This window comes from Rossellomorea sp. FS2 (assembly GCF_047915635.1).
GTDB lineage: Bacteria > Bacillota > Bacilli > Bacillales > Bacillaceae_B > Rossellomorea > Rossellomorea marisflavi_A.
The window spans coordinates 854,221-909,748 of sequence record NZ_JBLRVS010000004.1; the positions used below are offsets into that span (position 1 = coordinate 854,221).

Here is a 55,528-nt window from a genome sequence, read left to right on the forward strand (position 1 = left end):
TTCGAATGACTCAACATCAATGCGATCACATACTGGATTACTACAACGGTCATTTATCTGAACTTGAAAAAGCAGCGTTCGAGAAGCACCTTGCCTCCTGTACGGATTGTCAGGAGTTCCTGAACGAGCTTGAATCGGTAGCCGGGTATCTGCCCTACTCATCTGAGCCGGTCGAACCTCCAACCGACCTTGAGGACAGAGTATTCGCCCGTATACTGAATGATTCTGAGGAGAAACAAGAACCGGCTGCAGCTCCACGTCAAAAACGCAGACGGCCATGGATCTTCCCATCCATCGCTGCCGCACTGGCCCTGTCCATCATCGGCAACGCCTACCTCTTCACCCAGCTTGAAGATCAAAAGCGTGTGGTGGAGGAAGCCACGATCGATGAGGTGGTCGAGTACGCAGAGCTTGCTCCTGTCAGCGGAGAAGGCAGGGGAACCGCGAGCATCATCAAGCAAGGAAAGCAAACCAGCATGGTCGTGCAGGCTTCGGACCTTGCGAAACTCTCCGATAAGGAAGTGTACCAGGTCTGGCTCATCAAGGATGAAAAGCCCGAACGTGCAGGAACCTTCGTCACGAGCGGTGATGGTAAAGGATCGGTCATCTTCAAATTCAATGAAGAATTCACTGAAAAAGATTGGGATCAAGTGGCCGTGTCCCTTGAACCCGATGCCAATAGCGAGCTGCCCCAAGGGGAAATCGTCCTTGCAGCAGATATTTAAGAATCAAAAGAAGAGCTCAGCGCGGTCTGAGCTCTTTTTCTTTATGTAATGAGGGGGACGGCGGTGTCCCCCAGTGTGAAGATGAAAGGAGTGGCTTCACATAATGTATTCTATGCAAGTGGTACAACCTGTGCTTGTACCATGACCCAATTTCACTTTCACAGCATAAATACCGTCTTCACATGAGAAACTATCCAAAAGGATGTGATCGGATTGACGGAGCAACAGGTGGAAGACTTGTTTCACTATTATGGGCATGAAGACTTATATAAACGCTTCCGGACGCCCTTGTTCGTGACGGGAATATTGGATGACGCCGAGATGTGGCTACTGGAGGATTTCTTCGAGCACTTTTCATTCGACCGTTCTACCCTGTTTGATGAGTTCCGGTTTTGGTATCGCTATTATGAAGTATCCAAACGCCCCCCTTATTCCATGTAATGAGAAAAGCCGCTCACGATGTTGTGAGCGGCTTTTTTGTCAGTAAGGCTTTTTTTGATAAAAGTAGTTGGTGGATTTCCACGTGTTATCGTATTCCTTATGAAAGATATGCGTCGTGGCCGGTGATACGGGCGGAATCAGCCATGTCCAATCACCTGTGACTTTCCGGTCTGCCTTTTTTTCATTTTCTTCAAAAAGGCGGAACTGCTGGGCTGCCGTGTGGTGATCCACAATGTTGACCCCTTGTTCTTTGAAGGAATGGAGGACGGCAATATTCAGCTCAATAAGGGCTTTATCTTTCCAAAGCGTGATGTTTCTGGATGTATCCAGTCCCATATGACCTGCCACTTTGGGCAAAAGATTGTAGCGCGTCTCGTCTGCGAGATTCCGGGCTCCTATTTCCGTTTCCATATACCAGCCATTGAACGGGGCTGCTTTATAGGAAATACCTCCGACTTTGAGTTCCATATCCGATATGAGGGGAACCCCGTACCATTTCAGCCCCAGGTCCCCGAACCATGGATATTCAGGGTGTCGGAGCGGCACTTCGAGGGCTAGATCTTGTGGAATAGACCTCCAGACAGGCGAACGGTCGCCGATCTGGACGACAAGAGGCAGGACATCAAAATCCGTTCCTTCTCCTTCCCATCCCAGTGCCCTGCATTTTTGGGTGAATTCGATGGAATGGGGGTCCCCCCTTCCGTCCTCATACCCCGCATATCGAACCAGCTGGTGATTCCAAAGGCGGATGTCCTCTTCGTCACATTCAGACGGTCTGAATACCGTGATGGTCGGTCGGATCTTCCCGCCGTTTGTCGCATACTCCAGGTGGGCTTCCAAAGCGCCCAGCACCTCTTCTTCCGTGGTGGCATCCCGACGGTCGAACACTTGGAGGGAATTCCAGAACAATCGTCCGATGCACCGGTTGCTGTTACGCCAGGCAAGCTTTGCACCGAACGTCAATTCCTCTTTCGTATGGGTATAGGTACCCGTGGAATCAATTTCTTCCCTTACTTCACGCAACCTTTCCTTAAGGTCCGTTCCGCTTTTCTCCGATTCATGATAAAACTGTATCAAAAAGGCCTGTGCTTCATCCAGGAGTGGCATCAATAGTATCTCATCCTTGCTTCTTTACTGTACCTGTTAGTATACCATTCCAATAGGACTTTTTCCTTTGGGACGGATTGCATTAGAGGCGTTTTTCGTAGCAGTGATATTCCTGATGGCCTTCAGGACGGGACGTGAAGCGGATTGAACCTCGAAATTCATACCCATTCTTTTCATACAGGACATTTGCCCCTTTATTCCTTCCATAGGCATCAAGCCTTATACTCTTATACCCTTTGGTGGCCGCCAGGGATTCACACTCGCTCAAGAAAGCAGACCCCAATCCCTGCCCCTGGTAAACAGGATCGAGGAAATAGGCGTGCACGACCCACTCGTCATCATACTTCCAGGAAATATCAGCCCATTCAGGAGACTGCCATTCATTCAGTGTCACACATCCTGCAATGACTCCGTCGGCCAAAAGGATATAAAGACTTCCCGCCTTGATTTCGCGAAGGAAGTACTCCCTGCTCGGATAATGATCTCCCCATTGGAGAAGGCCTTGTTGTTCCAACTCTTCCCGACAACGCACATAGATGTCCATAATGGTTTCGATCTGTTTCTGTTCAGCTCGTTGCAGCTGTAGGTCCATTCCAATCCCTGCCTCTTTTTTTCTTTAGTGTGCAGTTAATGGGGGATGCCTATTCAGGATTCGCCTACGCGATCAGCAAGGAATTCACCAGAAGATTTTCCCGAGAGATAGGCGCTCTCAAAACGTGTTTTACCGGATTCATCTTCTTTCGTCAAAAACGCATCCCCACACAGGACCGTCCTTTTGCCCGCCTCTAGGAAAGGTTGATTGATGACTTCAGCCGCTTCGGCGTACTTCCACCTTTTCACCTGGCTGCCGTTACCTTTACTTCCATCTCCCAAAAATGGTCGAACGAGATCCGTGATGAGGGCAAGGACCTTTTCATCTGATTCGGAGAAATGCTCCTCACTCCATTCCCCTGTCATATAGATAGATAATACGGGCGTAGAGGATATCCCCTTTGCCTTATGGTCGACGATCCGTTCTACTCCTTGTGGCAGGCTGCCCCCATCCAGATGCCCTGGCGCCGGAAGAAGGGAAGGACCACCAAGTGTCAGCAACCCAACGAGGCAGGGACGGAAAGTGACAGGGACTTCTATCCCAATCAACTCCGCTGCCTGGGGTGCCGGGGCGGTGATGAGCACGTGATCGGCTTTGATCACCCCGCCTTCCTCAAGCTTCAACTCGCATCCATCAGGATGTTCCGTGATGGAAAGGATCTTGGTATTCAAACGCACGGGTAGCCCTGCTGCCAGATTCTTGGCAAGGGCATTCATGCCTTCCGTACCGGTGTACCGTGGATGGGCATCACCGAACCAACGGCGGACCCATCCCTTCTGAAGCCAAGACTCTACTTCTTTCTCTAATTTCGGGGAGCGCACCGTGAAGAACTGGGCACCGTGATCTGCCTTCCCTTCTCCGATCCGCCTCGTTGCGAGTCGCCCCCCCACGCTCCTGCTCTTTTCAACGAGGAGGATGTCTGTTACCCCTCTTTCCACAAGAGTCCGTGCCGCCATGATTCCCGATAAACCTGCACCTACAATCACCACTTTTGCCTCCATGATATGCTTCCTCCCTTTCACGATAGCTGTTCTTCATATTGAATGTACTTAAGCTCCCTCTGTTCTTCAAGCCGTTCCAGTTCTTCATGAAGTTCCTGGAGCACCCCAAGGTCCTCTTCTGCCTGGAGACGGTCTTCAATCAAAGCAATTTCCGTCTCAAGTGCTTCAAGCTCTGCTTCGATGGTGTCAGTTGTTGCCATCTTTTTTTCTTTTTCACGTGGTTTTGTCACTGCACCCTTTTTCTCCAATGGACGCTCAACCGGGATCTGCTCCTGGAGCTTTTCCTTGGCCCAGGTGTATGGACCTTCAAAGAAATAGAGCCGCCCTTCGTGAATCCAGTACGTTTTCTGGAATAGCTTGTTGAGGAAATAGCGATCATGGGATACAGCAAGGATCGTACCATTGAACTCCTCAAGGGCTTCCTCCAGGACCTCCCGTGAATCGATGTCGAGATGATTGGTCGGTTCATCGAGAACGAGGAGGTTGAGATCCTGGTGCATGAGCTGGGCAAGCCGCAGTCTCATCTTTTCCCCGCCGCTCAGCTGTCCAACCTTCCGGAACACATTCGGTCCATAAAACATGAACCGCGCAAGGATATGACGCGCTTCTCCTTCCGTCACCGCCACTTCATCCCGGAATGCGTCGATGAGACGGGCTTCAGGATCCGCCATCACAAAATGTTGGGAAAGATACCCCATTTTCACATTGCTACCGATCTTCACGTCCCCGCCGTCAGCGGTCATCTCCCCCAGGAGGATCTTGACGATGGTCGACTTCCCCGTCCCGTTCTGTCCGACGATGGCGGTGCGGTCCTTGAAACGAAGGTCCATATGGGCGTCATGGAAGAGAGTGCGTCCATCAAAGGACTTTGAAGCACCCTCCATGGAGAACACGACTTTCCCGCTCCGATCACCGCCTTCGAACTCCAATCCCATCTTCCTGCGATCCAGCACCGGACGCTTCAGCTTCTCCATCCTCTCAAGGGCCCTTTCCATATTGCGTGCCCGCTTGTGAAGGCCTTCATTGGGAGGGTTCGCCTGATTCGCCCATTCTCTCAGACGCTTGATGGCCTCCTTCATTTTCTTGATTTTCTTCTGCTGCTCCTGATAGGCCTGGAATTCAATCATCAACCTCTCTTCCTTTTCTTTCACAAATCCCGAATAATCGGTGTGATACATGGTTATTTCCCCGTCTTCAAGGTCGTACACCTTATTGATCACATGATCCAAAAAGTAGCGGTCATGGGAAATACACATCACCGTGCCGTTATAGTCGGTCAAAAAGTGCTCCAGCCACTCGACGGCGGTGATATCAAGATGGTTCGTCGGTTCGTCCAACAGGAGAAGGTCCGGTTCCTGAAGAAGGATGAATCCTAGGCATAGCTTCGTCTGCTCGCCTCCACTGCAGGAGGAAAACTCTTTATCAAGAAGTCCCTGGATCCCAAGTCCATTCACGACCATGGCAATAGACGCCTCCATCTCATACCCTCCTTCATTGCTGAAGAGATCCTGGAATCGTCCATATTCTTCAAGGATCGCGTCCAGGTCCCCGTGTCCTTCGCCCATTTTCCCTTCCAACTCCTTGAGCTTTTCACCGATGGCCACGAGATCGGAGAACGCCGACTTCAGGACGTCGATTCCCAATGTCCCTTCCGGATACTCCGGTATTTGGGCAAGATAGCCGATTTTTGCGTTCTTTTTCATCGAAATCGTCCCCGAGTCAGGGGTGTCGGTTCCTGCAAGAAGCTTGAATAGCGTCGTCTTACCCGTCCCATTCCTCCCCACAAGACCGATTCTCGCCCCCTGGGGTATTTCAAAGGTCAATTGCTCAAAAACAGGATGGCCCCCGTACATTTTACTGATCTGTTGTGCGCTGCAAATAATCATATTCCTCTTCCTTTCATTCATCCGTTAATACGGCAAGAGGCACATGATCCACGACAAAAAGCCGTGCATAAGCAGTCCACGGCTTCTTAATCCTTAATCAGGCATAAAAAAAGAAGGCGAAAAACGCCCCCTCCTTCCGTTCTATCAAGTGATTGGAATTGAGACCTCTTACCGTTCAGTATTCATATTCAGTTGCTAAAAAAGGGCATACGTGTCCCCTTGAACGCAACAATATGAAAAATTGCACGGCAGTAGTAAATAAAATCCAAATACTTCCCACGCAATCCTACAGAACGATTCATCTCAATTCCACCTCCTTTTGGTAGCACATAATATAATGTTATTATAAGGCAATTCAGAATGATATGGCAACCACTTTATAAGTGCTGTGTATACGCGATTTTTGCCGAATTCGAGTGAACCAAGGTTCCCTCGCTTTTCAGCAAAGCTGAAAAGTCCAGCCGGAGGAGAAGGACCAGGGATGAATTCATTCATCCCAAGGTCCTTCTCCTCCGGCTGGAAATACGGCAAAAATCAACTTGTTTCACAAATGGTAAATTATACTTAAAATAGTGCTTTTTTGTTATTTTTTTGCTATGATTTACAAACAAACACCCAATCAACCACACACCCCAACCCAACTTACCTGGAGGCTGAGAATGAAAAAAATCTTAACCATCTCCCTTATTGCACTAGGGCTAGCCGCCTTTGTGGGGTTCGGGGCTTATAAAATATTTGAGAACGCATCGGCTTTCGAGGAGAAGGCAAACCCAGCAAAAGCTGAAAAACCTGAAGATAAAAACTCACCTTACGCAACCAAGGAAGAAGAAGTCAGGGAGCAGACAGGTACCATCGGAGGAATCGAATATACCTTGAAGATCCCTGAAAACGCCGAAGAAAAGGATATTGTCTCCATCATGCACAAAATGACCCACCAGAAAGTCCGCTCACAAGATAAATGGGGAGCCATCCCCATGATACCAGAAACCGTCCAAACCGTTCTTGATACCATTCATGCCTCTTCCTTCGATCACAAAGACAAACTTCAAGACATCGCCGAAAAGTGGAAGAGTGAAGATTTCTCTAGCATCGACAAGGATCATAACTACTTTTGGACCCTCCAAGGCGGCACAGTAGGAGAAGCCTACGGCATCATGAATAAGGAAGAGGAAGAAGCCTTCATCCAGAATAACTTCAAGCAAGCGGAATGAACATATGAAAAAGCCTGAGGGGCGCTCCTCAGGCTTTTTCTTATGCTAAACGTTTAAAGTTCTGACCAAGGATTTCATTCATCGTATGGGCGGTGATGAATGCCTTGTTGTCGGTTTTCGTGATGAAGCCCTTTAACCGGGAATAATCCTTGCGTCCCAAGATCGTGGTGATGACTTCCTTCTCATCAGAAGTGAAGGCACCCGTCGCCGTATGGACCGTTGCACCCTTTCCAAGCTCGTGGACGATATACGACTTGATCTCTGAGCTGTGGCGGCTGATGATCACCACTTCTTTATTGGAATTGAATTGTGAGAGTACATAGTCGATCACCAAGCCATTCAGGATCACCCCGAAGAAGGCGTACATCCCGACCTGTGGACCGAATAGGATCGCAGAAGAAAGTGCGATGGTCAAATCTGATAGCAGGACCCCGCGCCCCACTTCGATATTGAAGTATTTGTTCAGGATCATGGCGATGATATCGGTCCCGCCGGTGGAAGCGTCCTGATGAAAAACGATGGCCATTCCGATTGCGGCGATGCATTGGCCGATGATGAGCTGGATCAGGACATCATTTGATAGCGGTGCATGGATCGGTGCAACCGTCTCAAGAAGCCAAACATAGAATGACAGGGCGAAACTTGCATACACCGTTTTTGCCCCGAAACTGAAGCCAAGGAAAATCAGGCCGACCACGAACAAGATCAGATTGATGAGAATCATGAAGAGCCCAAGCGACATACCCGGGAACACGTGATTCATGATAATCGACAGACCGCTCACTCCTCCAGTCGCTAAATCATTGGGTGATAGGAAAAAATGAACGTTGACCGCAACCAGCAATGCTCCGACGTTCATCATCAAGAATGAAAAAATCTTTTGCCGCATCTCCGCAACCTCCTTTATATGAATAATCCGTGCCTTTAAAAAGTTGAACAACGCGCATTATAAAGCCCTTTGCACCCCTTTGTAAAGGGAAGCCGGTTAAATAAATTAGGTTTAATAATTGCGACAATTGAAAGGGTTTTAAAAGAGAAAAACGCCGAAACAATCCGGCGCTTTAACCAAAACTCTTCTTTTGTCTTGTCTGTATCTGTGGAATGATGATTCCTGCCAGAATCAGGGCGATCCCCGCAAATTGAAAGATGGCCACCTGCTCGTGTAGGATCCACATGGCAGCCAGGATGGCGGCTGGAAGCTCCGCTGCCCCCATGATCGTCGACATACTTGAATCAAGATGTGGTGTACCAATGGCGAAGAAGACAACGGGTAGGATGTTCCCGAAAATGGCCACCAGCAGGCCGAAATCCGTCATTTCAATAATTTTGGACGGCTGTTGGATGAAAGATGGCTGAAAAACCGCCAGCACAACCAGTATGCCACCCAAGGAAATCATCATGCTTTTTTGAAAGGTTGGTAGGCTTCTTGCTGCCTTCCCGCTGAAAAACATAAATAAGGCAAACGTGACGGCAGCACCGAATCCATACAACAGTCCGAGCGAGTTACCAGTCCAATCAAATCCCCGGGATGAACCCAAGCCGCCGGCGAATAACGTACCAATCCATAAAAGCAGGACCGAAACCAGTTTCTTTTTTGAAGGTACTTTCCTTACATAGAGGGCTTCGATCAGTACTCCGATCCAGGTGAACTGGAACAGCATCACGACGGCGATGGACGCAGGGATGAGACTGAGGCTCATGCCATAAAAAATCCCCGTTAAACTTAAAAACACCCCTACTCCCAAGAGTGCGGACACCTGTCCGACCGTCATCTTCACCTTGCGTGTGAATAAAAAGGCGGCGAACAGCATCACCAAGCCGAATAAATATTGAAGTCCGGTGATATCCGGGACCGCATAGCCTTTTCCCAGACCCAGCTTTACAACCGAGGCGTGGATGCCGTAGCTGCTTGCCCCGATGAGCACACATAATGATGCACGATATGATTTCATATTCCGTCCCTTCTTTTCTGCATTTCTCTTCCCTTATCCGGGAGCCACTTCCTATTTTACTAGATTCAACAAGCTGGAGACATAAAAAAAAGACGATCGCAATGGATCGCCTTCACCATCAACGATTGTCGATGGTCTCAGGATACATATCATGATTCATCAAGCGATGGAACGCCATTTCCTCATATTTCGTACCCGGTTTCCCGTAGTTCGTGTATGGATCGATGGAGATGCCGCCGCGAGGAGTGAACTTGCCCCAGACCTCGATATAACGTGGATCCATGAGTTCGATCAGATCATTCATGATGATGTTCATGCAATCTTCATGGAAATCACCATGGTTACGGAAGCTGAACAAGTACAATTTAAGCGATTTGCTTTCCACCATTTTTTCGCCAGGGATATAGCTGATGTAGATGGTGGCAAAATCCGGCTGTCCGGTTTTCGGACAAAGGCTCGTAAATTCCGGACAATTGAATTTCACGAAGTAGTCCCTGTTGGGATGTTTATTATCGAATGCTTCCAGGATCTCAGGAGCATATTCGAATAGATAGTTTGTACCTTGATTCCCTAAAAGGGACAAGTCTGTAAGATCTTCATCTTTTCTGCCTGACATGAAACGTCCTCCTTATCAGTCGTACGGGGCATGGACCTGTATCCATTGCAAATGCACCCAATGTTTGGTACGCTTGAATGATAGCCCCAGGCGTATATTTTCAATACGCTCCATGGCCTGTCAACTGGTTGTTCAAGCGTTATCATAATGGAAATCCATTCAAAAAGTCAACTGGGACAATTGTGTGATGGAAGAAGGATTTTTCATTTATTTATGGAATATAGAATAAGGTATTTTTCACCATCTCAGGAGTGATGAAGATGAATCAGCTAGTCCAGACTTTTACGAAGTCAATCCTGCAAGGGGACGTGCATTCATTGCTTGAACTACACTCGTCAGCCATTGAATCAAAGATGGATCACCTGTCTTTTTATGAAAAGGTCGTCAAACCTTCCATGTATAGAATCGGTGAAATGTGGGAGAAGAATCAAATCACTGTCGCTGATGAGCATTTAGCCACGGCCACCTTGAAGTATCTCCTCTCTTATCTGATGAATGAACATAAAGCAGGGAAAGATCAGCCGAAGGCCCTCCTATTCTGCATTGAGGGGGAGCAGCACAGTCTCGGGCTGGAATTGGCAAATGAAATCTTCAAAGAACATAAATGGAACACCCGTTTCTTAGGGGCCAATGTTCCCATCAAAGATGCCGTCACGTTTATTGAAGCCTGGCAACCGCAGATGGTCGGGATTTCAATCGGGATGACCACTGAGCTGGGCAAACTGAAAACGTGCATCGAATCGATTAGAAAAGTAAATGAAAAGATTAATATAGTAGTAGGGGGAAGGCTTGTTGCCCAATATAAATTGGACTTCCTTGAGAAGGAACAGGTAATGACCTTCAATGATCTGGATGAATTGAACAGCCATCTTGCCGACCTTTCGAAACAATCCGTGTCACTGGAAAGTTGACCTCCTCCACCACGAGCTTTGCCAATCATAAAAGGGCCTCCCTGAATGTTATCCCACATGTCACCTTACCTCCAACAACCGTAAGGAGGGCAATGACATCCATACTCCCTTAATCTAGGAGTGATCATGTGGAAAACCTGCACCTATGCCCTATCCCTTACCTGTTGATCGATCGGAAGTTCAACGTAATCGATGCCTCCAACCCTGGTTACGAATTCCTTGATATCGGCGAAAATTTCCTTTCCATCGTCGAGGAAGAGAGTTCACCGAAATTTGCCAGAATGATTCATAAGGTCCCAGACGGTACCATGGAGCTCAATTTGAAGAAGGACAATGCCTTTGGTTTATTCGACCTCCATTATCGATTCTCTGATCATCACCAGCATTATCACGTTGCCATCATCTCAAAGGATGATCAGTACCAAAAGGTATCAGACAAGATGAATGGTCTATTCGACTTGATGGGAAACTCTCCTTTTCCAAGGAAAAATCCGAATGGAAACGAAGCTCTTGCCAAGGTTTCCTCCCTTTATTTAAAACTTTCCAATACATCGGACTGGAATCGACAAGAAGTGATGGATAAAATAAAAGAGATTGAAACCCTGCTTCAGCAGGAGTTGACTAATTAGCGAAAGGGAGAAGAACCAATGACTCTATTGAACACCATCCTCGACTACAACGAACAATTCGTGGAAGAAAAAGCGTATGAGCAGTACCGTACCACCAAGTTCCCGGATAAGCGGCTCGTTATCCTCACATGCATGGATACACGCTTGGTGGAACTACTCCCTAAATCCATGAACATCAAAAACGGCGATGTCAAAATCGTCAAAAATGCCGGCGCCATCCTGACACATCCATTCGGAAGTATCATGCGCAGCCTTCTCGTTGCCGTGTATGAGCTACAGGCAGATGAAGTCATCGTCATCGGACATCATGACTGCGGCATGAGCGCCATCGACAGCCATAAGATGGTCGATAAGATGAAAGAACGCGGTATCAGCGAGGATACCCTGGGTACGCTCAACTATTCCGGCATCGACCTACACGACTGGTTGAAGGGCTTTGACTCCGTTCAAGAAAGCGTCGCCCACAGCGTTGATATGATCAAAAATCATCCGCTCATGGACAAGAAAACGCCTGTCCACGGACTCGTCATCGATCCGGCAACTGGAAAGCTCGATCTTGTTGTCGACGGATACTAAGCCATTGACCCAACACCTGCCTGAGGGCGGGTGTTTTTTTTCTTCCCAAAAAGGAACAAACGTTCTATACTATAAGAATAAAACCATAATTTGGAGGAAAATACCATGAGGCCTGAATTATCGAAAGAAACTCCTGCAAACCAGTTCAGAGAGTACTATTGGCTAAAATCAGAACTCCAACTGTTCTGCAGATCCATAGGGATGAGTGCATCCGGATCCAAAGAAGAAATAAGCACGCGCATCGGGCATTTCCTCGAAACCGGGATCATGCTGAAACCTTCCCGGACTGCCAGACCGAAGGCCGTTCAACCGGTGACTCTCTCCCTTGATACAATCATTCCGGAAGGACACCGATGCAGTCAGCACGTGCGTACCTTCTTCCAGTCCGTCATCCCGAACTTCCATTTCAGTACCTTTATCCAAAACTACTTCATGGAAAACATCGGGAAGACCTATCGGGATGCCGTTCAAGCCTGGCATGATGAGGAGAAACGGAAAAAAGACCCGTCCTATGAACGGGTCATCTCACCGCAGTTTGAATATAACCGCTTCATCCGGGACTATTTCAACGACCCCCACAACACCCGTCACAGCAGGAACGATGCCATAGCCGCCTGGAACGAGGTGAAATCTAAGCCCGGAAGCAACCGCTATTCCCGGGATTGATGACGTTCCAGTTCTTTCAAGATCGGCATGAGCTCCTTCTCTTCATCTGTCACATGTTCCCATTGTATCCCAGCAGGCTTTTCATAAGGTGTATTCGTCTCCAGTACCCCTTCTTCCGTCACGATATAGTCGACGGCCAGGTCAAAGGAATCCCTTGGGATGTCATCACCTACAAGCTGGGCGCTATGGATGGTTGTGAGGACGGGTACTGCCGGGTTTCCGATTTCCCTCAGGATCGCATATTCACGGTCGGCATACCCTTCCCCCTTCCCCAACCGCCTTCCGTCTTTATGGATGGCTACTGACCCTACAACGATTAAATCAATTCTGGGGATTCCGGACAGAGGAACGACCCGTCCATACGCGTTCATATGTTTGATGCTTGCTGCCTTACGTGCTTCTCCTTCAGGAACATCTTCTGGCCTGATCATCACAAACCCGTCCTTCAAGCGGGGAGTCGGGATCAAGAGGATTTTCCCATCCTTCAAGATCGATGCCCTCAAAGGAAGCTGCGGTGCATCGGGATTCACCTTGATGACGCCTGCACGCTTATAGATCTCCAGCTCCCTTACATGGGCAGCCGACTTCTCTGCCCCCTTCACATTCGGGATTCGATTTGTCAGAGGAAACGGGAATCGGCCCAGCTTTTCATCCGTCAGCTTTCCCCATACTTTATGCCTGATTTCACTTTTTTCCATGCCACCATCCCCTTCTGGTCCGGAAACCAATGACACAAGGACTCGCGGACTCTTCAATAATAGACTATCATACACCCATCAAGCACATCGCTCATCCCTTAAATGTTTCAACTTCATAAGAGCGGGAAAAATAAGGACTGTAGATACGAAACATGAGATACGAAACATGCAAAACGTGTAAACCAAACAGGAGGAATGTAATCATGGCAACGTTTCAATTAAAAGATACAGTACCGGATTTTGAACTTCCATCCGTAGCAGGTGAAACATTCAGTTTTAAACAACATCAAAAAGAACATGACAGCTGGCACCTCATCGTATTCTTCAGGGGATCCTGGTGTCCCGTCTGCCAGGAAGAGCTCCGTGAATTCCAGGCAGGTAAGGAATACTTCGAGAAGCACAGCGTCCATATCATCGGAATCTCCAGCGACTCGCTTGATAACCTGAAGGAAATGGTCGATAAAGAAGATATCACCTTCCCGATTCTTTCCGATGAAAAATTGGAAGCCATCAAGGCATTTGATGTATTTTATCACGGAGAAGATGCTCCATATGAAGATCACGGACAGCACGGTGAGCCGGCATACTTCCTAGTGAATGAAAAGGGAGAAATCCTTTATCAACAAAAACAAACCGGTCCATTCGGCCGTCCGCATCCGAATGAACTCCGTAAAACAATCAGCTACATCCAGAAGAACATCAAGGAATAAAGTAGGGAGCCGGTTTGATCACTCAAACCGGCTTTTTGTTAAGCCTTATTCTTTGTTTAGGGATTCCCATTTATGTTACGGTATCCATGACCCTTAATTGAGGGGTCAATTGCATGAAAAACATCCTATTGCATACACTATATTTTTAAAAATGAAGAGGAGGATCAGCCATGCTGCCAGACAAGCAAAAACAGATTCAACTTGTATCGCGTCCAAACGGAACACCTGTCGAATCGGATTTTCACTATAAGGAGATTGACGTACCTCGCCCCGACCAAGGACAGGTTCTTGTAAAAACCCTTTATCTATCAGTCGACCCTTATATGCGTGGTCGCATGTCAGATGCCAAGTCCTATGTGGAACCTTTTAAATTGAATGAAGCCCTTGCCGGAGGCGTCGTAGGTGAAATTGTCGACTCACAATCCGAACAATTCCAAAAAGGCGACTTTGTCGTCGGAATGCTCCCTTGGCAGGAATATTCCCTTGCGAGCGAGAAAGCCGTGCGCGCCATCGATCCCGATGTGGCACCGATCTCGACTCACCTGAGCATCCTGGGTATGACAGGCCTCACCGCCTATTTCGGCCTTCTTGATATCGGTCAGCCCAAAGAAGGTGAAACTGTCGTCGTATCAGGAGCTGCCGGTGCTGTTGGATCGGCCGTTGGACAGATCGCAAAAATCAAATGGGCCCGCGTGGTGGGGATTGCAGGCTCTGATGAAAAAGTGAACTACCTGAAGGAAACCCTTGGTTTTGACGAAGCCATCAACTACAAGACAGGTGATATCCAGGAGTCCCTCGAAGCAGCCTGTCCCGATGGAATCGACGTTTACTTTGAAAATGTCGGTGGGGAAATCGGAGACGCTGCCCTCAGCCTCCTGAATAAACATGCCCGTGTGCCGGTTTGCGGAGCAATCTCTTCCTACAACAAAACAGAAGAAGACCTCGGACCGCGCGTGCAGTCAAGATTGATCAAAACGAGCGCCCTTATGAAAGGATTCGTTGTGAACGATTATAACGATCGCTTCAAAGAAGGAGCCGCCGACCTCGGCAAGTGGCTCAGCGAAGGAAAACTTCAATACGAAGAAACGATCACCGAAGGATTGGACAACGTAACAGAAGCATTCCTCGGATTGTTCGAAGGGAAAAACCTCGGTAAGCAGCTCGTAAAAGTCGCTGAACCAGGCAACTAATCCAAAAGCCATGATCACATCGATCATGGCTTTTTTCTATCATCATAAAACTCCATATGCTTCTTATCTTCACGGTAATAGCTTAACCGATCCTCCAACGTACCTGTATGGAATTCAAACTTATGACCATCGGGATCAGTGAAATAGATCGACTTCTTATCCCTGGAATCCCGCTCCCTTCCCCCAAGGATACACGCCCCGCTTTTTTCCAGCCGATCATACATGGTATCCATATCTTCTTCCTTAACAGAAAAAGCGATGTGTGTATAGGAGTGTTGAATATCCTGCCGCGGGATATCCTTTTCTTCATTCAGTGCCAGCCACATGCCATTTAAGTCAAAGTAGGCTGTCGATCTTCCTTTCACCAAAAGCTCCGCATGAAATACTTCTTGATAAAAAGCAATCGATCGATCCAAATCCGATACAGAAAATAAAAAATGGTTCAATCCTTGAATCGCCATATCCCTACCTCTTTCCCTATTTTTCATTATACTACCATATCTTTTCACCCCATTCGACCTATCCTTATGTTTAGTTCCGGACAATAGAAGGGAATAGTATAGGCATATTCAAAGACTTACGAGGAGGCTCTTCATGAAACAGTATCAGCTATACATTAATGGTGAATTTGTAGATAGTTCTTCAGGTGAAGTTTCAGACGTCATCAACCCTGCCACGGAAGAAGTCATTTCGAAAGTCCCAAAAGGAACCGAAGAAGATGTGGATCAGGCAATCGATGCCGCCCATAAAGCATTCCTATCGTGGGAAAAGGTCCCGTCCACTGAACGTGCATCCTATCTGCACAAGATGGCCGATAAACTGGAAGAACGAAAAGAACAGTTCGTCGAGATGCTGACGGAGGAAAATGGTAAGACTGTCAAAGCGTCCGAAGACGAGATCAATACAGCGATCGACTACTTCCGCTACATGGCAGGATGGGCCCTCCGCTATGAAGGTGAAATCCTCCAAAGTGAGCGTTCGAACGAAAACATCCTCGTATATAAAAAACCGATCGGCGTTGTATCCGGGATCGTCCCTTGGAACTTCCCTATGTTCATTCTTGCAAGGAAGGTGGCACCGGCCATCGTGACCGGCTGTACCATCGTCCTGAAGCCGAGTCAGTATACCCCGAATACAGCCTGTGAATTTGCCAAGATCGTCGATGAAATCGGCCTTCCAAAAGGCGTCTTCAACCTGGTGACCGGTAAAGGATCCGATATCGGTAACCGCATGGCCGGTCATCCACGGGTCGGACTCGTGACGATGACAGGAAGCTACCCTGCCGGCTCAAAAGTCATGGAAGCCGCAGCCAATTCCATTACGAAGGTAAACCTTGAGCTTGGCGGTAAAGCACCGGCCATCGTGACGAAGCACGCCAACATCGACCTTGCCGTAGATCGCATCAAAACCTCGCGGATCACGAACTCCGGACAGGCTTGTACGAATGCAGAGCGTGTCTACGTACACGAAAGTGTGGCGGAAGAGTTCATTTCCAAGATCACCGAAGCTATGAAAAACACAACGGTCGGTGATCCTACAAGCCGTGACAGCGACATCGGACCGCTTGTGAATAAAGACCGGATCGAAGAAGTATCCGAAATGGTCAACAACGCCGTTGAGGCAGGAGCCCGTATCCTTACAGGCGGTAAGGCAATTGAAGGAAAAGGCTTCTACTTCGAACCGACTGTCCTTGTCGACGTGAAACAGGATATGGAGATCATCCAGGAAGAAATCTTCGGCCCTGTGCTTCCGATCATGACCTACAGCGACTTCGATGAAGTAATCGAATTGGCCAACGATACGGAATATGGATTATCCTCTTCGATCTTCAGTGAAAACCTGCACGAAGTCATGAGAGCTGCCAATGAACTTCACTACGGTGAAACATTCGTCAACCGTGAAAACTTCGAAGCCATACATGGGTACCACGCCGGACGCGGTCAGTCTGGACTAGGCGGTGCCGATGGGAAGCACGGACTTCATGACTATTTGGAAACACATGTCATCTACCTTGAGTATGATGAAAACTATAAAGGGTAATGAAAAACAAGGACCGTCTATCATGACGGTCCTTGTTTTCATTCTAAATATATGAACAAAAAAATATCGCACGGGATGCGATATTTTAAGAAATGATGAAAAAGCTGGCCATCATGATGACGAGCAGGATAACCGCTACTCCGGAGGTCATCCATAAGATGTCATTGAAATCCATCTTTGTTTCCAGAAGTCGATCTCTTTTCATACGTGCACCCCATTCCCAACTTGCTTCTCAATCATCCCAATGACTTTGAATCCGGATACGGGTGACTTTTCGTCTTGGCATGTGTTACAGGTGAAAGCCTCTTCCATTGTCGACCTGAATTCGCTTGAACACTGCATACATTGAAGAATATGTAAGTCCATCCGGTCGCCTTCACAGTCAAATTTTATCCGTTCTTTGCCTCTGTTCAAGTAGGTCAACGTTCATCTTCCCCTATCGTTGTAAGTAGTACTCATTTACCCGACTTTTAGGGGATAAAACATATTTTAGAAGAGGTGGAAGAACTATTAAATGGTTCCTTCCTCAGTCTATAAGACTCTTTTGGTGTAGGCGGGATTTCGACTGATTCGTTACAGGGAATCGACATCCTTCTTTAATTGGGGAGTGAAGGAAGGTTTGGATCGTTCCGTTCCGCTGCGGTCACCCGCTTTCCATGGGGCGTGCGGTGAGCCGCTTTTCCCATTGGAGTCGGGTGACCTCCGCTACACTGCACTATGTGCATCGGAGTGGTATCCCACTGGTTCGGCGCAAGATAATTTCCCCATTATGAAAGGATTAAGGGAAGGTGTACTATGTTATGTGAATATGGGGAAGAGAGGAATCCAAACAGGGAATCAACATCCTGTTTTCATATAGGATTGCGGGAAGAATGGGACGTTCCGTTCCGCTGCGGCCACCCGCTTTCCATGGGGCGTGCGGTGAGCCGCTTCGGCAAGCCTGCAGGGTCTCACCCTGCCCGCTTTTCCCATAGGAGTCGGGTGGCCTCCGCTGCACTGCACTTTGTGCGAATTGATGAGCATTGTACTCTATCACCGCTCTAATAGTTTTAAAATACATTCTTCTTCGAACTAGTTTTAAAGAATGAATGATTAGAAGAGTACCGCCTACTCAACTAGCACTTAGTGGACTGGAGCGAAAGGGATTTGACTCCTGCGGAAAAGGGTGATGATCGAGACCCCGCAGGTACGAGGAGGCTCGACTTCCTCCCCGCGGAAAGCAAATCCCTGCAGCGGAAGGGAACGGACCACTCTTCATGAGCATCCCCCCTCACTATGAACGAAACGATGACTTTAAAATTTGAATGACTTTACCTCCTAACCTTTAGAATGGAAATCCATCTCACTTCTAATCAACATCACAGAGTGCACTGAAGCGGAAGGGATTTGACTCCTGCGGAAAAGGAGGATGATCGAGACCCCGCAGGCACGAGGAGGCTCGACTTGCTCCCCGCGGAAAGCAAATCCCTGTAGCGAAAGGGAACGGACCACTCTTCATGAGCATTCCCCCTCACTATCAATGAAAAGATGACTTTAAAATTCGAATGACTTTACCTCCTGATCTATGAAAGAGCAATCCATTGCATTTCTAATCACCATCGCAGAGTGCACTGAAGCGGAAGGGATTTGACTCCTGCGGAAAAGGAGGATGATCGAGACCCCGCAGGCACGAGGAGGCTCGACTTGCTCCCCGCGGAAAGCAAATCCCTGCAGCGGAAGGGAACGGACCCTATCCAAAGACACACCCCTACCAAGAATGCTTATCACCCAAACAAGGAGTCATTCACTTTTTATGGAATTATAAAAGAGGATACATCAACAATCGGCTGAAAAAGATCGATCCCAAAACCAGACCAGAAAGGAAGTGCATACGATTGACTCACGAAAGCAAACTCATCATCTCTCCATTAACCGATGATCTAATAGAAGACATTAACAAAACAAATGACCCCTTCAGAATATACGGCCGAGTCGTCCCCCGCTTACAATCGGGAAAGTGGTCCTACGAAGAAGTTCTTTTTGATGAAGCGACAGAAACACGTTTTCCCGACGACAACCTTGAATGGAGCCATTATATCAACCGGGAGGACAAAACAGTCTTCTTAGCTTATCTGAACAATCGCTGCATAGGGCAGATTCGAGTCGTGAAAGAGTGGAATCGATTCTGTTATATCGAAAACATCGCAACGAAACGAGAGTACCGAGGTAGCGGAGTCGGGAAGGCGCTCTTACATCAAGCAGAGGAGTGGGCACTGGAACGAAGTCTTATTGGCATGTCGCTCGAAGCACAGGATGATAATCTCGATGCATGCAGATTTTACATAAAACAAGGGTTCAAACTGGGCGGTGTTGACACCCTGAAGCAGTCCTATAACCCACATATCGAAGCCACTTTATACTGGTATAAATTATTCTAAGGGCATAAGCAGACATCCATCACGTAACCGGCTGTTTTTTCATGCCTCACTCATAAAGTAGAAAACCACCCCGGGCCTCATAACCGGGGTGGTTCTTCATTTATCCATGATGACGTTTGACAGGGCAACGAAATCTTCGAAAGAACGGCATTTCAACAGTTCCTTATACCGCTTGCTTTCGGTGAATTCGATGAAGAGATCATAGATTTTGGTTGCTTCTTCGTAGTTTTTATTCCCCATGGCGATGAGGAATACGACACCTACTTCATGCCCGTCATTCCATTCGACCGGGTGATCCAGGATGGCGATGTTGATGATGGTTTCCTTGGCAATCAGTCCGAGGGGATGCGGTATGGCGATCCCTTTTCCGATTGCAGTGGAACCGAGGGACTCCCGTTCAAGAACCGATGCATGGAAGTCCGGATCCACGAAGTCTTCCGCTTCCAACTGCTCACTCATGCTTTTAAGCAGGCTCTCCTTGTCCACCTTACCTTCTATGTGGCGGAATAGAAGCGGCCTGAAATAGGTCGTGAGCATGGTGGATTTCAGGATCGACTCATTCATGATGGCTTCTATCTGCTTCGATTCATCCTCTGTCAGGAAAGGACTGACAATCGCCACGGGCTTGTTCTTTTTGGACAATTTGACTGTCGAGATGACGATGTCTTCACTGATGCTTTCCCGATGTTCATATTCATAAAGGGAAATGAGATCCGTGATCACCAGGTCCCTGAAGGTGGCACGCAGCTTCGTCTCCAGGAGACGGGCGGTGCCGAGCCCTGTCCCGCAGACGATGAGTGCCACTTTTTTTCGGTCTGACTCGAGGAAATACTTCCGCTCAAGGGCTGCCCCGATATGAAGGACGAGGTAACCGAGCTCATCATCGTTCACCGTGCTCGGGAACCGGTCCTGCACTTCCTTCACTGCTCCAAGGGTGACCTCATAGGCAACGGGATAATTGATTTTGATATGGTCCAGGAGGGGGTTCTTCATATTCATATTGAATCGGATCCGGTAGAACATGGCCTTCAGGTGAGAAATGAGATCTGATTTCAACTGGGTATCGGAGCGGAGATCATAATGATGCCGCTTATAGATGTACTCGAGCATATCGAGGACGAGCTCATGCTGCTCATCTGCCATGTAGTCCCCATCCTTCACCTTTGGTCGCACCTTGCTCATGATCTGAAGAAGGAAGTAAATCTTCTCCGCATCCGAGAATTCGAGGGAGAATGTTTCCTCAAGGTCGCTCACGATGGTTTCTGCCAATTGCTGATAGTCGACCGGCGCTTCAAATGTGGCGAAAACCGAAATGGGGTGCTCTGCACGGATGCGTTCGATGGAAATGGCTGTATGGATGATGAGATTTTCCAAAGCGATATCCGGCAGATTCAACGAGTGCTGTCTAAACTGAGCCGTCAGAATGGTGGAGATCTTCTCTAACTCCTTCATGTCAAAAAAGCGATGAAGGGCGCTTGTCCGACCGATTTCGGAGGAACCTTGCGATAGATTTTTCGCAAGGCAGAATCGGATGTTCTTTTCTTCCCCGTCCACTCTTACCCCGTGGCCCGGTTTTGAAGACAGTTCCAGATGATACCCTGTCAGGATCCTGCGAACATTTTTCATATCGTTGTTCAGCGTGGCCCTGCTGATGAACATCTGATCGGCCAGGTCTTCGAGCTTCGTGTATCCTTTTGATAGCAGGAGGGATTTCAATACGTATTGAACCCGGTAATCCGGGTCGTCCTGGACCACATGCTGGCGGTTGAATTGCTCACATAAACCCTCAAACGCTTCTTTTTCCCATACCAGGAGGTGGTACCCTTTCTGTCGTTCAAGGGCAATCTCGGCTCCATAGGATGCTAGACTATCATTGAGCTTTTTTATATCGGTTCTGATGGTGCGCGTGGAGACATCAAAATGGGATGCCATCTCATCAGGCAGCCATCCATCCCTCTCCAGGAACGATTGAAAGATTCCGGCAAGGCGTTTATTCAAGAATAAGTTCAATTGCATCTCCTCTTTTCGACTGCCACCCAACGAGAACAATCATAGGGGGAACACCCCTATGATTGCATTTATTTTATAACGTAGGTTTGTAGCTGACAGTGTGACAAGTCCTTGATGTTTTCCATAGCTGTTGTTTCGTTCAGGGCCACTGCTTCCAACGTGTGATCCTTTATATCAACCCTGGAACTTAAAGTCTCGTACGGATTGAAGCATCGCAGGATGTAAGCATCCGACCGTTCTGCTTTTTTGATGGCACTCACTGCAGCTGTGTGGTCAGGACTGACTTCAAACAGGCTGTATTCCTTTTCAAACTGCGCTTCTTCATCGCGATTCGAGAAGATCAAGCGCCCATTAAGGAAGTCTGCCAGTTGATACACCGTAAGCGGCGACAGGTACTCCTTCGCTGTCCTGACAAGCTCTGCATCATCGAAGCCGCCTGTATTCATCTGGTATGCAAAGGTGAACTTCAGCTCACCGATCATTTGTGCATCCGGAGTCTCGATGATTTTCTCCCCAGAAGCACGACCAGGTCTGTATAGAAGATCCTCTTTACCCATATATCCGAACGTGCGGAACAGGGTGAGGGCAATCGTGTCGAAGTGCTCCCCGATGATTTCATACTCACGGACTCCTTCTGTGAAGACCGTGAATCCATGACCCTCATCATGCACGTTCACGAAACTTTGCATCGGTTCGATGGAAATCGGCTTTTCCTGCCACTCTTCTTCTTCCCACACATCCAGTTCCGGAAGGGCAACTGGTCTCTTGATTATACCAAAAGGCTGATCTGCGTAGGAGAACTTGGACGCAATATCCGTTGCGAACACTACGCGAAGGCGGTGACTGAGTGCCTGGTTATCCAAGTCTACGTTAAAGTGGATGAGCGGATCTCCTGAACGAAGTACTACCGTTACAGACAGAGGCATATCCACAGAGCATTTCCCATCGGCCCGTTCTTCCAGGTCACGTGGTACTTCCATCAACAGATTGATGTTCATGATTTCCTCTACGGCATTCCTTCCCACGTCCACCGTTCCATCCGACCCGACAGAGCTGATGATCAGATCTTTGCGCGGCGGTGAGTAGTTGTATGAATCCCCATCGTCCCCGTTTTCTTCAAAGATCATTTGATTCTTATAGACGCTTCCTGTCGGCTTATGCGTAATGGTCAGGGTGCAATCATCTTCAAATTGGATGCGGTAGTGGTCATTTTCAATGCTATCGACTTTTTCATTCGGTTGATCTCCAAGTTCGTTTTCTTTCAGATCAAAATAGAACTGAGAATATCCGAGGGACGGGATGTCATTGACTTTGACAACCAGTTTGGCTGCATATACCTTCTCGGGCAGATAGACTTTCTTGCTTGGATTGAGATAGATATGCTGATTGAGCACATAATCGGTCAACTCGGTTTTTTCTTTGATGGTGAAGGGCAACTGTTCACCGTTGACATCACGGATCGTGAATTCCTTCTCCGGGAGATAGGCGTCGAATTCCACATATCCCTTCCGTACATAAGGCAGTGCATTGAATACTGTGAAGGAGAAGGTCTCTTCCTGATTGATCTTCTGAGCGATCATACGCATATGCAGCTCAAGGAAATTGTCCCCGAGATCCCGCGCCTGCTTATACCGGAAGAAGACATCCTGATTGGTCGTATCGCTGTTGCAACCGCCGATGCTATCATGAGCGGCATTCTCGAACATGAGCTTCCAGATCTCTGCTACGGTCTCATGAGGATAGTCGTGTCCGAGGGAATGGCTGATTGTGAGGACAGGCTCCAATGTATTCGTGATGAAGTTCTCGATCTGGTTGTTCAATTGCTTGAGGTCCGCCCTCGTCGAGAAGATGGTCTTATGGATCCGGCTGTGTTTCCCTTCTGTCAGCTCCCCTTCCAATACCGGCAGGGAAGTGGCTGCTTCTTTGATCTCCTGAAGGAAGCGCTCTGGCTCGTTCAAGACATACTCACGTTCCTCATCGACCTCGTTGAATCGGTTGATAAGCTCAGGCAGATTTTTGCGGATCGGAGCCTGGTCAAAGCCATTCGGGAAATAAACATGCTCTGTAGACGCTTTTGCTTCGAGCTTCCCGACTTGTTCATTGAGATATGGAAGGATATCGTCCTCACCTTCAGGGATATTTCCTCCGTAGTAGTAACCGAATGGAATCTGAACGGCAAAGACTTCACTGCCATCCGACCCCTTCCAGGTGAACTCCGTCTGCTTCAAGCGATTATCGGCAACCCCTCTCCAGAAGAGGAATGTATCGATGCCGAACTGCTTGTAGATCTGAGGCATTTGAGCCGCCTGCCCGAATGCGTCGGGCACATAGCCGACCGCCATGGAGTGACCGAATGATTCTGCAATGCTTTGTCCGTAGTAAAGGTTCCGGACGATGGATTCACCCGAAATGACCAGCTGGTCGGTCTGTGTATACCAAGGTCCTGTCATGATGCGCTTAGCCGCGATCAACGCTTCCAGTCGCCCCCTGTCTTCTGGATACCATTTCAAGTAGTCATCTAGGAGTGATGCCTGCGCATCCAGCAGGTAGTACTTAAAATCCTCGTTGTTTTCAAGCGTTTCAAGGACTTCCTTCACCTGCTTCGCAAGATAGATTTTCGACCGTGATGTTGTGAAATACCATTCGCGATCCCAGTGTGTATGGGGAATGACGTGTACTTTTGTTTTTGCTTTCAACATGATGACCTCCTGAGGAGAAGAGATTCCTCTTCCTTTATGAGTGATCTTGGAAAATAGCCGTGTCACGGATTTCTCCGTGACAGGCGATTGATTTATTCTAAGACGAGCTCGATCTCGTCCTCTTCTGTTGGTTTTGCCGTTTTGGATGTTTTCACTTCTTCTTCGTCATTGAAGTTACCTAGGAGTACCGCACCGATGGCGATGATGAGGGCTCCACTGATTCCTCCGATCAAGTATGCGAACGGATTCCCGATGGAGATGGCTCCGTATAGTCCACCGATCGGTGGCATCTTGTCATAGGCACCAAGCAGGATCGTGATCGCTGCACCGGCGGCACATCCAATCATATTGAGCGGGATCATCTTCAGCGGATTACGGAGGGTGAACGGGATCGCCCCTTCCGTGATGCCGATCATCCCCATGATCCATGCACCATTCCCTGCTTCACGGAATGTTGCGTTGAACTTGCTTCTGCGGATGACGGTCGCAATCGCATAGCCGAGCGGCGGGATGCAGATCGCGATATTGATCATGATGTTCGGTAGATAGATACCGGAAGCCAATAAGGCGTTACCGGCCATCCAGGCTGCCTTATTGACCGGTCCACCAAGATCGAATCCGATCATGGCCCCTAGGATGACGGCCAGAAGGACTTTATTCGTTCCGCTCTGGGTCATGCTATTGATCCAATCAATCAGTCCCTGATTCAATGCGCCCAGAGGTCCACCCAATACCAGGGCCATGAGGATCCCCGTCAGGCCGACGGTGATGAGCGGAAGGATGATCAACGGTACGGTGCTTGCCGCTGCTCCCTTGATCTGAACTTTGTTCTTGATGAGGATCGTGAGGTAACCGGCAAAGAATCCGGCGATCACGGCTCCAAGGAACCCTGCATTCGTACTGATGGCCAGGCTTCCACCGACAAATCCTGCGGCAAGTGCCGGCTTCCCGCCGATCGAATAGGCGATGTAAGCAGCAAGGATCACATTGAGGAGTCCGATTGCCGTCCAGCCGACTCCCTGGAAGAGGTACACATAATGCAGGAAGCCTGATGCGTCTGCATAATCATCGAGGTTGCTCACCCCGAATCCGAATCCGATCATTTTCGCGATGGCGACCACCAGCGATCCGCCGATGATGATCGGTAGGGCGAACGATATACCTGTCATCAAATGCTGTTTTGCTTCCGATAACCACTTTTTCATCTTAAGTCCCCCTTTAGCCCCTATGCGTTTGCTTTTTGAACGGCTTCTACCGCTTTTTGAAGTACAAGCTCGGCTTTGCTGACTGCCTGACCAATTTTCACCCGCACGATGCGTTTACCTTCGAAGCGTTCCATATCTTCAATCGCCTTATCAGCCGCGATGATGACGAAATCTGCTTCAGATGCTTCCAAAGGGGTGATTTCATTTACTTTCCCCAAGGCCCCCTGCTGCTCGATCTTCACATCATACCCAAGCTTCACTCCTGCTTTCTCCAACGCTTTCGCTGCCATCGGTGTATGGGCCAATCCTGCGATACATGATGTTACGCCTACAATTTTCATAGTGGTCACGCTCCTATTTGATTAGTAAAGTACTGATAAAATTCTTCTGCCGTCTCAAGGCTCTCGAGCTTCTCCTTGAATTCATCCTCTAATAGATTGGTTGCCAGGGAAGCGATGACTTTCAAATGGAGATTCTCCAGATTGCTGCTCGGCATGAGGATCCCGAAGACGTACTTTACGTCCTTTCCGTCCAAGGAGTTCCAGTCTACTTCATTCTTCAAACGGATGAAGCAAATCCTTGCCTCCATGACGGCGTCGCTCTTTGTGTGAGGCAGGGCGACGGATTCAGCTAGTCCTGTTGAATATTCCTTCTCCCGTTGCCAGAGGTCCCTGACCAATGCTTCTTTGTTGTCTGTTATGTTGAATTTAACCGATACATCCCCGATGAAGTTCATGACATCATCCTTCGTGTCGAATTCCTTCTCCAGGAAGATCAGCTCCGGTGATAGTAGCAATTGTGTCACCCCTTATATTGTTGTGATTTGCTTATGAATCAATCATAATGAAATCGCTATCATAGATGAATATAAAGAATTTCCAAAACAATCGGAAAAAGTGTACACGTAAGATCAGACACACTATTTCCATACAAATTTACCTATATATGTTTAAAACGATTCCCCTCCGTTTAAATACATACCATACACAGCTTAAAGGAGGAGTACCATGAGTTTCCCTAAACTGATTAAGAAGTTGGAGAATCTGCACCTGCACGCCCCCGATAAGATGCTGACCGTATATTTGAATACCGACCGGAGCGACCCCGATCAGCAGGGCGGAGAATGGAAAATCGCCTTGAAGAACGGGTTCAACAGGCTCGAGGAATACCTGGAAAGCGCCCCCGAGGAACAGGAGCGATTGAAGGATCTGCGTCCAAAAGTCGAAGAGTATGTGTACAGTATGGAGCGTGAACTTCCGCGGAGCTTCATTTTTTTCGCCTCCCGGGACAGCGGCATCTGGGAAGCCATCGAGCTTCAGGTCCCGGTGGAAACCAACTTCTATTGGGAAGAAGACCCTATGCTTGACGACCTGAAGGAACTGCAACGGGCCTACCCCCATACCGGTCTCATCCTCATTCAGCAGAATCAGGTCAAGATCTTGACGTCTGCTTTCGGCAACCTTTTGTCAAACGAATCCATGGAGTTCGATCTCGACACCGATGACTGGCGGAAATACGAAGGTCCCCACCATGCAGACGCCAGCATGGGAAGCTCCAAGTCGAACCAGAAAGAAGAGTTCGAAAACCGGGTCAAGGCGAACCAGCAGCGCTGGTGGAAGAGTCTCGCCAGCATGCTGGATAAAAAAGCAGCCGATGAAAAGTGGGACCGCATCGTCCTCGTAGGCAATAAAGAAGAAGCGGCCGTATTGGAGGAAAACATGAACAAGGAAGTGCATGATACGATCGGAAAGAATCTCCTCAATGAAAATGAACACAAAGTAATTGAAAAAATCCTAGCGTAGAACGGAAAGATCCCGCCGGAAACCGGCGGGATCTTTCATTCTTTCATGCACATCCGCCCATTCCATTCATACACTGAAAACAGGAGGTGTGCGCCTATGCTATCACGAATTAAATGGTTATCTTTCTCAATCGAGCTTTTCTTGGCCGTGCCGATTTTCGGAAATCTTGCCGGTGAAGCCATCCCGTATCTTCTCTGTCTCATTTCCTTGTGGCACCTGGGAGTATTCTTCATTTCCCGCTCGGAAGACCAGCCCGTTCTTGGAAGTGTACTTGGAATCATCGCTTCCTTCCTTAATTTCTTCCCTGTCATCCGGCTTATCGCCCATGCCATCACTGCGATTGTCCTCATTTTTGAAATCCAAAAGGCTCCTGGTATGGAGTGATCAGTTCAAAAAAAACGGAGAATAATGGTTTCATTATTCTCCTCCAAAGTAAACCTACATAATGGAGAGACCGGAACCCTCCACTCGATGTTTCACCCCTGGCTATTCAGAGCGCACAATAAAAAAGCCCTATGCAGTGAAACCGCATAGAGCCCCCTTCTATAATTCATATTCCCACTCATCGCGAAGCTTCAGATAAAGGATCAGCAGCGTATTCTCAAGCTGCTCATACGTCTTCTGCTCCTTGCTCAATTCCAGCTTCGGAAACAAAACGGTGGCAATCTTCTTCGTCAGCTCATTCCGCTTCGCCAGCGGCAAATTGGTGAAACGCTCCGCATATCCTTTCAACAAGGTCCAGTCCCTCTCACCAAGCTGTTTCATATTCCATTCCTCGATCTTTAGATCTTCACTCTTGAGATTCCTTCGTTGAATCTCCTTATCCAGCCTGCTCATCCGCTTACTTTTTGCCCTTCGTTCATGAACCACGATCGTTCCCGCAACAAGGTCGCCAAGACGTTTATGCTTCGGATGGGCATACACCATGATCATCCCCAATACATAGTAAGCAGGCAGTTGATCGATGATCCTCATCAAGTTCCTGATAACTGAAGAAAGAAGCGTGATACGATGGCCATTTTCCTGCATCACATGGATGCCGAGTACTTTCTTCCCGATCGTCTTCCCATTCCAGAAATACTCAAGGCCTGCAAAGTATCCCCAGTTAAGGATGAACAGCACAATCACGACTCCCAAGATCAGATAAGGCGATACCGATCCAAGACCTAAATACATATCGAATCCCCACATACCTAAGACCGTGACGAGCAGGATCAATAAAGCTGCAACGGTTATGATTGCCTGATCAATGATGAGGGCCGCTGCCCTGCTTCCGAGTCCTGCCGGTTCAAATCTCAATGAAACGTATTCGGGGGTTTTGACTTCGACTTTTTCTTCCATCATGGAAATAACCTCCTTTCGATTGAATTTCATGCGAAACAGTTTCTATTTTTTCCTAAAATTACTATAATAAGAGGTATCATTAACGACAGGAAGGTGTGCTCATGAACGTCAAACAGTTCGTTAAACAGCATCGGGAGGACTGGAAGCGCCTCGAAGAGATGGTGACGATCCTCCAGAAAAAGAAAAATACCTCAGGGGATGCAATCCGGCGCTTCAATAAGCTCTATCAAAAGGCGGCCCAGAATCTCTCTTACAGCCAGACCTACTATCCAAAAGAAGATGTCACTCAATACTTGAACGGCCTTGTTTCCAAATCTCATAATCTCTTATACAATGACCAGCTGTCCAGTGGAAAACAGGTACGACGATTCTTCTCCACTACTTTTATCGGCCTTCTCCTCGAACAGTGGAAAGCCGTCGTCATCGCCATGATCCTGTTTTTCCTGGGAGCAGCAGGGGCTTTCATTGCCGTCATCGGCGACCCCCTTGCGGCCTATTCGATCCTGCCCGACAACATGGCCCAATCCGTCGATCCTTCCTCAACCGGTGAAATCGATGGAAATGTCGACTCACCGACCATGTCTGGAGCCATCATGACGAATAACATCCAGGTTGCCTTCCTCGCATTCGTAGGCGGCATCACATTCGGTCTATTGACAACCTACGTGCTCATCATGAACGGCATCCTCCTTGGAGCCCTCGCTGCCGTGTTCACCAATGCCGGACATACCTATGAATTCTGGGCATATATCGTCCCTCATGGAATGATCGAGCTGACAGCGATTTTCATTGCCGGTGGAGCCGGGCTTCTCATGGGGTATAAACTCTTTGTCCCCGGCACACTTTCGAGGGGATATCACCTCAAGGTGCAGGCCAAACGATCCGTTCAGCTCGTTCTCGGAACGATTCCGCTGTTCGTCATCGCCGGCCTCATCGAGGGATTCATCACGCCGGCAGCGATACCGCTGTCCATGAAGTATGGAGTGGCACTGGTGACCGTTCTGGGACTCATCCTTTATGTCGCCATCGGGAAGCTCCTTTTGGGAAGGAACAGATTACAAGAGTCCTCTGTTTAACACATCGATATAATGGGAAACGGCCGTTGAAGCCAGTTTCTCCTCACGGGCCTCCAGCATATGGAGGCCTTGTTTTTCCCATTTCATCTTTTCTTTCCTCTTCTCCATGATCTGTTGCTGCGCCATGCTTTTGATCATGGCCGCTTTCACACCGACTGGCTCATCCTTACTTCTTTCCATAACCGTCTCATCTTCCACTCCGATTGTCAGGAATAGATGCTGCCTCCTCAAACGTTGGAAATGAAAGAGGAGACTATCTTCATTCAAGAATGTATGCACATCACTGAATAAAAGAAGGAGACTGCGTTTTCGTTGCACCGACTGGATATGCTGGAACACAAGGGCATAATTTGATTCCGCTGCATCCACTTGAAGCGAGTAAATCTGTTCAAGGATCGTCTGCATATGGGCCATGCCTTTAGCCGGTGGCACATACACCTTGATTTCCCTGCTGAAGGCAATGACGGAAACATAGTCACCGTTCTTCAATGCAGCCGCCGCAACGGTCATGGCTGCTTCAAGTGATTTTTCAAGGCGATTTCCCTTTTTCAGTTCTGCCCCCATCATCCGGCCGCAATCGATCAGGATGGTGATATATTTCCCGTGTTCCGGCTCATACTCGTTGGTCATGACTTCTTGGAGCTTGGCGGTCTGACGCCAGTTGATCATACGTGGGTCATCACCCGTGACATATGTCCGGATCTTAGCAAACTCTCCTGATCCGCTCTTTTGTTTCCTGATCTTCTGTCCTTCATACATAAGGTACTGCTGGGCGTCTTCAAGAACCTTCCTCGTCTCGGTAAGATCCGGAATGACCCTGACAGCATCGTCCGTTTCAAATGTTTTCTGCTTTGCCCATAGCCCCAATCGGCTCCTGTAGCGAAGATAGATACGACTAAGATTGTAATCCCCCCGGACAGGTGCGACCATGCTATAGCCTCCGCTTAAACTGCTCGAAGCCGGGATCTTGCCCTTCAGAGGGAAGCGGGCTTCAAATACTTGCGGGAGCCCGTCCTTCAGTTCTATGAGCATCTCATGATGGGAAGCGTTATGGATGTGAAGGTCCACTTTATATTCGAGGCCACGTTCCACCTGATTCTCAATCTGTCTCGACATCCCCACCTCTTTTTTCTTGGGTGATAGGAGAAGATCGCACAGGCTGAGCGCGATCAAAAGTCCATCGATCATGAAAACAAGGGGCCACGGCAGACCGAACCCCCCTGCTATGACCAGGAGGATCGAAGCGATCCCGAGTACCATGAGGAGTTTTCCTGTCGGCAGGATCCCCTTATCTTGGAACAGTAACCGACCCAACAAGTTCCTGGATGATTTGGTCAACGGTCAATCCCTCCAATTCTACATGCGGGGATAGCTGGATCCTATGCCTTAGAGCTGGTTTCGCCACGATCTTAACGTCATCCGGGGTCACGTAGTCCCTCTCCTGAAGGTATGCCCATGCCCGTGCAGCCCGCGCAATGGAAATGGCGGCACGTGTACTTGCTCCGAAGCGGATTGATTCCGTCTCACGGGTACGCCGGACGATCTGCATGATGTAATCCAACACGGCGTCGTTGATGGTCACCCCTTCAATTTCATTCCTGATGGAGAGGAAGGTGGCAAGGTCCATGACCGGAGCATCCGACTCTGTTCGAATCCCCGCAATCACCTGTGCCAGTACCTGCTTCTCTTCTGCAAACGAAGGGAAATCGACATCAAGCTTGAAGAGGAAGCGATCCTGCTGGGCTTCCGGAAGTGGGTACGTCCCTTCGAACTCCAAAGGATTCTGTGTTGCTACGACGAAGAATACTTCTTCGAGGGTATACGTCTTCCCCTGGATGGTGACCTGTTTCTCTTCCATCGCTTCCAACAGGGCCGCCTGAGTCTTTGCAGGTGTCCGGTTGATTTCATCCGCCAATAGGATGTTGGTGAAGATCGGTCCCTTCAGTGTTTGGAAGGAGCTTTCTTTCATATTGTAGATGGTGCTCCCCGTAATATCGCTCGGGAGAAGGTCAGGGGTGAATTGGATCCTGTTGAATCCACCGCCGATCAATCTTGCCAGCGTCTTCACCATCTGCGTCTTCCCTGTACCCGGCACACCCTCCACGAGGACATGTCCCCCTGCCAGTACAGCAGAAAGCAATAATCTCAGGTTCGTAGATTGACCGATGATTCTCTCTTCATATTTATTCAATAGTACGCTTATTTCTTGATTCACAGATCCTCCACCTCTTTCCTCAATTCTTCAATCGCTTGTGACCATTTTACGTATTCTACTTGATCCAACCGTGTTTTCTGCAGGACGACCGGTAGCCCTTCTGTGATCGCCATGATCTTCTTATCGGGGAGAAGCTTGACCCTTCTCTTCAGGGAATCCTGTATATCCGGCCATTCCTTTGATGTCGGGATGCCCCAGCGGTCTTGAAGGGATTGCCTTACAAAGTCCGCCTGTATGTGGAGGGATTCCTTATAAAGCTTCCTCCTTATGTACCAGGAGCCCAGTGCCCGTATCCGTTCATCGCTGAACCTGACCGTTTCTTCCCTGACCGTTTCGATGGCTCCAAAGCGCTTCCCTTTCAGCCAGAGCCAGAGGATGGTCAAGATGATGAGCTGCAACAAAAAGATGAGCATCCACTGCGGATACACCAATACATCCCGTAATCCTGAAGTGCCGTAGTGATAGTACTCATCAAACAGGATGACTTCTTTATCATCGGCATCCGCTTCTTTCAGGAGGGACAAGAAGACGGGGAGATGTTCCTGCTTCAGAATATTGTTGTTGATGAACCACTGAGGATTTGTTGAGACGATGAGCTGGCCGGTACCGAACTCACGCTTCGTCGCAATGGCTCCTTCCCGATCGCTCAGAATTACTTTGTCGTCTTCCGGTATGATCCTTACATTCGAGAGCTCACCTGTTCTGAAGAGTCTCTCTCCCAGACTGACGTTGTTCGTAAACATGTCGGTATAGTCCGTTTCTATCCCGAATAATCCATCCGGGTCCTCTTTTATGAGCAGGATGGTATTTCCTCTTTCCATGAAATCCTCATACCCCCGGATTTCCTCCTGGGTGGGGACAGAAAAAGGTTCGATCATGATCAGCAGCTGATCCGACCCATCCGGAAGACCATCAGAAGGCAACTCCCACCGCGACACTTCCGGCGCTTCCTGCCCAAGGTACGTATATAGCGCTTTTGTTCCTGTCGGGGAGGGTGATTCGGAAAGGAACGGCTTATAGTCCTTGGGCTTATCTCCTGATAGGAGGACGCCCGCCGTCAGGAATAGTGCGATGGCGACGGCAAATCCGATCCATCCTTTAAGATTTGACAATCGTTTCAATGCTCTTTCCTCCCTCCCTTTTAGCTCTCATGTGCCTTGTCTTTAATGAGCTCGAGCGCCTCATCACGGAATGAGGCGTATTCTGTGGCATCCACTTCACGTTCCCCGTATGCCACTTGATCAAAGACGATCGCCAGCTTATAAAAGCGATCAGCCCATTCCTTATTGATCTTTCTCAGTTCATCATAATAATCCCAGTTCGTCTTCCATACCATGGCCTTCAGCCATTCCTTTTCATGGAAATAGAGCAGGAGGGCGAGGAACATATGACGCGTTGCCTGAGAATGATTGCCTGAGGCGGCAAGTGATTCTGCTTCTTTCATATGCCTTTTGTATGACCATTCCAATTCATTCATGGACTGGAGCGGCTTACGCTCATTCAACTTCCTTCTCTTCACCTTCCTGCTTACAAGCACTATGACGATGACTACAAGCGCAATGATGAGACAGGCGATGATTCCGATCAAAATGATGGAGGATGCCCTTGCTGTCGGCTCCACAGCTGGAAATATGGCTTCGATTGCCTTGGCAATCGCCTCAAGTGCTTTATTCCATAGTTCACTGAAGAAACCCGGATCCTGCTGATAGGCCTGATATTCCGGATCATCCAGGATGTCTTCCAACTGATCACGTGCTTTCCCTTCATTCAACAATCCGTTCCTCACCTACTTCCTATCATACTTCCAATCAGACCGTTTCATATTCATCGATTAATTGATCAAGGTCATCTCCATCATTGCGGATTTTCAAGTCGAAATAGATGATGGCATACCCGACTGAAATGACCATCGTTGTGAATAGGGTAACAAGGTTAACAAGCAGCTGATACACCACGCTGTTTCCTAGGAAAAGCCCCAGCGTCAGCTCGAGTGCAGCCGTAATAATCCCTATGATTAACGCATAGATCAAAAACAACCCCACTATGGTCCAGGACCGTCTTTTCGTCAGGTGCCAGCTTCGTCCAAGCCCAGGCGCACTGCCCTTTTCCATTGCGGAAACGGCTACACCGAATCCCCAACGGACCATAAAGTACAATACCCCGACGAAGAGGGCGGTGAACAATACGATGCTCATCAGGATTCCTATAATCGGATGGACAAGCGAGCCGAATGTGACTAGGAATGCGACAACGACCATAGGAATAATCGTCATTCCACCCGCGATGACAGCAATGAGCAGGGAGCTTCCTAGAAGGGGGCCGTACCGTGAAAAACTTTCCTTGAGAATCTGCTTATAGGTGAAGCTCTCCCCCTTCCGGATATGATCAACGGCAAAGATGATTGCTCCCTGGGCAGCCGGATAGATCAAAAACGAGATAAAAGTAATTAAACTGACGAGGAGCGAGCCGATTACATTGGCTGTGGTTACCATTTCCTCCTCCGCTGCAAGATCATTCGCCCAACTTTCCAGTCCTCCTGTGAAGATATCCGTACCTACCGACGCTTCTTTTAAGAAGCTCGTTCCCGTCAATAGGCCAATGAGCGCCTGCAGTAGGAAAAACGGACCGACCAGCGTCAGGAATACGAGGAAAAACGTTTTAAAATGCTGTTTACTCAGGCGGAACGTTTGATCCAGGATTTGTCCGAACCCCTTTGGCTTATTTAAAGAACCATTCATTTCTTTCACTCCTAATCTTTCTTTTTTTGACAATATACCGCCTATTTTATCATTTCCTGCCTGCCTTTTGACGAAATATGGCTAATTTCCTCCGTTTATACTAATATTACCATCTACCCTTCTCAGATATATAGTTTCAACCCGGCGGAAATGCAAAAAAATGTGAACCAACTAAAAAAAGACGTTTCCGACAGAATCTTCTCCTGGTCGGAAACGTCTTTTCCCCGTGGCTAACGGGCCAGATCGTGTTTGAATGCATAGATGACTGCCTGTGTCCGGTCCTGTACATCAAGCTTCGAAAGGATATTGCTGACATGGGTCTTGACCGTCTTCAACGCGATGAAGAGCTCGTCGGCAATCTCTTGATTCGTCTTGCCCTGAGTCATCAAGAGCAGGATCTCAAGCTCCCTGTTCGTCAGCTCCTCATGGGGATGAATGACGGTCTTCTGCCTCATCCTGGTCATCATCTTCCCCGTCACTTCCGGCTCGAGGATCGATTGACCGGCATAGGTCTTCCTGACGGCTTCGGCAATTTCATTCGCCTTGGATGTTTTCAGCATGTAGCTGACTGCGCCCGCTTCAAGCGCCGGATACACTTTGTCATCATCGAGGAAGCTCGTGACGATGATGATCTTCGCTTCCGGCCACTGGGAGACGATGTCTTTTGTTGCTTCGATACCGTCCTTCCCTTTCATGACGAGATCCATCAAGATGATGTCCGGTCGCAGCTCCAACGCCATCCGGACCCCTTCACTGCCGTCGGATGCTTCCCCGACGACTTCGATATCAGGCTGCGCTGACAGATAGGCGGATACACCGATCCTCACCATTTCATGGTCATCGACAAATACTACCTTAATCATGGCTGTCCCCTTCCTTCTCCACAACAGGCACCTTGACTTCCAGGCTCGTGCCTTTACCCGGTACACTGATGATTTTGACCGTACCCCCGATTTCCAGGGCGCGTTCTTTCATATTCTGAAGTCCATAGGAGCTTGTCACCTTGGACTCGTTCACATCAAACCCCTGACCATCATCCACGACCCTCAAGATGATCATGGATTCACGGATGATCAATCGTACATCAAGGCTCGCCGCCTTTGCATGGCGCAGGGTGTTGGATACGGATTCCTGCAAGATCCGGAAAAGATGGTCCTCCACTCCTTTATCAAGATCCATCTCCTCCACCTTCCACCGGATATCAAGGGGCATCTTCTGGGCCAGCTCCACAAGGAGTTCTTCCATTCCCTGCTGAAGGGTCTTCCCTCTCAGGGCAACGGGACGAAGATGGAGAAGAAGCGCCCGCATCTCAAGCTGGGATTGTTGGATCGTCCTTTCCACCATATCAAGCTGCTTCTGTTCCCCGGGAGAACGGGATTCAGAAGGGGTCTCCGCTATGGCAGACATAAGCATGGAGGCTGCAAACAGCTGCTGGCTCACAGAGTCATGAAGTTCCCTCGCCAGCCGATTCCGCTCCTCCGATACGATTTCCTGGACACGTTTCTCCGACTCTTCCGCCTTTTGTGTGGCAAGCTTCTGCGAGGTCCTTGCCTGTTCGGAAAGCTGAGTCCTTAAATCATCGGCTTTCCTCAGTACATGGTAGAGCTCTCCTCCGTCATCCTGAATCTGTACAGGTTTCCCCTGTTTGGCGAGAAGGAGCGCCTCTTCGATTTCCCTGAACTGCCGCTTCTGCCCCAAGCCCGTTTTAACACCGAAAGCCACGCCGATGATCAGGCAAACGAACAAGATGAACCCCAACCCGGGAATGTCCATGATCTCCACTTCCAGGAGCAGAGACCAATCAGATAGGGGAAAAAGATAAAAATAGCCTGCCGTGACAAGGATGAAGAGTCCCAGCGACAACAGAATACTGCGTATGACCTGCTTTCCTACGCTGCTCATGTCCGTTTCACCTCGAGATCCCCCACCCACATGGATATGACTACCTTCACTTTTTGCGGGGCTTCCTCGTAGCCTGGTGTTTGATAATACAGGGACTCATTGAAAACCCGGGGTTCCTGATGCTCGAATACTTCGATTGCCCCTGCCAGGACGGAGTGATGGATGCTCACTTCCACATCATAAGGAACCAGGATTTCAATATTCCCCAAGATGTTCCTTACCGTCACAACCGACGTCCCTTTCGGCAGGTACGTATTCCCGAGATCGATGACCGTATCACCGATTATCCCTTGAACATTGATATCCTCCCACTCATAGACCCCCTCAGGTGTCTTTTTGCGACCGAACCATTCGTTTTGGATCGCAGCCCGTTTTAGCACGACGGGAGCCGTCAAAGGCGGGGCTCCCTCCTTAAATGACGGCTGCACCGTCTTAGGAGATTTTTTCGAGTCGGCATAACGGAAGATCACGTAGAGCAATAAGGCAAACAGCGAGAACTTGAAGGCCACCGTGTTGAAAATGTTGACCACGAGGACGATGATCCCGAACCACATGAGCATCCTGCCCGATTTACTCGGAAGCTTCTTCCTTCCAAGATAAATGCAGAATGCTGCGATGCAAAGGAAGATGAGAACACCTCCATCAAAAAAAGACACCTCAAGGAGCAGTAGTAATGTCCCGATCAAGATGATCCAGCTGATGCCGTCAGTTCTAAGTCGATTGATCAAAGCATTCCCTCCTCCCCTTGTCTATCAATCGGAAAGGGGGTGACCCACATCGGGCAACCCCTTTTTCACTATGATTAGAATACCATGTTTTATGAAGCTGTTTCTTCTTTTTTCGTTTCTTTTTCCAATTGTGCGATCTTGGCATCAATGGTCGAGCGATAGTATGAGTTTTGGACTCCGTGCTCCAACCGGTCAAGATACTGCTCGATTTCATCAAACTTGGAGAAACGCCCATCTGTGTAGCCTGCGGACGGATCCAGTACGGTATTGACCTTGCTGTGGGCACGAGCGATGTTCTCCCTGCCCATGAGTTCCATCCGTTTGATGTACATATCTTTCAGCTTGTGCTTCATCTCTTCATATTTCCGCTCCAGATCCTGCAAATCCTTTTCAGCCTGAGCTGCAGATTCAGCGATCCTAAGCGCCCTTTCTTCATAGAACGCCTGCTCCTGAACGGCAAACTGATGAAGCTCGGTTTCTCCTGCATTCCCTGCCACCTCTGCCTGATGCTTACGCTTTTCAGCAAGGGATAGAGCATGATGATGCTCTTTCTTGAACTCTTCCTTCAGCGTGTACTGGCGCTCCATCAGCTTCTGGACTTTTTCTACTTCTTGCTCACACTGCCTCAAGTATTGATTCAGCACAGCGATCGGATTCTTCTGTTCCTTTTTGTCGATGACTTCGTGGATATCGGACATGACGGTATGTTTGATTCGTTGAAATAGGTTTCCCATTGTTTTTCTCTCCTTTAAGATCAGTTTTTATTCAATTTGGACCATTCGCGTTCAAAGTTCGTGAACGGATCGGCGGATTCTTCTTTCACCGTTTCTTCCTTGTTCCAGTTCTTATAAATCACATAGAGGACGTACAGGGCAACCAAGCCGATGATGGCCGGGAAGTTCGAGACGGTCGAGCTGAAAGCTGCGAGACCAATCAGTGCCCAAACGATCTTGGCGAACGTCGAGTCTGTTTTCAGGAATTGCTTGATGCTCACGTACATGAGGGCACCCGATATAAGAAGGACCGCGATCGGACCCAGATTCACAAGGAGCACGATGGCCGAGATCCCCCCTGCCACAATCAAACCGAATTTCTTCATCATTGTTTCCTCCTTTCTTCTTCATGTCTTTATCCTACCTGCTACGCTCTTTTTTCATAACGAGCTACAGCCAGATTTCACACTAGGACCTGAGACGTAGCGCTACTCGGACCTGCTGGCTGGCGGGGTGTTCCTTTGCTATAAAATCTGTGTTCCACGGGGAACATGTCGAGCCTACTGATGCCAGCAGAATTTTTGATCATCCTAGTCCTAGTTAGAATTAATGGCTTCGTAGTCCTAAGTGAAGCCTATGATGGGAAGGTAGTCCGTTCCTTTGCGCTGCAGGGATTTGCTTTCCGCGGGGAGTATGTCGAGCCTCCTCGTGCCTGCGGGGTCTCGATCATCCCCCTTTTCCGCAGGAGTCAAATCCCTTCCGCTCCAATCCACTCAGTGCCATTGGACTCGGGGAGGTAATCGTTTGTTAATAAGGATAGAAAGTCATGCTAAAAATAAAACAGGATGGGGATGTCCTGGTTCTCCTGCGCACAAAGTACAACGAACGGAAAAAGCTCGCCTTCAGCACGTAATCATTGCAAAAAACAGGATGGCGATTCCTTGCATCAAATCAGCCCGTTCATCTCCTTCGCACAGAGTGCAGTGTAGCGAAGGCCTCCCGACTCCTATGGGAGAAGCGGGCAAGGGGAGACCTTGCAGGCGCAGCCGAAGCGGCTCATCGCACGCCCCATGGAAAGCGGGTGGTCGCAGCGGAACAGAACGATCTAATCTCCTCCACACACTCATAAAAAAAACAGGATGGCGATTCCCTGTTCCGAACCAGCACATCCCCCCCTCCACTCAGAGTGAAGTGCAGCGGAGGCCTCCCGACTCTTATGGGAATAGCGGGCAGGGTGAGACCCTGCAGGCGCAGCCGAAGCAGCTCACCGCACGACCCATGGAAAGCGGGAGGCCGAAGCGGAACGAAACGGTATCGTCTCCACCAATCTCATTACAAGATCAGGATGGCGATATCATATTTCCAATCAGCACATTCCCTCTCCTTCGCACAGAGTAAAGTGCAGCGAAGGCCTCCCGACTCCTATGGGAATAGCGGGCAGGGTGAGACCCTGCAGGCAACGCCGAAGCGGCTCACCGCACGCCCCATGGAAAGCGGGGGGCCGCAGCGAAACGGAACGATCCCATCTCCACCACATATCCATTGCAAGAGCAGGATAGCGATTTTTCCTGTTTAGAATCAGCACATCCCCTCTCATACGCACAGAGTGCAGTGCAGCGAAGGCCTCCCGACTCCTATGGGAAAAGCGGGCAGGGTGAGACCCTGCAGGCGCAGCCGAAGCAGCTCACCGCACGCCCCATGGAAAGCGGGTGGCCGGAACGGAACAATCTCCTCTCTACCACATACTCATTAAAAAATAGGATGGCAATCCCCCAAAAAAACAGCGCCTGTCAGAAACCTGACAGACGCTGTTGCTATTCATGCTTATTTCGTCAACTCGAGAAACTCCTCCGCATCCTGAATGCAAAGCCGGATCCCCTTCTCCCAGAACGCCTCTTTCGTGATATCCTCGCCAAGATGCTTCATCGCAAGCTCCTCCACATTCATCACCGCCGTATCACGAAGCAGCGCCATATACTTCTCCTCATAATCCCCGCCAGCCTCAAGAGCCTTCGCATAAATGCTCAGCGAGAACAAGTATCCGAACGTATACGGGAAGTTATAGAACGGCACGCCCGTGATGTAGAAATGAAGCTTCGATGCCCAGAAGTGTGGATGGACTTCATCCACTGCACCCGCATACGCTTCCTTCTGCGCTTCCGCCATCAGCTCATTCAGTTTATCGGCTGATACGATCCCTTTCTCACGCTCCTCATAGAATCGCGTCTCGAACAGGAAACGCGCGTGGATGTTCATGAAGAACGCCACACTGCGCTGAAGCTTGTCTTCAATAAGCGCGACCTTCTCTTCCTTCGATCCCGCTTCCTGTACCGCCGCGTCCGCCACGATCATTTCTGCAAATGTGGAGGCCGTTTCAGCCACGTTCATGGCATAATTGCGGTTCAGCGTATGCATGTCCTTCAGGGCATGTGAATGGAACGCATGACCAAGCTCATGGGCAAGGGTCGATACATTGGACATCGTCCCCGAATAGGTCATGAAGATCCGTGACTGCTGACTGAGTGGGAAGGAGGTACAGAAGCCTCCAGGACGTTTCCCGGGACGATCCTCCGCTTCGATCCAAGAATCCTCGAACGCTTTTTCTGTGAACTGGGCCATCTCGGATCCGAAACGCGCAAACTGTTTCTGGATGAATGCCGCTCCTTCATCGTAGGACATGGTGGAGGTCGTTTTTGCCACAGGGGCATCAAGGTCTGACCATGTCAGCTTTTCCTTGCCTAGGATCTTCGCTTTTCGATTAAGGTACTCGACGAATGGAGCCTTATGTTTGGAGATCGCTCCCCACATGGCATCGAGGGTTTCCTGCTTCATCCGGTTGTATTCAAGAGGCTCTTTTAAAATCTCTTCCCAGCCTCGCTTTTTATAGACATTGAGCCTGAATCCGGATAGGTGATTCAGTGTTTTGGCAAACAGCTCTTCTTTTTCTCCCCAGGCTTTTTCAAGCTTCTCGAACACTGCTTTACGCGTGTTGTCGTCAGGGTGGGAAAGAAGATTATTCGCCTGTCCTACGGAATAGCTCTTCCCGTCATGTTCGATGGTCATGGTGCCTACGATTGTGTCATACATCTGGCCCCATCCATGGTAGCCGTCCACTGCAAGTGCCCCGATCAAAGACTCTTCCTCACTTGATAGTTTATCTTTTGCTTTTTGACGCCATTCTTCAAGGACAAAGGCGATTTCCTTCAGTCCTTCATGCTTGAGTAGCTCGGCCCATACCTGTTCGCTGCATTCAGACAGCTGCTGCTGGAATTTCGTGAACACACTTGAAAAGTCCGCGCTGATGGTCGTCACTTCTCCGCGAAGGGCATTGGCCTTCCTGTCGTGCATATCCTGTGCCTCGAGACAGCTGACGAATGCGCCTGCCTGTCTGAGGTTCATCATGACGTCTTTCGCTTCATCGATCAGTTTCCAGACGAGGGCTGCATCTTCTCCAGTTTGAGGCGGATAGAATGCCACCGCATTTTCTTCGAACCGGCGCTTCATCTCTTTCAGTTTTTCCAGATGTGCCCGGAACTCGGCTGATCCGCTCCCCCCTTCGAAAAATACGTCCAGATCCCAAACTTCCGAATATGTATGTGTTGAATGGCTCATTATGTCCTCCTAAAAGTGTTCGTTTTTATCCTTCTCTCTGCCTTTATTCGTGATGACAGGGTAAAATTCCTGCTTTACACGTCCTTAATCCTTTCTTCCCAAACTGTCGTCCGGAGGTTTTTAATATGGCAAAAGTGGAATAGTATAGCATGGAAAACGATTTTCCGGATAAACTACGAAAAAATTGGAGGTCATCATTATGAGAGTCATTCTTAACATCCTTGCGTTTGCATTGGTCATCGTGATGAACACACTGGCAGTCACCCTGCCCCTGAACAATCAATCCACAGGCGAAATCAGTGACCGCCTGGATATCATGCTCACACCTGCTGGCTATGTCTTCTCCATCTGGAGCCTGATCTACTTACTGTTGGGCATCTGGGTCCTGAGACAGATCCCGAAGGCACGGAGGGATCTTCCCCTCTATACACGCACAAGCGGATGGTTCATCCTCAACTGTCTCTTCAACTCTTTATGGATCGTGATGTGGCACTATAACTATTTCGGCATCTCTGTCCTGGTCATGGCGGGAATCCTCCTTACCCTGATTGCCCTGTATAAACGGGTGAAATCGACGGATCCTTCCCTTCTGGATCAGGCACCATTCTCCATCTACCTTGGATGGATTTCAGTAGCCGCGATCGTGAATGTCACGTACTATCTGACCGAGATCGGTTTCGACGGCTTCGGCATCCCTGATACCGTATGGGCTTCCCTTGGATTGGCGGCAGCGACCATCCTCGCGTTCTGGTTCAGGACGAAGGAAAACGACTTCCTATATCCGCTTGTCATCGTCTGGGCATTCATCGGAATCGGAGTGAAGAATATGGATGAGCACTCCGGATATGCTTATGCAGCCTATGCACTCGCCGTCATCATCTTCCTCTTCGATGTCTTTTACAGAAGGAAAAAGGTAACAGCATAGCTCCTGCACCCCCTGCTCATAGTATGTACAGGGGGTGTGTGGAATTGAGCCAAAACCAATCTCGCAAAACGACTGCCGGAACGGATATTGACGAAGTGAAACGCCTTAATGCACAATCTGGCAGGACCTATAATGAAGTGAAGAAGCTTCTCAGTAATATGCTTCATAGCGAGCGCCGTTAAACGCCCTCCATATCGAAAAGCCATCCCGTTCACAGGGATGGCTTTTCATTTTTCTTTTATCTATTTCGTTCTGTTTCTTTATTTTCTGCGATCCGTTCGTTGATTTTATTCATTTCCTTCTTCCGGGTGGTCAAGCTGACGACGATGTCTCCTTCTTCCACCCTTGGAGAGGCTTCATTGCGGAAGAATTCAACCTTGCCTGTCGGCTTCTGGATGAGGAGCAGGATCGTTCCTTCCTCTATATCTTCCATATAGCTCTTGAATGGATATTTCTCCGTGACGGTTGTCTTCCGGAACACATCCCCATGCTCCACCCGTTTGTTGAGTTCTTCCCACGTCGGTCCATCCTGGAAGACGATATTCCCGCCGATGGTATGGACCATTTCCTCCAGGTCTTCTCCCGACTGGTTCCTTAGGTTCAACTGATACAGGTTATTCCTTCCGAACTCAGAGATGAACGAAGTACAGACGAGCGCATTATAGGAATCGAGTTCCGTGGCTGCGATCATATAGTCATATGGGGTCATATCCAGGCGATATTCCGTCTTCTCTGAAAGGATCTCCCCCGAATAGAACGGCAGTCCGGCCTTTCTTGCCGTGTAGAGTCGCTGCCAAGATGAATCAGCGATCAATGTGGGGATCTTCAGTTCACGAAGCGCCTTCGCAAATTCAGTACTGAATGCACTCCCCCCGACCAGTATGACGCCGGGATTCTCATCATTGGCAAGCTTCAGTTTACTCGCCAGCCACTTGATGGAGAAACCGTGGGCACATACCGTGGCAAAGACAAGGGCAAATGTCAGCGAGGTGAGGATGGATGCATCCTTGAACCCCTTGTCCAACAGAACAGAAGCGAAGTAGCTTGACACCGTAAGGGCTACGATTCCGCGCGGTGCGATCCATCCCACCAGTATTTTTTCCCTTTTCGTCAGATCTGTTCCGATGGTTGATAACCATATGGACAACGGTCTTACGATGAATAGCATGAGAAGCACAAATCCAATGATCTGCCAGTCAAAGATCTCAAGCAGGGTATCCACTGTCAGGGAAGCTGTCAGCATGACGAATATGGTCGATGTGAGCAATACAGAGATATTTTCTTTGAAATGTCTCATATCACTGATCGAGGCAATATGCATATTGGCAAGCGTCATCCCCATGGCAGTAACGGCCAGCAGCCCTGTTTCATGCATAATTTGATCAGAAACCGAAAAGCCCGCCAGCACTAAGGCAAAGACGACCGGTGATTTCAAGAATTCCGGTACATGTCCCTTTTCGAATAGAAAACCGGTGAACCGTCCAAGCCCCCACCCAAGGAGAATGGCAAACAGCGATGCAGCAAAGAATGAGACGAGCTTCAGAATGGTAGCATCCTCGCTGATAAGGAAATTAATGATTTCAAATGCAAAAACAGCAAGGAGCGCACCGAATGGATCGACGATGATGCCTTCCCATTTCAGGATCGCCGCAGGTCTCGGCTTAAGTTTTGACTGCCTGAGGAGGGGCAGGATGACCGTAGGACCGGTAACGATGAACAACCCTCCGATGACGAAGGCAACGGCCCATGACAGTCCCGCAACATAGTGGGCACCCAGTGAACCCAAGATCCAGGCGAGGAATGCACCGATGGTTACAATCCTGAAGACCGGTTTACCGAGGCCCCTCACTTCCCTGAAATCCAGATTCAGGCTCCCTTCGAATAGGATGATGGCAACAGCCATGGAAATAAGCGGTTCATACAGTTCCCCGAAGACTTCTTCAGGATTGATCAGTCCGAGAATCGGACCAGCTAGTAAGCCGACGATGGACATGACGACGATGGCGGGAAGCTTGAACCTCCATGCCGCCCATTGGGAAGCGATTCCCAGGAAGCCGACTAACATAAGGTTAAATAAGATCGATTCAATCATACAGTTTCTCCTTTAACGTAATGAAGCCAGCGGGGCCCGCTGACTTTCAATGAGCTATGTTTAGTTTATATTTTTTCCGCGGGTTTTAACCAAACCGTCGCTTCCAACTCTTTACAGATAGTGAAGTAGTGAAGCAGCATGGCGAGGACGGCTCCACCATTCATCCCGACGATGACCCCTTCCATGCCGTAGCGGGAACCCATGAAATAGATGCACGCGAAGGAAAATGCACTCGCCCACACCGTATGAAGCAGGGCATCCTTCACGAGTCCAAGACCGATCATGAATGCTTGAAGCGGCAGCATCAAGAAGTGGAATAAGAAATATGGCCATAAAAGCTTCAGGTAATAGGCCGATGTCACAGAGTGGAAGAATCGCTCTGTAATGGCGTCTCCCCAAGCATAGTACACGAATACGACAGGGATCCCGTATCCGATCGTGAGCCACATCACCTGCTTCAAGTGAGCTAGAATCCCCGGCCAATCGTTTGAAGAAGCCTTCTCTGATATCGTCGGGATGAGGACCGTCATCATGGAAACGGCGATGAAAGAAGGGAAGAATCCGATGGTCAAGGCAATCCCCGCGAGCATGCCGAAATGTTCATTGGCCTCCCCTGCCTCCATCCCTGACATGACGAGTGCCAGTTTGATGAGAAAAGGCTGGATGGCATGGGTCAGAGCATGGAAAATCCGTAAAAATGTCGTCGGGATCGAAACCGACAATACCGCTTTTCTCATCTCCCCCTTCGGCAGACTGCTATGGCTATCTTTCCTTTTACCCCGTATCTCGACTATGTAAGCATGGATTAAATAGACAAATACAATGCACTCGCTGGCGATCATCGTGCCAAGTGCAATAAAGATGGACGTATTGAGCTCAAACTCCAAGAATTGATAGATGGACACAAGGAGTAGAAGCTGGATGCCTTTTCTAAGGAAATTGGCCACAGCGATCTTCCCCATCTTCTGGATCCCCATGAAGTATCCCCGCGTAATGGAGGTGAAGGCTATGATCGGGATGATGAGGATGATCAGCCATCTGATCCCCTGATGGTAGCCACTGAATAAGGGCGTCCATGCATAGACAAGGACCATGATGCCGAGGAGGATGATGGTCGTCAGGAGAGCGAAACGGAACGCATAGCCAAGCATCCCCCTGTGGAGACGTTCTTCCCTCTCTGCAAAAAACTTAGAAAGGGAGATGGGAAGCTCCATGCTGGATAAAATCACAATTAAAAAAACGGTGGGAAGGATGGACATATATGTACCAAGTCCCGCTTCCCCCAGTTCCTGCGCCAATATCATATTGATGATGAATTCCAGAAGCTCGCCTGCGAACGCCGTCACCATCAAGATCAAGATTCCTTTGTAAAACAGATTCATCCACAGTCCCGCCCTTTATCACAAGATGTTCTAGTCTATGACTGGCCATCCCGGAATATGAGGACAGGCAGGACGACAAAAAAAGCAGCCCCCGTCAGGAGACTGCTTTCTTATTGTTATTCCGCTTTGGCTTTTCTCGTTACCTTGCGTTTGATCTTCATGAGGATCTCATACACGATTGGTACGATCACAAGGGTCAGGAGGGTTGAACTTGTCAATCCACCGATGACTGTCACACCGAGACCTTTGGAAATCAATCCGCTTCCTTCAAGGCCTAGAGCGAGCGGGAAGAGTGCCCCGATTGTCGCGATAGCCGTCATGAGAATCGGACGTAGACGGGTTGCACCTGCTTCGAGCAGGGCATCACGCGTAGACATTCCTTCATTCTCTTTGTGAATGACACGATCGACAAGGACAATGGCGTTGGTTACGACGATTCCAATCAGCATCAATGCTCCGATCAGGGAGGAAATACTGATGGTCTCACCAGCGATCAACAGGCCGACAAGGGCACCGATCACTGTGAACGGCAAGGAGAACAGGATGGCAAATGGCGCAAGTCCTCCACCGAATGTGATGACAAGGATCAGATACACGATCGCAATGGCTGCCAGCATCGCAAGGCCGAGCTGTGTAAAGGATTCTTGGATGTCCTGGGTGACCCCACCCATATTCACATCGATTCCAGATGGAATATCCATATCATCAATGTCTTTTTGAAGGTCTTGAGAGGCTTTTGATACATCATCCGACTTCAGCTCACCGCTTACATTGGCGTAAACTTTCCCGTCACGTCTTGAGAGGGTATCGGATGTTTCACCTTCTTCGATCTTCACGACATCGCTGATCTTCACTTCCATACCGAGTGGAGATTGAATCGTTTTATCTTTCAGGTCGTTGATATCTTTATAGCTTTCCTTCGGTGCATCGAGGTAGATATCCACATCTTCCCCGTCTTTCTGGATGGTGGTCAGCACAGGGCGCTGACGGTCCTGACTGAGCTCCATGGCGATTTGGCCCGCTGTGAGCCCAAGCTCGCTCAGTTTCTCCTGATCGGCTACGAAGGAGTACTCTTCGTACGATTCAGCAAGGGAGTTCTTCACTTTTTTGTAGTCGCCTTTGTCTTCCATCTTTTTCTGAAGATCTTTGACGACAGGTTCGATGTCCTTCACGGAATCACCGTACACATAAACGGAGATCTCATTGCTTCCGGCACTTGCAGAGAAGTCCTGTGATGCCCACTCCCCTTTGGAGGTGGTTTCCTGAAGATGCTTGATGACCTTTTCTTTCTCATCAGAGAAATTCTTTGTATCTTCATCGTACGATACGAAGAAAATGGCATCGTTCGTGCTTCCAGGACTCATCGGATTCTCGCTTCCGACAGAGTATTGGATGGTGTCTGCGCCTTTTCGGCTTTGAAGATAGCTTTCTGCTTCATCGGCGATTTTCGCCACATCTTCACGGGTCTGACCCGGCTCCGGTTTGAATGTAGCCATGATCATCTTCTCTTCATCACCAGGAAGGAAGCTCACGCCGATCTTCGGCACGAGGAAGAGGCTTCCTACGAGCATGGCGATGGCAAGGACCGAGGTAATGATTTTATGATTCAGCGTCCAGTTCAGGATTCGCTTGTATCCATTGGCCATACGGCTTGGTTTTTCCACATGTTTTTTCTTTGATGACCCCGGCTTGAACATCGTGTGGGCCAGCATCGGTACGACGGTCACAGCCACGAGGAGTGATGCCAATAGGGCGAATACGATGGTCAAAGCGAACGGAAGGAATAGTTCCCCGATCATTCCCTGGACCAGTCCGAGTGGAAGGAACACGGCAATCGTTACGATCGTTGAAGACATGATCGGCACGAACATTTCCTTCGTTGCTTCCCGGATCAGTTCTTTGCCTTTCAGTTTTTCACCCGGCAGGGCCATACGGCGATAAATATTTTCTACGACAACGATGGAGTCATCGATGACACGGCCGATTGCCACTGTCATGGCTCCGAGCGTCATGATGTTCAATGTGATATCCATTTCCTTCAGGAGAAGAATCGCAATCAACAAGGAAAGCGGGATGGAAATGACGGAAATGATCGTTGACTTGATATCCCGAAGGAACAGCAGGATGATGATGACGGCGAAGATCGCCCCGAACAATGCTTTATTCAACATCGTACTGACGGACTCTTCGATTGGTTCACCCTGGTCAAACGTTGACGTCAGTTCAACACCATCGATATCTTTCTCAAACTTCTTCATCTGATCTTTCACGGCATTGACGACATCCACCGTATTGGCATCAGCTGTTTTTACAACCTGAAGCCCGATGGATTCCTTGCCATTGGTTTTCGAGATTGATTCAGCTTCACCTTTCACCTTGATGTCGGCGATTTCAGACAGCTTCACCGTTGGGATCTTCATCTCTGCTCCCTGCTGAGGAGCTGCAGGCTGCTGCCCTTGCTGTGCTTGAGGCGCTTGAGCCTGCGGAGACTGTCCTTCCGCACCGCCCATCCCCTGCTGCGCACTTCCCGCGTCACCAGAAGGGACAAGCGGGATCTTCACGTTTTCAAGGTCTTTGACGGTCGTGATGTTCCCGTCAACAAGGACGGACTTTTGAGTATCATCGAACGTATAAAGTCCGAGAGGCTGGGAAATGTCTGACCCTTGGATGATGTTCTTCACCGTATCTTCTGTCAGTCCGTATTGGTCAAGTTTATCCTGATCGAATACGATTTGACCTTCTTGCACTTCCTGACCGGAAGCTTGAACGGAAGCAACCCCATCAAGACCTTCAAATTCAGGGATGATGGTGTCTTCCACTGTCTTCGTCAATTCAGACAGGGATTGATTCTCATCCGATACGCTGAGGGCGATGACCGGGAAGGCATTCAGGCTGAGCCTTGATACCTCAGGGTCGTTGACCTCGTCAGGGAAGGAGATATCAGAAACGGCATCTTCCACTTCCCTCTTTGCTTCATCCATGTCTTTGGAATACTTATATTCAATCTGAACGGCCGAAGCATTTTGGTACGAAGTAGAGCTGACGACGCTCACCCCGTTCAGATTCTGGACGCGCTGCTCGATGGGTTCGGATACTTTATCCGCCACATCTTCCGGTGTCGCGCCTGGATAAACCGTCGTGATGGTGACAACAGGCGTATTGATATTCGGCAATGTTTCAAGCTTCATGTTGAAGCCTGAATACAAGCCCGCCACGATGATGATGATCGTCATCAACCAAACGGCGAATTTGTTTTTCAGCACAAAATTGATGATACTATTCACTCAAATACCTTCCTTTCCAAATTAAACTGACCGACTAGTCATAACATCACCTAATATAACTGACCGAACAGTCACTCGTCAATAATTTATGTATTAAAAGGGTTTATTTTTTGTGACCATTCGGTCATAATGTACCTATGAGACCATTGGGGAGAGAACGTGTATGAAAGAAAAAGAAAAATTGATCATCGAAACGTCGATGAAGCTGTTTGCCAACAAAGGATTCAACGCTACCTCTGTTCAGGAGATCGTTGAGGAATGCCATATATCCAAAGGTGCCTTTTACTTATATTTCAAATCGAAGGATGCCCTCCTTTTTGCCATCATGGAGCATTATTTCCAGATGATCTATACAAGCATCAATGAAGTCGAGCACGCTGACCTTCCTCCCTATGATAAATTCCAGAAGCAGCTGGAACGCCAATTGACGGAGGTATCGAGACATAAAGAGTTCATCGTCATGCAGATCAGGGAAAATGCCATCCCCTTCAATGAAAAGATCGAATCTTTGTTGATGGAGATGAAACGGGAGTCCTACCACCTTTATTCACGGAGGCTTTATGAGATCTACGGTCCTCCGATCGAGCCATATATTTGGGATGCCACGATGATGATCCATGGCTTTTTCCATTCTTACCTTGAGACCATCATCCTAGACCAGATCCCTCTTGATTTCGCGTATTTATCCACCTTCGTGTTGAGAAGGATGGATGATATGGTGGAGGGGCTGATCAAGAGTGGAGATGAGCCCGTCATGCGCAAAGAGCGCATGGAGACACTCCTGCACGTGGAGAAAGCACAACTCTGTTCCTTGATCGGTGAAGCATCAAGCAAGACGGAAGACGAGAATACCCGCGTATCTCTTGACGTCATTAAAGAAGAACTCGAGAAAGAAGAACCTAGGAAGGTTGTCATCAAGGGCATGATGGCGAACTTGGAATCCGATCCTTCCCTGCGCCCCCTTCTGAGTGCTCTGAAGGAATATACGGTTTAAATTAATAAAAGAGCCAGGCCCCCAATGGAGGAGCCTGGCTCTTTTTCCTGTATCGTCACAGTTCCTGAATGGCATCTGATTCCCATATTAAAACATTGCGATCCCAATGGCCGCTTGCAGCTGACAGCATCCCCCTTGCCACCTGGATCCCTTCGATGCTCCGGTATTTTTTCAACTTCCCCCTCATGAAGGGCTGAAGGAGCCGCGATGCCGCTTCCCCCATCTTTTCCCCAAAACGGAACTCGGCCCGTTCTCCAAGAAGCAGGGACGGCCTGAAAATGTGAAGGGTTGAATACCCCAATGCCGTGACATCCCTCTCTGTCATCCCTTTTACACGACTATAGAAAAAGCGTGAGTCCACATCGGCTCCCATTGAAGAAATCAACAGGAATTGTTTTGCCCCGTGGGTTTTTCCGAGTTCTGCAAGCTGTAGCGGATATCCATGATCGACTCTCTTGAATGCCTCCTGGGTCTTGGCTTTCTTAATCGTTGTTCCGAGGCAGCAGTAAACATCATCGATTGTCTCACCAGGATCCAATCTCATATCGTCCAATGATTGCACCCGTTCATCCAGCTTTTCATGGACGACCCCGGACTCTCTCCTGACAAATGAGATGACCTTATCGTAACGGGGAGAATCAAGGAGCAGCCTGACCAGCCTGGAACCTACCATCCCCGTTGCCCCGGCAATGAGAGCGACTTTTCCTTCCATGAACGTGCCTCCTTTTTAAAAAGGGTGCCCCGGTCGACCCGGGACACCCCTCATTCCTTATTCACCTAGATCAACGTTATGATAAACCTGTTGAACATCTTCAAGGTCTTCGAGAGCATCGATCATTTTCTCGAACTGCGCCTTTGCATCTTCAGGAAGTTCTACATCGTTCTGCGCAAGCATGGTCAGCTCGGCCACGGAGAATTCCGAAATGCCTGCTGCCTTGAATGCTTCCTGTACGGCATGGAATTGATCGGGATCGGCATACACGATCACCGCATCTTCTTCCGCGATGATGTCGCGGGCATCTACATCCGCTTCCATCAAGATTTCAAGAACGTCATCTTCTGACTTGCCTTCGATCCCGATAACAGCTGTCGCATCAAACATGTAAGCAACCGATCCACTCACACCCATGTTCCCGCCGTTTTTGCCGAAAGCCGCACGCACTTCGGATGCTGTACGGTTCACATTATTGGTCAAGGCATCGACAATGACCATGGAACCGTTAGGGCCGAAGCCTTCATAGCGGAGCTCATCATAATTCTCATCGGAACCGCCCTTTGCTTTCTCAATGGCACGGTCGATGATATGTTTCGGTACGTTGTACGTCTTCGCACGCTCAAGGGTGAACTTCAGTGCCTGATTCAAATCCGGATCCGGCTCTCCTTGTTTGGCCACCACATAGATCTCACGGCCGAATTTAGCATAGATCCTGCTTGTATTGGCATCCTTGGACGCCTTCTTTTCCTTGATATTATTCCATTTACGTCCCATCTATAACACTCACTTTCGTTCAATAAATTCCTATCGTGTCAATCCTCATTCATTATACCCTAAAAAGGTGGGGTTTGGGGAGGAGCACTCTTATGAATCGATCCTTCTTGCCTGAAAATCACTGATGGCATCGTATTCCGGTGCAAGGAGCGCTGGCAGACGCGAGAAGATCGGCATCAGCTCCTGATACACTTTCACCGCCTCGGGTTCAGGTCGGTGGGAATGAACGCTACCCACCATGGAGCGCACTTCTTCCAATGATCCCATCCATCCCTGATCCACCATCCCGAGGACGACAGCACCAAGGCACGAGCTTTCAAAGCTTTCCGGGACGAATACTTCCTGATTGAAGATATCGGCGAGCATCTGCCTCCACAGTTCGGATCGGGCAAAGCCACCGGTTGCCTGCACGCGAACAGGGGTCCCGATCAATTCTTCCAGCGCCTGAAGGACGCTGTACAGATTCATGACGATTCCTTCAAGGACCGCCCTGACCATATGCTCCTTTTTATGGTGCATGGCAAGTCCGAAGAAGGATCCCCGTGCTTTTGCGTTCCAGAGAGGTGCCCTTTCTCCTGCCATATACGGATGGAAGATCAGGCCGTCCGCTCCCGGATTCACTTTGGAGGCAAGGGCCGTCAACACCTCATAAGGCTCCAGGCCAAGTCTGCCGGCAGCGTCCACTTCGGCTGTGGCGAGCTCTTCCTTCACCCAGCGGAAGATCATGCCGCCATTGTTCACCGGTCCTCCGATGATCCAATGCTTATCGGTAAGCGCGTAGCAGAAGATCCGCCCTTTTGGATCCGTGATGGGACGATCGGTGACGGCGCGGATCGCACCACTTGTCCCGATCGTTACGGCGACGACCCCGCTCTCGATGGCGTTCACACCGAGATTTGAAAGGACGCCATCGCTCGCTCCTACGTAAAACGGTGTCTCTGCATCGATCCCGAGGAGTTCGGCGTAATTCCCCTGAAGTCCGGTCAGACTCGTAGTGGTAGAAACCGGTGTAGACAGCTGATTCTTTTTAACCCCTGCGATCTCGAGAGCTTCTTCATCCCAGTCAAGATCTTCAAGATGAAACATCCCCGTGGCAGAAGCGATTGAATAATCGATCACATACTTGTCGAACAAACGGTGGAAGATGAATTCCTTGATGGAAATGAACTTCGCTGCTTTTTCAAAAAGCTCGGGCTCATCATGACGGAGCCAAGCAAGTTTCACAAGGGGGGACATCGGATGGATCGGCGTACCGGTCCTTTGGTAAATCTCCATTCCGTTCATCTCGTGCTTGATCTTTTCCGCCCATTCACTGCTGCGGTTATCCGCCCAGGTAATGGATCGGGTCAGCAGGCCGTTTTCCTCATCTACCAGGATGAGACTGTGCATGGCGGAACTGAACGATACGAACGAGATCTCTTCCTCTGTCCTTCCTGCTACTTCCTTGATGCAGTAGATGACCGCCTGGAAGATCTCTTCGGGATCCTGTTCTGCCACTCCCGGAACCGGAGTGTGAAGGGGATACTCGATTCCATGACGCTCGATCGCCTCGCCTTTTTCATTGTAAAGTACAGCTTTCGTACTGGTGGTTCCAATATCGACACCTATCATATATCGTGACATGACTATTTCCTCCTAAACGAACATAGAGAAGGGATGATCCTTCTTTCATTAAATCGGGGCAGACGTCGCCCTGTCGTTTTAAATACCTCTTTCTAACATAACACCTGAAAGCGCATTTAACCAAACCATACACATGGAAATCTCCTAGTTGAATCCAATTGGAAAAATGATGAAAACATTCAAAAAAATATTTTTATTATGCAAACGATTACAGAATTTATTTTTATTTCCACCAAAAACTAGTATACTAGAAAGAAGGAAAACCCTTACAGGAGTGTGATTCAATGAGCCAAGAGCACCAGCACTGCCTCGCCAGGATCCGTGCACATTATCCTCAATTCAGCACAACCGAAAAAAAGATCGCCGACTTCATCCTGAAGAGACCGGAAGAAACCATCCATTCTTCCATTAACGGACTATCAGATCGGTTAGGTGTCGCCGACTCGACCGTGTTCCGCTTTTGCAAGCGTGTCGGATTCAAAGGATTCCAAGCCATGAAGATCGCCCTTGCATCCGAGATCATGAAGAATTCTTCCCACGAACGGCTCGACGAAGGGGATACCCCGACTTCCATCGCCTCAAAAGTATTCCGCTCCAACTGCAAAACGATCGAAGACACCCTCGTGATACTTGATGAAGGGGATCTGATGAAAGCCGTACAAGCCATGGAAACGGCACGTTCCATCGAGTTCTTCGGTAGCGGCGGATCAGGCATCGTAGCCCTTGACGGCTATCACAAATTCATCCGGACCGGGTTGAAAGTGCATGCGACCCTCGACTCCCACATCCAACTCATGGCAGCATCGCAAATGACCAGTGAAGACTGCGCGATCTTCATCTCCCATTCAGGTAGCACCAAGGATATCCTTCATATCCTCGACATCGTCAAAAGCACCGGAGCCACCACCATCGGGATCACGAACTTTGCCAAATCCCCTTTGAGCCAGCAGGTCGACATCCCCCTCTTTACCGTATCAGAGGATTCCGACTACAGGAACGAAGCACTCTCATCCAGGATCGCCCAGCTCACCCTGATCGACACCCTTTACGCCAACCTCCTGCAGATACGCGAAACCAAGGGCCAGGAATCCATCAGAAAAATGCAGGAAGCCATCAAGAGTAAGAGAGGATGACTGCATATTCCTCTCTTTTTTCAGTATCTAATCTTGCTAATTCTTTAATCGAAAGCAAGCGAGATAGAGTCCGTTCCTTTTCGCTGCAGGCGCTTGATTTCCTGCGGGGAGGGCGTCGAGCCTCCTCGTGCCTGCGGGGTCTCGCCTTCTCTCCTTTTCCGCTGGAGTCAAGCACCTTCCGCTTCAATCCACTCTTTGGTTCTGGTGGTGGGGAATGTTACTACTCTGTTCTCCCCAAACACACACCACTTCTACAGTTAAGGGCCCATGCCTTCTTTAATCAACCCTTTTAGCAGAAACGCATTCACTCACTTGTGGATAAGTAACCATGTGGATAACTTCAGATCGTCCTAACACGACTTATCCACAGCTCTATTACAATAAAATATATAGATTTTGGACGCCTTCACATCTCCTTATTAATCCACACAAAACATGAGAGGGATGACGTCCAGAACCCCATCTTTGCTCAAATGCCCACAAAACAGATGGGGCTGGTGTGCAGAACCCATCACCCTTCCCCACTAAAAGTGCAGTGCAGCGCCCGAACGACTCCTAAGGGAATCGAGTGAAGGGTGAGACCCCGCAGGCACGAGGAGGCTCACCTCACTCCCCTAGGAAAGCGGTCCGCCGCAGCGAAACGGAACGTCCTATCTTTGCACTACCACCCACAAAACAAAAGGGGGAGGATGACGTCCAGCACCCATCACCCCTCCCCACCAATAGTGCAGTGTAGCGAAGGCCGACCGACTCCTAAGGGAATCGAGTGAAAGGTGAGACCCCGCAGGCACGAGGAGGCTCACCTCACTCCCCTAGGAAAGCGGTCCGCCGAAGCGAAACGGAACGTCCCATCTTTGCACTACCACCCACAAAACAGAAGGGGGAGGATGACGTCCAGCACCCATCACCCCATCCCCACCAAAAGTGCAGTGCAGCGAAGGCCGACCGACTCCTAAGGGAATCGAGTGAAAGGTGAGACCCCGCAGGCACGAGGAGGCTCACCTCACTCCCCTAGGAAAGCGGTCCGCCGAAGCGAAACGGAACGTCCCATCTATGCACTACTATCCACAAAACAGAAGGGGGTGATGTTGTCCAGAACCCCATCACCCCTCCCCACCAATAGTGCAGTGTAGCGAAGGCCGACCGACTCCTAAGGGAATCGAGTGAAGGGTGAGACCCCGCAGGCACGAGGAG

54 protein-coding genes (1 of these 54 cut by a window edge) are annotated in these 55,528 nt (G+C 49.1%); 20 read left to right on the forward strand and 34 right to left on the reverse strand.

Annotated elements, in window-relative coordinates; translation table 11 throughout:
• The 3 genes from ACNA6I_RS15460 to ACNA6I_RS15470 all read left to right on the forward strand — a co-directional run.
• Positions 1–9, forward strand: the final stretch of a protein-coding gene (locus tag ACNA6I_RS15460) for an RNA polymerase sigma factor (RefSeq protein WP_048006803.1). It extends 558 nt beyond the left edge of the window; 9 of the gene's 567 nt are visible here — the last part of the coding sequence; its start codon lies beyond the left edge, outside the window; the stop codon is at positions 7–9.
• Positions 6–725: an anti-sigma factor domain-containing protein gene (locus ACNA6I_RS15465; protein WP_048006802.1), complete on the forward strand. Its 720-nt coding sequence runs from the start codon at positions 6–8 to the stop codon at positions 723–725. Before ACNA6I_RS15460 ends, ACNA6I_RS15465 begins: the two co-directional genes overlap by 4 nt.
• A 204-nt stretch (positions 726–929) precedes the next feature.
• Positions 930–1,166, forward strand: a complete 237-nt coding sequence (locus tag ACNA6I_RS15470) for a hypothetical protein (RefSeq protein WP_251529080.1) — start codon at positions 930–932, stop codon at positions 1,164–1,166.
• A gap of 39 nt (positions 1,167–1,205) precedes the next feature.
• Here ACNA6I_RS15470 and ACNA6I_RS15475 read toward each other — a convergent pair whose 3' ends face one another.
• The 5 genes from ACNA6I_RS15475 to ACNA6I_RS15495 all read right to left on the reverse strand — a co-directional run bounded on the left by ACNA6I_RS15475 (position 1,206) and on the right by ACNA6I_RS15495 (position 6,054).
• Complete coding sequence (locus ACNA6I_RS15475; protein WP_048006800.1) at positions 1,206–2,273, reverse strand: nitric oxide synthase oxygenase; 1,068 nt, start codon at positions 2,271–2,273, stop codon at positions 1,206–1,208.
• 82 nt (positions 2,274–2,355) lie between these two features.
• Positions 2,356–2,865 carry a GNAT family N-acetyltransferase gene (locus ACNA6I_RS15480; RefSeq protein WP_048006799.1) on the reverse strand — a complete coding sequence of 170 codons (510 nt, stop codon included), beginning with the start codon at positions 2,863–2,865 and terminating at the stop codon, positions 2,356–2,358.
• A gap of 53 nt (positions 2,866–2,918) precedes the next feature.
• Positions 2,919–3,866 (reverse strand): NAD(P)/FAD-dependent oxidoreductase, encoded by a 948-nt coding sequence (locus tag ACNA6I_RS15485; RefSeq protein ID WP_048006798.1) that lies wholly within the window; start codon positions 3,864–3,866, stop codon positions 2,919–2,921.
• 17 nt (positions 3,867–3,883) lie between these two features.
• A complete protein-coding gene (gene abc-f / locus ACNA6I_RS15490) occupies positions 3,884–5,752 on the reverse strand; it encodes a ribosomal protection-like ABC-F family protein (protein ID WP_048006797.1) in 1,869 nt (622 codons plus the stop codon).
• 188 nt (positions 5,753–5,940) lie between these two features.
• The gene (locus tag ACNA6I_RS15495; RefSeq protein ID WP_283957840.1) at positions 5,941–6,054 is read right to left on the reverse strand and encodes an RAxF-45 family protein; all 114 of its coding nucleotides are present in this window, start codon (positions 6,052–6,054) and stop codon (positions 5,941–5,943) included.
• A 357-nt stretch (positions 6,055–6,411) separates the two neighbouring features.
• Between ACNA6I_RS15495 and ACNA6I_RS15500 the strand changes: the two genes are divergently transcribed.
• Positions 6,412–6,963, forward strand: a complete 552-nt coding sequence (locus tag ACNA6I_RS15500) for a DUF6241 domain-containing protein (RefSeq protein ID WP_048006795.1) — start codon at positions 6,412–6,414, stop codon at positions 6,961–6,963.
• A 40-nt stretch (positions 6,964–7,003) separates the two neighbouring features.
• On the opposite strand, the gene ACNA6I_RS15505 is transcribed toward ACNA6I_RS15500, so the two are convergent.
• The 3 genes from ACNA6I_RS15505 to queF form a co-directional block, all read right to left on the reverse strand.
• Positions 7,004–7,852, reverse strand: coding sequence for a YitT family protein (locus ACNA6I_RS15505; protein ID WP_048006794.1), 849 nt, complete (start codon positions 7,850–7,852; stop codon positions 7,004–7,006).
• A 172-nt stretch (positions 7,853–8,024) separates the two neighbouring features.
• Positions 8,025–8,915 (reverse strand): EamA family transporter, encoded by an 891-nt coding sequence (locus tag ACNA6I_RS15510; protein WP_048006793.1) that lies wholly within the window; start codon positions 8,913–8,915, stop codon positions 8,025–8,027.
• Positions 8,916–9,033: 118 nt separating this feature from the next.
• Positions 9,034–9,531 carry a preQ(1) synthase gene (gene queF / locus ACNA6I_RS15515; protein ID WP_048006792.1) on the reverse strand — a complete coding sequence of 166 codons (498 nt, stop codon included), beginning with the start codon at positions 9,529–9,531 and terminating at the stop codon, positions 9,034–9,036.
• Positions 9,532–9,791: 260 nt separating this feature from the next.
• On the opposite strand from queF, the gene ACNA6I_RS15520 reads away from it, so the two are divergent.
• From ACNA6I_RS15520 to ACNA6I_RS15535, 4 genes are all read left to right on the forward strand, one after another.
• Positions 9,792–10,442: a cobalamin B12-binding domain-containing protein gene (locus ACNA6I_RS15520; RefSeq protein WP_053071995.1), complete on the forward strand. Its 651-nt coding sequence runs from the start codon at positions 9,792–9,794 to the stop codon at positions 10,440–10,442.
• A gap of 128 nt (positions 10,443–10,570) precedes the next feature.
• Positions 10,571–11,071, forward strand: coding sequence for a hypothetical protein (locus tag ACNA6I_RS15525; RefSeq protein ID WP_048006791.1), 501 nt, complete (start codon positions 10,571–10,573; stop codon positions 11,069–11,071).
• 18 nt (positions 11,072–11,089) lie between these two features.
• Positions 11,090–11,647 carry a beta-class carbonic anhydrase gene (locus ACNA6I_RS15530; protein ID WP_048006790.1) on the forward strand — a complete coding sequence of 186 codons (558 nt, stop codon included), beginning with the start codon at positions 11,090–11,092 and terminating at the stop codon, positions 11,645–11,647.
• Positions 11,648–11,752: 105 nt separating this feature from the next.
• The gene (locus tag ACNA6I_RS15535; protein ID WP_048006789.1) at positions 11,753–12,313 is read left to right on the forward strand and encodes a DUF6434 domain-containing protein; all 561 of its coding nucleotides are present in this window, start codon (positions 11,753–11,755) and stop codon (positions 12,311–12,313) included.
• On the opposite strand, the gene ACNA6I_RS15540 is transcribed toward ACNA6I_RS15535, so the two are convergent.
• Positions 12,298–13,011, reverse strand: a complete 714-nt coding sequence (locus ACNA6I_RS15540) for a 5-formyltetrahydrofolate cyclo-ligase (protein WP_416313738.1) — start codon at positions 13,009–13,011, stop codon at positions 12,298–12,300. The genes ACNA6I_RS15535 and ACNA6I_RS15540 overlap by 16 nt on opposite strands.
• A 203-nt stretch (positions 13,012–13,214) precedes the next feature.
• Here ACNA6I_RS15540 and ACNA6I_RS15545 point away from each other — a divergent pair, with 203 nt between their 5' ends.
• Both ACNA6I_RS15545 and ACNA6I_RS15550 read left to right on the forward strand, forming a co-directional pair.
• Complete coding sequence (locus ACNA6I_RS15545) at positions 13,215–13,721, forward strand: peroxiredoxin family protein (RefSeq protein ID WP_048006787.1); 507 nt, start codon at positions 13,215–13,217, stop codon at positions 13,719–13,721.
• Between the two features lie 170 nt (positions 13,722–13,891).
• Positions 13,892–14,911 (forward strand): NADP-dependent oxidoreductase, encoded by a 1,020-nt coding sequence (locus ACNA6I_RS15550; protein WP_416313739.1) that lies wholly within the window; start codon positions 13,892–13,894, stop codon positions 14,909–14,911.
• A 23-nt stretch (positions 14,912–14,934) separates the two neighbouring features.
• Here the strand turns inward: ACNA6I_RS15550 and fosB are convergent, their stop codons facing one another.
• Entirely contained in the window at positions 14,935–15,372 is a 438-nt protein-coding gene (gene fosB / locus ACNA6I_RS15555; RefSeq protein WP_048006786.1) for a metallothiol transferase FosB, read from the reverse strand.
• A gap of 133 nt (positions 15,373–15,505) precedes the next feature.
• Between fosB and aldA the strand changes: the two genes are divergently transcribed.
• The gene (gene aldA, locus ACNA6I_RS15560; RefSeq protein WP_048006785.1) at positions 15,506–16,951 is read left to right on the forward strand and encodes an aldehyde dehydrogenase; all 1,446 of its coding nucleotides are present in this window, start codon (positions 15,506–15,508) and stop codon (positions 16,949–16,951) included.
• Positions 16,952–17,788: 837 nt separating this feature from the next.
• On the opposite strand, the gene ACNA6I_RS15565 is transcribed toward aldA, so the two are convergent.
• On the reverse strand, positions 17,789–17,974 hold the full coding sequence (locus tag ACNA6I_RS15565; protein WP_148797147.1) for a hypothetical protein: 186 nt from the start codon (positions 17,972–17,974) through the stop codon (positions 17,789–17,791).
• A gap of 851 nt (positions 17,975–18,825) precedes the next feature.
• Between ACNA6I_RS15565 and ACNA6I_RS15570 the strand changes: the two genes are divergently transcribed.
• Complete coding sequence (locus ACNA6I_RS15570; protein WP_048006782.1) at positions 18,826–19,368, forward strand: GNAT family N-acetyltransferase; 543 nt, start codon at positions 18,826–18,828, stop codon at positions 19,366–19,368.
• Positions 19,369–19,464: 96 nt separating this feature from the next.
• Here the strand turns inward: ACNA6I_RS15570 and ACNA6I_RS15575 are convergent, their stop codons facing one another.
• From ACNA6I_RS15575 to ACNA6I_RS15595, 5 genes are all read right to left on the reverse strand, one after another.
• Positions 19,465–21,366, reverse strand: coding sequence for a BglG family transcription antiterminator (locus ACNA6I_RS15575; RefSeq protein WP_197089413.1), 1,902 nt, complete (start codon positions 21,364–21,366; stop codon positions 19,465–19,467).
• Between the two features lie 80 nt (positions 21,367–21,446).
• Positions 21,447–24,077: a mannosylglycerate hydrolase gene (gene mngB / locus ACNA6I_RS15580; RefSeq protein ID WP_148797156.1), complete on the reverse strand. Its 2,631-nt coding sequence runs from the start codon at positions 24,075–24,077 to the stop codon at positions 21,447–21,449.
• Positions 24,078–24,169: 92 nt separating this feature from the next.
• On the reverse strand, positions 24,170–25,282 hold the full coding sequence (locus ACNA6I_RS15585) for a PTS fructose transporter subunit IIC (protein ID WP_048006780.1): 1,113 nt from the start codon (positions 25,280–25,282) through the stop codon (positions 24,170–24,172).
• Positions 25,283–25,302: 20 nt separating this feature from the next.
• Positions 25,303–25,623, reverse strand: coding sequence for a PTS fructose transporter subunit IIB (locus ACNA6I_RS15590; protein ID WP_048006779.1), 321 nt, complete (start codon positions 25,621–25,623; stop codon positions 25,303–25,305).
• A gap of 5 nt (positions 25,624–25,628) precedes the next feature.
• Positions 25,629–26,078, reverse strand: a complete 450-nt coding sequence (locus tag ACNA6I_RS15595) for a PTS sugar transporter subunit IIA (protein WP_048006778.1) — start codon at positions 26,076–26,078, stop codon at positions 25,629–25,631.
• A 211-nt stretch (positions 26,079–26,289) separates the two neighbouring features.
• On the opposite strand from ACNA6I_RS15595, the gene ACNA6I_RS15600 reads away from it, so the two are divergent.
• Both ACNA6I_RS15600 and ACNA6I_RS15605 read left to right on the forward strand, forming a co-directional pair.
• Positions 26,290–27,084, forward strand: a complete 795-nt coding sequence (locus ACNA6I_RS15600; RefSeq protein ID WP_048006777.1) for a VLRF1 family aeRF1-type release factor — start codon at positions 26,290–26,292, stop codon at positions 27,082–27,084.
• Between the two features lie 96 nt (positions 27,085–27,180).
• The gene (locus ACNA6I_RS15605; protein ID WP_048006776.1) at positions 27,181–27,468 is read left to right on the forward strand and encodes a hypothetical protein; all 288 of its coding nucleotides are present in this window, start codon (positions 27,181–27,183) and stop codon (positions 27,466–27,468) included.
• A gap of 159 nt (positions 27,469–27,627) precedes the next feature.
• On the opposite strand, the gene ACNA6I_RS15610 is transcribed toward ACNA6I_RS15605, so the two are convergent.
• Complete coding sequence (locus tag ACNA6I_RS15610) at positions 27,628–28,428, reverse strand: RDD family protein (protein WP_048006775.1); 801 nt, start codon at positions 28,426–28,428, stop codon at positions 27,628–27,630.
• A gap of 101 nt (positions 28,429–28,529) precedes the next feature.
• Between ACNA6I_RS15610 and ACNA6I_RS15615 the strand changes: the two genes are divergently transcribed.
• Complete coding sequence (locus ACNA6I_RS15615) at positions 28,530–29,504, forward strand: stage II sporulation protein M (protein ID WP_048006774.1); 975 nt, start codon at positions 28,530–28,532, stop codon at positions 29,502–29,504.
• Here ACNA6I_RS15615 and ACNA6I_RS15620 read toward each other — a convergent pair.
• From ACNA6I_RS15620 to ACNA6I_RS15665, 10 genes are all read right to left on the reverse strand, one after another.
• Positions 29,484–30,842 carry a DUF58 domain-containing protein gene (locus ACNA6I_RS15620; protein ID WP_231578697.1) on the reverse strand — a complete coding sequence of 453 codons (1,359 nt, stop codon included), beginning with the start codon at positions 30,840–30,842 and terminating at the stop codon, positions 29,484–29,486. The two genes, ACNA6I_RS15615 and ACNA6I_RS15620, sit on opposite strands and share 21 nt — an antisense overlap.
• Entirely contained in the window at positions 30,793–31,719 is a 927-nt protein-coding gene (locus tag ACNA6I_RS15625) for an AAA family ATPase (protein ID WP_048006773.1), read from the reverse strand. The genes ACNA6I_RS15620 and ACNA6I_RS15625 overlap by 50 nt, the downstream gene beginning before the upstream one ends.
• Entirely contained in the window at positions 31,716–32,840 is a 1,125-nt protein-coding gene (locus ACNA6I_RS15630; RefSeq protein ID WP_416313740.1) for a DUF4350 domain-containing protein, read from the reverse strand. Before ACNA6I_RS15630 ends, ACNA6I_RS15625 begins: the two co-directional genes overlap by 4 nt.
• A gap of 20 nt (positions 32,841–32,860) precedes the next feature.
• The gene (locus tag ACNA6I_RS15635) at positions 32,861–33,490 is read right to left on the reverse strand and encodes a DUF4129 domain-containing protein (protein WP_187427188.1); all 630 of its coding nucleotides are present in this window, start codon (positions 33,488–33,490) and stop codon (positions 32,861–32,863) included.
• 37 nt (positions 33,491–33,527) lie between these two features.
• Positions 33,528–34,457: a hypothetical protein gene (locus ACNA6I_RS15640; protein ID WP_048006771.1), complete on the reverse strand. Its 930-nt coding sequence runs from the start codon at positions 34,455–34,457 to the stop codon at positions 33,528–33,530.
• A gap of 230 nt (positions 34,458–34,687) precedes the next feature.
• A complete protein-coding gene (locus tag ACNA6I_RS15645) occupies positions 34,688–35,320 on the reverse strand; it encodes a response regulator transcription factor (RefSeq protein ID WP_048006770.1) in 633 nt (210 codons plus the stop codon).
• Positions 35,313–36,359 (reverse strand): sensor histidine kinase, encoded by a 1,047-nt coding sequence (locus tag ACNA6I_RS15650; RefSeq protein ID WP_048006769.1) that lies wholly within the window; start codon positions 36,357–36,359, stop codon positions 35,313–35,315. The genes ACNA6I_RS15645 and ACNA6I_RS15650 overlap by 8 nt, the downstream gene beginning before the upstream one ends.
• Positions 36,356–37,087, reverse strand: a complete 732-nt coding sequence (gene liaF / locus ACNA6I_RS15655; RefSeq protein ID WP_048006768.1) for a cell wall-active antibiotics response protein LiaF — start codon at positions 37,085–37,087, stop codon at positions 36,356–36,358. The genes ACNA6I_RS15650 and liaF overlap by 4 nt, the downstream gene beginning before the upstream one ends.
• An 89-nt stretch (positions 37,088–37,176) precedes the next feature.
• Positions 37,177–37,821: a PspA/IM30 family protein gene (locus tag ACNA6I_RS15660; RefSeq protein WP_048006767.1), complete on the reverse strand. Its 645-nt coding sequence runs from the start codon at positions 37,819–37,821 to the stop codon at positions 37,177–37,179.
• Positions 37,822–37,841: 20 nt separating this feature from the next.
• On the reverse strand, positions 37,842–38,189 hold the full coding sequence (locus ACNA6I_RS15665; RefSeq protein ID WP_311284953.1) for a flagellar basal body rod protein: 348 nt from the start codon (positions 38,187–38,189) through the stop codon (positions 37,842–37,844).
• A gap of 527 nt (positions 38,190–38,716) precedes the next feature.
• On the opposite strand from ACNA6I_RS15665, the gene ACNA6I_RS15670 reads away from it, so the two are divergent.
• Entirely contained in the window at positions 38,717–38,929 is a 213-nt protein-coding gene (locus ACNA6I_RS15670; RefSeq protein ID WP_148797159.1) for a hypothetical protein, read from the forward strand.
• Between the two features lie 695 nt (positions 38,930–39,624).
• Here the strand turns inward: ACNA6I_RS15670 and ACNA6I_RS15675 are convergent.
• A complete protein-coding gene (locus tag ACNA6I_RS15675; protein WP_048006765.1) occupies positions 39,625–41,412 on the reverse strand; it encodes a M3 family oligoendopeptidase in 1,788 nt (595 codons plus the stop codon).
• 199 nt (positions 41,413–41,611) lie between these two features.
• Between ACNA6I_RS15675 and ACNA6I_RS15680 the strand changes: the two genes are divergently transcribed.
• Together ACNA6I_RS15680 and ACNA6I_RS15685 are read left to right on the forward strand one after the other, a co-directional pair.
• Positions 41,612–42,337, forward strand: coding sequence for a TspO/MBR family protein (locus ACNA6I_RS15680; RefSeq protein ID WP_316247160.1), 726 nt, complete (start codon positions 41,612–41,614; stop codon positions 42,335–42,337).
• A gap of 44 nt (positions 42,338–42,381) precedes the next feature.
• Positions 42,382–42,519 carry a hypothetical protein gene (locus ACNA6I_RS15685; RefSeq protein ID WP_187427196.1) on the forward strand — a complete coding sequence of 46 codons (138 nt, stop codon included), beginning with the start codon at positions 42,382–42,384 and terminating at the stop codon, positions 42,517–42,519.
• Between the two features lie 56 nt (positions 42,520–42,575).
• Here the strand turns inward: ACNA6I_RS15685 and ACNA6I_RS15690 are convergent, their stop codons facing one another.
• The 3 genes from ACNA6I_RS15690 to ACNA6I_RS15700 form a co-directional block, all read right to left on the reverse strand.
• Positions 42,576–44,429, reverse strand: a complete 1,854-nt coding sequence (locus ACNA6I_RS15690; RefSeq protein ID WP_187427189.1) for a cation:proton antiporter — start codon at positions 44,427–44,429, stop codon at positions 42,576–42,578.
• Between the two features lie 65 nt (positions 44,430–44,494).
• A complete protein-coding gene (locus tag ACNA6I_RS15695) occupies positions 44,495–45,811 on the reverse strand; it encodes an oligosaccharide flippase family protein (RefSeq protein ID WP_048006764.1) in 1,317 nt (438 codons plus the stop codon).
• A 116-nt stretch (positions 45,812–45,927) separates the two neighbouring features.
• Positions 45,928–49,095 carry an efflux RND transporter permease subunit gene (locus ACNA6I_RS15700; RefSeq protein WP_048006763.1) on the reverse strand — a complete coding sequence of 1,056 codons (3,168 nt, stop codon included), beginning with the start codon at positions 49,093–49,095 and terminating at the stop codon, positions 45,928–45,930.
• 163 nt (positions 49,096–49,258) lie between these two features.
• Between ACNA6I_RS15700 and ACNA6I_RS15705 the strand changes: the two genes are divergently transcribed.
• A complete protein-coding gene (locus tag ACNA6I_RS15705; RefSeq protein ID WP_048006762.1) occupies positions 49,259–50,089 on the forward strand; it encodes a TetR/AcrR family transcriptional regulator in 831 nt (276 codons plus the stop codon).
• Positions 50,090–50,144: 55 nt separating this feature from the next.
• Here ACNA6I_RS15705 and ACNA6I_RS15710 read toward each other — a convergent pair whose 3' ends face one another.
• The 3 genes from ACNA6I_RS15710 to gntK all read right to left on the reverse strand — a co-directional run bounded on the left by ACNA6I_RS15710 (position 50,145) and on the right by gntK (position 53,189).
• A complete protein-coding gene (locus ACNA6I_RS15710; protein WP_048006761.1) occupies positions 50,145–50,801 on the reverse strand; it encodes an oxidoreductase in 657 nt (218 codons plus the stop codon).
• A 57-nt stretch (positions 50,802–50,858) separates the two neighbouring features.
• Positions 50,859–51,578, reverse strand: a complete 720-nt coding sequence (locus tag ACNA6I_RS15715; RefSeq protein ID WP_048006760.1) for a YebC/PmpR family DNA-binding transcriptional regulator — start codon at positions 51,576–51,578, stop codon at positions 50,859–50,861.
• 90 nt (positions 51,579–51,668) lie between these two features.
• The gene (gntK, locus tag ACNA6I_RS15720; protein WP_048006929.1) at positions 51,669–53,189 is read right to left on the reverse strand and encodes a gluconokinase; all 1,521 of its coding nucleotides are present in this window, start codon (positions 53,187–53,189) and stop codon (positions 51,669–51,671) included.
• A gap of 296 nt (positions 53,190–53,485) precedes the next feature.
• Here gntK and ACNA6I_RS15725 point away from each other — a divergent pair, with 296 nt between their 5' ends.
• The gene (locus ACNA6I_RS15725; RefSeq protein ID WP_048006759.1) at positions 53,486–54,334 is read left to right on the forward strand and encodes a MurR/RpiR family transcriptional regulator; all 849 of its coding nucleotides are present in this window, start codon (positions 53,486–53,488) and stop codon (positions 54,332–54,334) included.
• The last annotated feature ends 1,194 nt before the right edge of the window (positions 54,335–55,528 follow it).

Bases quoted from the DNA above. Each gene is read 5' to 3' on its own strand.
- ACNA6I_RS15465 (WP_048006802.1), top strand. From the start codon at position 6: ATGACTCAACATCAATGCGATCACATACTGGATTACTACAACGGTCAT.
- ACNA6I_RS15475 (WP_048006800.1), bottom strand. From the start codon at position 2,273: ATGCCACTCCTGGATGAAGCACAGGCCTTTTTGATACAGTTTTATCAT.
- ACNA6I_RS15480 (WP_048006799.1), bottom strand. From the start codon at position 2,865: ATGGACCTACAGCTGCAACGAGCTGAACAGAAACAGATCGAAACCATT.
- ACNA6I_RS15485 (WP_048006798.1), bottom strand. From the start codon at position 3,866: ATGGAGGCAAAAGTGGTGATTGTAGGTGCAGGTTTATCGGGAATCATG.
- abc-f (WP_048006797.1), bottom strand. From the start codon at position 5,752: ATGATTATTTGCAGCGCACAACAGATCAGTAAAATGTACGGGGGCCAT.
- ACNA6I_RS15495 (WP_283957840.1), bottom strand. From the start codon at position 6,054: ATGAATCGTTCTGTAGGATTGCGTGGGAAGTATTTGGATTTTATTTAC.
- ACNA6I_RS15500 (WP_048006795.1), top strand. From the start codon at position 6,412: ATGAAAAAAATCTTAACCATCTCCCTTATTGCACTAGGGCTAGCCGCC.
- ACNA6I_RS15505 (WP_048006794.1), bottom strand. From the start codon at position 7,852: ATGCGGCAAAAGATTTTTTCATTCTTGATGATGAACGTCGGAGCATTG.
- ACNA6I_RS15510 (WP_048006793.1), bottom strand. From the start codon at position 8,915: ATGAAATCATATCGTGCATCATTATGTGTGCTCATCGGGGCAAGCAGC.
- queF (WP_048006792.1), bottom strand. From the start codon at position 9,531: ATGTCAGGCAGAAAAGATGAAGATCTTACAGACTTGTCCCTTTTAGGG.
- ACNA6I_RS15520 (WP_053071995.1), top strand. From the start codon at position 9,792: ATGAATCAGCTAGTCCAGACTTTTACGAAGTCAATCCTGCAAGGGGAC.
- ACNA6I_RS15530 (WP_048006790.1), top strand. From the start codon at position 11,090: ATGACTCTATTGAACACCATCCTCGACTACAACGAACAATTCGTGGAA.
- ACNA6I_RS15535 (WP_048006789.1), top strand. From the start codon at position 11,753: ATGAGGCCTGAATTATCGAAAGAAACTCCTGCAAACCAGTTCAGAGAG.
- ACNA6I_RS15540 (WP_416313738.1), bottom strand. From the start codon at position 13,011: ATGGAAAAAAGTGAAATCAGGCATAAAGTATGGGGAAAGCTGACGGAT.
- ACNA6I_RS15545 (WP_048006787.1), top strand. From the start codon at position 13,215: ATGGCAACGTTTCAATTAAAAGATACAGTACCGGATTTTGAACTTCCA.
- ACNA6I_RS15550 (WP_416313739.1), top strand. From the start codon at position 13,892: ATGCTGCCAGACAAGCAAAAACAGATTCAACTTGTATCGCGTCCAAAC.
- fosB (WP_048006786.1), bottom strand. From the start codon at position 15,372: ATGGCGATTCAAGGATTGAACCATTTTTTATTTTCTGTATCGGATTTG.
- aldA (WP_048006785.1), top strand. From the start codon at position 15,506: ATGAAACAGTATCAGCTATACATTAATGGTGAATTTGTAGATAGTTCT.
- ACNA6I_RS15565 (WP_148797147.1), bottom strand. From the start codon at position 17,974: ATGCTCATCAATTCGCACAAAGTGCAGTGCAGCGGAGGCCACCCGACT.
- mngB (WP_148797156.1), bottom strand. From the start codon at position 24,077: ATGTTGAAAGCAAAAACAAAAGTACACGTCATTCCCCATACACACTGG.
- ACNA6I_RS15585 (WP_048006780.1), bottom strand. From the start codon at position 25,282: ATGAAAAAGTGGTTATCGGAAGCAAAACAGCATTTGATGACAGGTATA.
- ACNA6I_RS15590 (WP_048006779.1), bottom strand. From the start codon at position 25,623: ATGAAAATTGTAGGCGTAACATCATGTATCGCAGGATTGGCCCATACA.
- ACNA6I_RS15600 (WP_048006777.1), top strand. From the start codon at position 26,290: ATGAGTTTCCCTAAACTGATTAAGAAGTTGGAGAATCTGCACCTGCAC.
- ACNA6I_RS15605 (WP_048006776.1), top strand. From the start codon at position 27,181: ATGCTATCACGAATTAAATGGTTATCTTTCTCAATCGAGCTTTTCTTG.
- ACNA6I_RS15610 (WP_048006775.1), bottom strand. From the start codon at position 28,428: ATGATGGAAGAAAAAGTCGAAGTCAAAACCCCCGAATACGTTTCATTG.
- ACNA6I_RS15615 (WP_048006774.1), top strand. From the start codon at position 28,530: ATGAACGTCAAACAGTTCGTTAAACAGCATCGGGAGGACTGGAAGCGC.
- ACNA6I_RS15640 (WP_048006771.1), bottom strand. From the start codon at position 34,457: ATGAATGGTTCTTTAAATAAGCCAAAGGGGTTCGGACAAATCCTGGAT.
- ACNA6I_RS15645 (WP_048006770.1), bottom strand. From the start codon at position 35,320: ATGATTAAGGTAGTATTTGTCGATGACCATGAAATGGTGAGGATCGGT.
- ACNA6I_RS15650 (WP_048006769.1), bottom strand. From the start codon at position 36,359: ATGAGCAGCGTAGGAAAGCAGGTCATACGCAGTATTCTGTTGTCGCTG.
- ACNA6I_RS15660 (WP_048006767.1), bottom strand. From the start codon at position 37,821: ATGGGAAACCTATTTCAACGAATCAAACATACCGTCATGTCCGATATC.
- ACNA6I_RS15665 (WP_311284953.1), bottom strand. From the start codon at position 38,189: ATGATGAAGAAATTCGGTTTGATTGTGGCAGGGGGGATCTCGGCCATC.
- ACNA6I_RS15675 (WP_048006765.1), bottom strand. From the start codon at position 41,412: ATGAGCCATTCAACACATACATATTCGGAAGTTTGGGATCTGGACGTA.
- ACNA6I_RS15680 (WP_316247160.1), top strand. From the start codon at position 41,612: ATGAGAGTCATTCTTAACATCCTTGCGTTTGCATTGGTCATCGTGATG.
- ACNA6I_RS15690 (WP_187427189.1), bottom strand. From the start codon at position 44,429: ATGATTGAATCGATCTTATTTAACCTTATGTTAGTCGGCTTCCTGGGA.
- ACNA6I_RS15695 (WP_048006764.1), bottom strand. From the start codon at position 45,811: ATGAATCTGTTTTACAAAGGAATCTTGATCTTGATGGTGACGGCGTTC.
- ACNA6I_RS15705 (WP_048006762.1), top strand. From the start codon at position 49,259: ATGAAAGAAAAAGAAAAATTGATCATCGAAACGTCGATGAAGCTGTTT.
- ACNA6I_RS15710 (WP_048006761.1), bottom strand. From the start codon at position 50,801: ATGGAAGGAAAAGTCGCTCTCATTGCCGGGGCAACGGGGATGGTAGGT.
- ACNA6I_RS15715 (WP_048006760.1), bottom strand. From the start codon at position 51,578: ATGGGACGTAAATGGAATAATATCAAGGAAAAGAAGGCGTCCAAGGAT.
- gntK (WP_048006929.1), bottom strand. From the start codon at position 53,189: ATGATAGGTGTCGATATTGGAACCACCAGTACGAAAGCTGTACTTTAC.
- ACNA6I_RS15725 (WP_048006759.1), top strand. From the start codon at position 53,486: ATGAGCCAAGAGCACCAGCACTGCCTCGCCAGGATCCGTGCACATTAT.